Source organism: Methanolobus chelungpuianus, from assembly GCF_024500045.1.
GTDB classification, from domain to species: Archaea; Halobacteriota; Methanosarcinia; order Methanosarcinales; family Methanosarcinaceae; genus Methanolobus; species Methanolobus chelungpuianus.
In genome coordinates this window covers 57,672-115,342 of the sequence record NZ_JTEO01000005.1, presented here as the reverse complement: position 1 = coordinate 115,342, position 57,671 = coordinate 57,672, and the positions used below count along the sequence as shown (strand labels likewise).

Below are 57,671 nucleotides of genomic sequence, written 5' to 3'. Positions count from 1 at the left end.
TTGAAAAAGGTGAGATAGACATAGGGTACATCGGTCTTCCTCCTGCAATGATAGGGATTGACAGGGGACTGCAGGTCAGATGTATTGCAGGGGGCCATGCTGAAGGGACAGTGATGATCGCGGTTCCTGGATTCCTTACACTGGATGATTGCAGTAATGATATGAGACTTTTTCTTAAACAGTTCAGGGGCCTGACCATAGCCTGTCCGCCTGCAGGTTCCATCCATGACGTGATCATCAGGAACTGCCTTAGGGAATCAGGTTATGATAACAATATCGGGGTTCTCAACTATGAATGGGCCGATCTCATTCCCGAACTGATGGCAGATGGGGAAATAAAAGTCGCAGTCGGGACGCCCTCGCTCGCCGTAGTGTCGAGGAGATGCTGCAACGCTGAGATCGTGATCCCTCCCGAAAAACTGTGGCCTGGCAACCCCAGTTACGGGATAGTTGCAGGCTGCGACATGATAGAGAACTCTCACGATGTCCTTCTGAAATTCATATCATTGCACGAAGCTGCCTGCAGGTTCATCTGCGGGAACAAAGAAGAGGCATCACGGATAGTCTCAGAGACAGTCGGGGTCATTGATGTGGACTTTGTCAGAGAGATGTACGAAGTGTCACCAAAGTATTCTGCAGGCATACCCCAAGGTTATATAGCATCAACCATGCGATTCGTGCGTGCCCTGCATGAGTCCGGCTACATTTCAGGTGAGCTCCGTCAGGAGGATATCTTTGATCTTCGTTTTGTAAAGGAACTGCAGCTTTGAATCTGCACCAACCTTTTTGCTTTTGCTTTTAATTTTTATCTTTATCAAGTTCTAGAGTACTTACTCAGAAAAACATTTAAAAAGGGATGTCTAAAAAAGGAAAAGACCTGCCATTCCAAACTGAAGGCAGGGGATACACTTCCTCTGCACCGTCTGTTAAATGCAGAGTGTCAAATGCAAAGTACCCCCCATCCCGGCAGATTCAGATATCCTGGTGATCGGAACACAGGACCACGGACACACCTGATCTCGTGACGATCTTACACAGGTTCTCAATTGCGCTGGAGTATCGATCACTGTCAGCCGTTATTCCCTTGAAGAAGGTCTCAAGCAACAGTTCGTCATCCACATAGATGCAGTGCGTACCCTGCATGGAAAGCCTGTCATACCTGGCCTGCGCCTCTTCTTTCTTGTCTCCTGGATAGCGGATAACCTTCGCCTCTGCAGATCTGCACGCCTTGTCGGGAGATACCTGATTGTATTTTGAGATCATGCCGGCCGCAGCAGTCTGGTTGGTATGGGGATCGATCACGATGAATGAACCTGTGCTCCTGTTCTCCGAATAAACATCGGCAAATAGCGGGGTCTTTAGCTCAAGCTTAACCTTTCCGATCTCATTTAAGCTCAGGAACGCCGAGGGTTTCATACTGATATCTTCAGGATCGAACTCATGAAGTACTTCTGAGAAACTCCCTTTGACCATGTTTGTGGTATGCTTGATCAGATAATCTTTCCCGACCTCCATGGGAGAACCATCCATCCACACTATGTTTGCCTCCAGGCTGCCGGCAATTCCTGTAAGGTCATCGACCCTTGCGATCATATCTCCGCGGCTGATGTCAATATCGTCTTCAAGGCAAAGGGTCACTGCCATGGGAGCAAAGGCATAATCAAGGTCTCCATCGTAGGTGACTATCCTTGAAACCTGACTTGATCTTCCGGAAGGGAGAACTCTTACCTTATCACCTTTGTGGACCACGCCTGAAGCTATCGTGCCACAATAACCTCTGAAATCATCGCCTCCCCCCCAGTTAACATACTGGACCGGGAACCTGAGGTCAGCCAGGTTACGACCACCGGAGACACTTACATTCTCCAGGTAATCAAGTAACGTGGACCCTTTGTACCAAGGCATATTGTCGCTTCGCTCAGTGACGTTATCGCCTTTGAGGGCGCTTATGGGTATGTAGTAAATGGACTCTTCTGATAGCTTGTCAGCAAAGGAGTTGAATTCACTGACAATGTCCTCGAACACTTCTTCCGAATAGTCCACGAGGTCCATTTTATTGACTGCGACTACGAAGTTCCTGATACCAAGGAGGGATGAGATGAACGAATGCCTCTTTGTCTGTGTTACGACCCCGTTCCTGGCGTCAACAAGTATCAGGGCAAGAGATGCATTTGACGCACCTGTGGCCATGTTTCTCGTATACTGCTCATGCCCGGGAGTATCGGCGATAATGAATCGCCTTTTCGGGGTCGAGAAGAACCTGTATGCGACATCGATCGTGATTCCCTGCTCCCTTTCTGACTTGAGGCCATCGGTCACCAGGGAATAATCGATCTCCTGGTTACGATGGGTCTTCGAGAATGTCCTGATCGAACTCAGCTGGTCCTCAAATATTGATTTTGAATCATATAGTAATCTCCCGATGAGGGTTGACTTGCCGTCATCCACACTTCCTGCAGTGGCAAGCCTTAGCAGGTCAATATTCTCATTCTGCCTGATCAGAGAGCCAGATCCTTTCAAAAGTATCCCTCCTTCTTCTTCTGTTCCATGGAACTATCCTGGTCGTGGTCGATGACCCTTGTTATGCGCTCGGAATGGCGGGCAACCATCATCTCCTCAATGATCTTTGGCAGCGTGTCCGCCTCTGACCTTACCGCACCTGTACAGTAATGGCACCCCAGTGTCCTGAAGCGGCACATGGTCTCTTTGACTTCTTCCTTGTGCTCATCCGTATAAACAGGGATCAGCTGGTTATTCTTCTCGATAACCGGTCTATTCTTTGCAAAGTACAGAGGGACGATCTCAATATTCTCATGGTGAATGTATGTCCATATATCGAGTTCTGTCCAGTTCGAGAGCGGAAACACCCTGATGGACTCCCCGGGATCTATCCTTGAATTGAACAGGTTCCATAATTCGGGTTTCTGGTTCTTGGGATTCCACTGCCCATGCCTGTCACGGAATGAATAGATCCTTTCCTTTGCCCTTGATTTCTCTTCATCCCTGCGGGCGCCTCCGAATGCTGCATCATAACCGCCTTCCTTCAATGCATCAAGGAGCGCCTTTGTCTTAAGCTCGGCACAGCATTTGACCGTTCCCACTGAAAGAGGATTTATTCCTCTTTTGAGGGCTTCTTCATTCCTGTGAACCCTGAGTTCAAGATTGTGCTTTGCAGTATAATGATCCCTGAACTCGTACATTTCAGGGAACTTATATCCTGTGTCGATATGCAATAGCGGGAAAGGCACTTTTTTCGGGTAGAAAGCCTTGATCGCAAGATGGACCATCACCGATGAGTCCTTGCCTACAGAATACAGCATGACAGGATTTTCAAACTCTGCAGCTACTTCCCTGATAATGTTTATACTTTCAGCTTCAAGGGTTTTCAGATTTGAGAGCCTATAAGATTCTTCTGCAATGGTCATGTTCGCTATGTGATTAATTTCTTCTATGTTCAATGACATTCTCAATTGATCCTGTGATCTGTTTGTGATCTGTTATGCAAAAGCCCCTGACTGTCAGACAGGGGGCCTGATATTTCCGGAGTGCAGTCCGCATTCCTTTTTTGTGGATTCTTCCCACCACCAGCGCCCTTCACGCTCATGCTGCCCCGGCAGCACAGGCCTGGTACATGGTTCACAGCCGATGCTTACGTAGCCCTTTGCATGGAGTTCGTTGTAAGGCACCTCTTTATCCATGATATAGTCCCACACCTGCCCGGAGGTCCAGTTTGCCAGGGGATTGAACTTCACCAGTGTACCATTACCAAATACCGGATCCATTTCCATTACAGGAATTTCTGCCCGGGTATTGGGGCTCTGGTCCCTGCGCTGTCCTGTGATCCACGCATCCCTCGTACTGAGGGAGCGCCTGAGCGGATCGACTTTGCGCGCAGCGCAGCATTCATGATGCCCGTCCCTGTAGAATGAGAACATTCCCTTCCTGAGGACCAGTTCTTCTGTTTTTTCCCTGTCAGCAAAGAATACCTCGAGGGGGATATTGTAATGCTCCCGCACAACATCGAAGAACCTGTATGTCTCAGGATGCAGGCGCCCGGTATCTATTGAGAATACACTGATGTCTTCTCTGATCCTGGTAGCCATGTCAATAAGTACAACATCCTCTGCACCGCTGAACGCAATGGTTATGCCTGTGCCAAACCTGCCCAGGGCATACTCCAGGATCTCCTGCGGAGAGCTGTTCTTATATTCCTCGGCCAATGACCCTATTTCACTTTTCAATTGCGGATCCTGTACTGTCATATCCATCTCCCGATAGTCTGCTGTCCTGTTTAACCGGAGATTGCCTTATTCCAGCACAAAAGCCTTGAATTTCTCAAGGCCCACACGCCGGATTGTATCTCCGAAACGCTCCCCTGAAGTTGCTTCTTTTTTGAAGAACTCCAGCGATCTCTCTATTATCCTGAACAGGGTATTCTCATCCACAAGCTCAACAAGCCTGATACCAAGTCTTGGATTTCTGCCTACCTTGCCGCCAACGTAGACTGTGTATCCTTCCCTTGAACTGACCCATGCTTCCTTGGGGCATATCATCTGGCATTGGCCACAGAGGATGCACTTGTCCCTTTCATAATGCAGGGTCCCGTTCTCTACTTTGATCGCATCTGCGGGGCATGCCATCTGGCAGAGGCCACAATAGGAGCACTGCTCTTCTACCCACTCGGGCTCAAGCCCTCCCATTACACCGAGGTCGTTCTCCTGTGGTTTCATGCATGACGCAGGGCATCCCGTAACTGCGAATTTGAACTTGCTAGGAAGTTCCATGGCAAAGTAATTCTCATCGATCTTCTTTGCAATGTCCTGTGCATCGATTAGCCCCCGGGGACAGATCAGGTTTCCCTGACAGGCGACCACACCACGGACCCTGGGACCGCAGGTACCCTGACGGACACCTCCCTCCTCAAGCTCGTCAAGAAGGTCCTCCGCATCCTCGAGGGAAACGTATGAGACCTCAAGTCCCTGGCGTGAAGTTATGTGGACCTCACCCCTGCCATACTTTTCAGAGGCATCCGCAAGTGTCCTGAGCTGGTCAGCATTAAGCTGTCCCCCGACAACACGGAGCCTTATTGAAAAGAGGTCTTCCTTTTGTCTCTGGCGAAGAAAACCGCCCTGTTTGATCCTGTCGTAGCTAATCGTCTTTTCATCCATTTGTCATCTCTCCGGCATATGCAGATTGTGATATATAAATAAGTAAAAGGGCAAGATTTGCCGCTTTTTTTGCGGCAATTTTAGCCCCGTTCTTCACCACTATATAGAAGGCTACCTTTCATGTGCTTCGGTTCTTGAAAAAAAGACTTACAGGCGATAGAGAAGGAGTTACTTAAAATGATTATAGCACTGGCTGCGATCGCATCTGCGATCTTCATGGGGATCAACATCGGGGGGAATAATGCAGCAGCCTCCATGGGTGCAGCATACGGTGCCAGAGCCCGTACCAAAAAACAGGCAGTAATGCTCATAGCAGTGTTTTCACTGCTTGGTGCGGTGCTGAGCGGTGAAGAGGTTATCAAAACCCTGGGTGGAGGGCTTATTCCAGGCAGCATCATTACACTTACCGCAGCAACTATTACGGTAAGCGCAGCTGGTTTTTGTCTCTTGGTAGGGAACATGCTCAAGGTTCCCATATCATCAAGCCAGTCCATGGTTGGGGCAGTTGTTGGCATTGGCCTGTTCTACGGCCTGCTGGATACCCAGCTGCTCTTACAGATAGTAGGATGGTGGGCAGTTACGCCTGTGCTTGCATTCGTACTTGCCTATCTTTCCGGAAAATATCTCCATCCCGGAATTGCCTCCTGGCTGGAAGGACATAAATCCGAGTTACAGATAAAAGGTGTTATTGCGAAACTTCTTACCGTATCCGGTTGTTATGTCGCCTTTTCGGCAGGAGCCAATAATGCGGGTAATGCAGTTGGCCCCATTGTGGGCGCGGGTTTACTGGACTCTGCAACAGGAGCTGTCTTAGGAGGCCTGACTCTTGGTCTTGGAGCGCTGTTGATTGGTGGGAGGATACTTCAGACCGTAGGTACGGAGATAACTGAGCTCTGTATGGTCCGTGCTGTTTTCGTTGAGATCATTGCAGCAGTTATTGTGCACATCGCCTCCGTTGGAGGCATACCTGTGGCACTTGGCCAGATAGTGCCTGCAGCCATCATAGGGATCGGGTGTGCCAATGAAGGCTTTATGATGGTAAAGAGTAAGACCGTAAAGCGCATTGCGATCATGTGGGTCATATCGCCAATAGCGGCTGGCCTGATAGCTTATAGTGCTATCGGGCTTGTATACTGATCTGGGAAGTGAAGGGATAGAATAACAAAAGCAGGTTATTTTAAAAATAAATAGTAAAAGTACTTCTGCCATCAAGCTTTCTGAATACGGACCTTCCAGGTGCAATCCCCTTCTTTTTCTATCCCGAGGATATTATGACCTTCATTTTTTACGCTTCCGGGAACGCTTGACACCGCAGGAGCATAATCAAAAATAACCGTAAGGATGTCTCCTTTCTCCATTCCTTCCAGCTGCAGTTTTGTTTTCACGAAAGTAAAGGGGCAGACCTCTCCCCTGAGATCCAGTTCGTTCAATCCTTCTGTCACCTTTTCTGTCATATTTGCCTGCTCTCTTTTTTATCAAAACTCTTGCCGGAGTTCATAGAACATAAGGGAGGCAAAAAATACCAGCAGTTATTGCACTTCTCCCACACGGCAAGTCTTAAGCCAGAACCCGGAATCGAACCGGGATGGAATCGCTCTGCAGGCGATTGCGTAGCCTTTCCGCCATTCTGGCAGCATGGATATCACTGACTTCCCGGATAATCTAGTCCATGCTGCTACTTAAAAATGCTTTATGCGGCAAAAGTTGCCTCTGTACTTGGTGAGGCTGCATCGTTCAGGGTTCAGCTGACTTTTCTGCATTGATGAATGTTTCCCGGATACTCTTTGCGAGCTCATCATGGCTGGTATGGATCATCATTTTCTCCCACTTTCTTTGCAGCTCCACCAGATGATCGAAAGGATCGAAAGAGGGAACAGCTTCCTTAAAGGCAACATCCATGTTCTTCAAAGCCTCAATGCCGCCGGCAATATCCCCGTTGCGGCGGTATTCGCCGGAGAGGAGCATGCTGGCGTTCTTTATTCTCTCATCAAGGTCTTCTTTAAGGAAAGCACCGGGGTATTCTCCAAAATCCTCCGCAGACAGCCGCCTCATGCCCTGTACCTTCTTCTGATGCCTCAGCTTTTCCCTTTCAAAGACAAAGCGATATATGTCCTCCCTCAGGCGCATCCACTGAGGATGGCTTTTCGCAGGTGGCAGGTGCTTGATATGAAGCTCGTTGTCCAGGAAGAAGCTAAAGCCGAACATCATGGAGTTCATTATATAATCAATATCCTCCCCCCTCCTTACATAGGGATCGAAGGGTATCTTCATGAAAAGGTTCCTGTGTATCGTCATGTTCCCGCCGAACACGAAGGGTGTTTCCTTGATACGTGGCGGTGATGCGATAACGGCTTCAAAGGCCTTGTTCATCTGTATCTGCTTGCCCCAGTAGTATGCCCAGCCGTCTTGCGGGGCAGGCACATAGAAGTTGCCATCCGGCTGCAGGTAGTAGCCTGCCAGTCCGTATATCCTCTTGCCGTCGATCTCCTGGCCTATATGCTCCCTGACCTTTCCAATGAAATCAGGATCCTCGAAAACCTCATCGTCGTCAATGAGTACAGCTGCGTCTGACCCAAGCACGTGAGGTATGAAAAGGCACATGTTACGGATATTGGAGTAACCCCTAAGACTCAGTAGCTCTCTGCATGCCTTTTTTCCATCCATGTCGAGCAGGCCGTGAACACTTTTCAGGTGTGAGGGCCCAAACACCAGAATCTCCACTCCTGCAGCCGGTGTGTTCTCCTCGACTATCCTTTTTACGATATCCTCTACCTCATTCTCTATCTCCGGCGAGGTTGGCACTGCCAGTACCACCAGCCTGAAATCCTTATCCCTCAGTATCCCGATACTCCTGATCGCCCTGCCAAGCGTGCCTTCCTGATCTGTCGGGATGGGATGGTCATAGACAGCATCCCCTTCTTTCCAGCCTGTTACACTATCCCTGCCCCAGTAGCTGGGTATCATCATTGTAAGTTCCAAATAATCCACTCCCAGTAGAAACTATTAACCCTATTTTAGTGTCAATGGGAATTATGAAGTGAACAGTATTTATATTCTCGCAGCCGATGGATGTTCAATCCTTATCGACAAGTACAGCGTCAGTGATATTCACTTTTGCAGTGTACTCATCAAGCTCGATGACTTCCATCGCCCTGACCTCGATCCTTTTATTGTACATGGGTCCGTCCAGTACGAAACTCTCGAACTCGCCGCCTTCGCCTGCTACATTGAGACCAATCTTCTGGTTAAGTCTCACAAGCCGGTCCACGTCCCTTTCTTCTATCCTGCGCCCTACCCAACTTTTATCAAGGCCGTAGGCTGCAACACTGCTGAAAATAAAATCAAATCCAATTGACAGAAGCTGGCGCATCTCCTTTTCCTGGTCGATATGCCAGAGCGGTGAGAACACCTTGAGACCAAGCTCATCGCATACCTTCTCTATTCTTTCGCGTTGATAGTTGGAATAGAGGGCGCCTGTGACAATTCCTTCTATCCCGAACTCCTTTTTTGCCCGGAGGATGGCGTTCTTCATGTCCTCCAGTTCTGTCTCTTTTTCACCCCTGGTGGTTTCCTCTATCAGCGGAATTCCCATTGCCTCCGCCTGCAGGTTCGCCAGGCTGATGTTGGGTGTGTGGAACATGTAGGAGTCCGGGTTCTGGCTCTTGATAGTGATGAGGCATTCGATGGAGTAGTTCTGCTCCTGCATTATGTGCATTGCGTAATTACTGTCCTTGCCTGAGCTGAAAAGGACTCCCAGTTTGAGATTGTGCCGGTCATAGAACTGCTTCAGGTATTCGGTCTTCGTACCGGCTCCTGCTCTCTTTGCCAGCTTGCCGATAGCCTTGTCGAACCTGCTGCCGTACTGGGCGGCCTGTTTCTTACGCAGGGACAGTTCCTCAGGCAGGCCGAGGTCCATGGCTGTTTCACGCAATATCCATTTGTTAGTGTCTGCTCTCATTTTGTAGCCAGCAGGGATCTTAAGGCAATAGTCAACGAGGCGCTTGTCCAGGTAGGGCACACGCAGCTCGATATTATTGTTCATGGAGACCACATCGTCCCTGTAGGTGTTCCTCTCGTATATCTTCAGGATATCGGCATAGCAGTCCCTGTTTATTTCAGCGGAACGCTTGTGGCGGTCATAGCCTGCCAGCAGCTCATCGGCCCCGGAGCCTGAGAACATGACCCTTATACCGTCCTCCCTGGCAGCTACGCACGCAGCGTACATGGTCAGGGCTACTCCCACCTTTGGCACATTAGTATCTTCAACAAGCGGGACAACCTGCCGGAGGTACTCTTCCACTTCTTCCAGCCCGATCCTCTTTACTTTAAGATCAAGGCCAAGTTCCTGAGCCATCCTCTGTGCATATTCCACGTCAGGCGGAAGCTGGACTTCACTCAATCCGGCAGTGTAGCATGTGAAATCAATTCCTGGCTTCTTTCCAAGCGTCTTGCAGAGATAAGCTATCACAGTGGAGTCCAGTCCGCCTGAGAATAATATGCCGAACCTCTCATCCGGGAAGCGTACGGACACCGCATTCTCCAGAAGGCTCCGGAAGTCTACCTTGATATTCTCGACCGGCTGTGTGTGCTCCGGCTGGATGGAGAAAAAGCTCCTATTGAATGTAGTAACTGTATCGTTCTGCAGGTCGTAGCCGAAAATCTCCCGTGGGTTAAGCTCCTTGATGTCGGTGCGGCCTGTCGGCACAAGCGCCTTTTTCTCGGAGGCGAAGGCAAACCCTCCGGATGTGCTGTACCAGAGAGGCTTGATTCCGAGTATGTCCCTTGCGATGTAGATCCTGTCGCCCAGCCAGTAAGCAAAAGCATAGACCCCTGTCACTTCTGCAAGCAGCTCGTCCAGCATCCTGAGCACATCCGTTTCCGGGATATCGTGATCCACGGAGGGATCAGGGCTTCCTGTATCCCTGGCCCTCTCCAGCTCACGCCATTTAAGCTCTATCAGTTTTATGAGCATGTCTGCATCGTTCTCAGCTTCTATCCCGTACTTCTCCCCGAGTTCCTTCCAGTTGTACAGCTCGCAGTTGGCAACCAGCCTTCCTCTGTACGCTATAGGCTGGCGCACGAAGTTGACCATGGAATGGAGGCGGTGGCCAAGGACGTTCAGCTCGGAGCCTTGCTGAAATTTCAGGCTTTCCGTATCAGTGGCATGCTCCAGCCATCCGGCTCCACAGATACCGATACAGTCAAGTCCCCTGTTCCTCATGGTCTCCAGGGCTCTCAGAGCCAGCTCCAGAGAGTTCTCGATATTGAAAAAGCCTGTAATCCCGCACATTTTGATTTCTTCACTGGTATGGTTTTGGATGGCTATATATGGTATTAATCATAAAAGCTTTTCATAGTACATCCCGGAAAACATATCACAGGGCTATGAGTGGATCTGCGGGAAATGGGAAAACAGGACAGATATAAAGGACAGATATCAGGATGAGACAGCAGGGTGAGGGCAGGGGGCTGAGGGACCCCCATGGTAATCTTCACAGTTCGTGCTTACGGCTTGCAGTTCAGGGCGACCCTTTCCTCGGGTGTGAGGGATATATAGAATCTCAGGATATCATCCGGGTCCATGTCCGAGCCAAAATTGAAGCCACGCTTCTCCCCTGCCTTGAGGAACCTGTCTTCCTTTTCATGTTTCTTGTAAATGAGCCTGTTGACCTCATCATTACTTAATGTGGACATGTCAACTTTCTTGAGGAGACCTATTCTCAGGAAGTTGTTCTCCATGCGCTCGTAAAGGCTTTCCGTCTTTTCCTTCTTTTTGTCCGGTTCAAACAGGTAAAGATCTTTCCCGCTTGCATCTTTGCATGCAAGGGTGATCTTCTTCAGAACGAGTTTTCCATTCTCAGATACTATTATCTTGCGTTCGGTCTTCATTTATTATTGCCTCTGCCCGGATTTATGGTTATTCCGATACGACCCCAGAGATCAGGAAAGAACGGGTCCTGTTTCTGCAGTATAATTGCTGGTTTGACAATCAAGTATATAATTATATCTATGTTTTAATGTATAATCACCATCATTATGATGAGTTATAATTCTTAACCGGACCGGGTTTAGGCAGATTAATAAATACTAATACATAGAATAGAAAATCAAACATCAGGATGGAAGCACATGTTGGGAGCACTAAAGGATAATATAAGGAACTGGTTCCTGCCACTGGCAAGGAACATCCCTCTTTCACCAAACACCTTAACTCTTATAGGGTTGGCAGTCAGCGTAATTGCTGCGATTGAGTTTGCCAGGGGTTTTCTTATCCTTGGGGCTTTTACAATCCTTCTGAGTGGCATCTTTGATGTTTTCGATGGTGCGGTTGCCAGGGCTAATGGTTTGTGCACCGCGTTCGGGGCAGTTCTTGACTCCGTCTGTGACAGGTACGCTGACGCCCTTATATACGTAGGGATTATCTATGGCCTCATATCCGGCAGCATAGTTCAGGTGGACTTCCTTTCCATTCCCATGTGGCTGTGGACGGTAATTGCGATAATAGGCTCCTACCTGGTAAGTTACACACGTTCCAGGGCGGAGGCTGCCGGTGCAAGGGAGATGGATGTCGGGATAGCCGAGAGACCGGAGAGGCTGATAGTACTTGTCGCAGGTGCCCTAACAGGCATGCTTGGACTTGCCATTATTATTATAGTGGTACTTACCCACATCACTGTCATACAGCGTCTGTTGCATGCAAAGAGGGCACTTGCATAAGGCATAGGAACATGTTCCCGGGGCAAAGATTATAATATCAAGTGCTGTATTAAAGCCTCATATCCATATCATTCATATTCAAAAGAGAGCTGAGGATAGAAGATGCAGTATCAAGCTGAAGTAATAATCGAACTTAAGGCCGGTATGCTCGATCCGGAAGGCACGACCGTTAAAAGGGCGCTTGAGCACCTTGGTTATGAGACCGACAGTGTCAGGACCGCAAAGAAATTCACTATCGTCCTGCAGGCAGCAGATATACACAGCGCCAGGGAGAACGTGGAAGAGATGTGCGAGAAGCTGATAGCGAACCCGATCATCCATAATTATTCCATATCCCTGAGGGAAATAGAATGAGCATTGCCGTTGTCCAGTTTGGCGGAAGCAACTGTGACCTTGATATCCTGCACGTCCTGAAGGATGTTCTGGGTGCTGATGCCGAACTCGTCTGGTATAAGGAAGAGAACCTTGACCGCTTCGATGGTATAGTGATACCTGGCGGTTTCTCTTATGGTGACTATCTCCGGGCCGGCGCAATAGCTGCACGTACACCTATAATGAATTCCGTGAAGAAACAGGCTGATGCAGGTAAGCCTGTGATCGGTATCTGCAACGGCTTCCAGGTGCTTACCGAATCGGGCCTGCTCGAAGGTGCGCTGACCACCAACAACTATCCGAAGTTCAGGTGCGAACCCACATACCTGCGGGTCGAGACCACCGATACTCCCTTCACCTCCATGTTCAGGAAAGGAGATATCCTCAGCATCCCCATAGCCCACATGGAAGGCAACTACTATGCAGACGAGCCAACCCTCGCTTCACTGGAGAGGAACGGCCAGGTCGTCTTCAGGTATGTTGACAGGAATGGCAATGCCACCGATGAGGCAAACCCCAATGGTTCCAGAGAGAATATCGCAGGCATAGTCAGCAAAAGGAAGAATGTGCTTGGAATGATGCCGCACCCTGAGCGTGCATCCGAGGAAGTGCTGGGTTCATCCGACGGCTTAAAAGTGTTCAGGTCAATGCTGGAGTATATCTCCAGCCGTTGAACCATTCTTTTTTCAAGTTTTTTCCCAGTAGCAATACCACTCTCAGGTAATCCTGTACTCGTTCACTTTTTCATTCTCGGGTCTTTCGGGAAACTTATCAGCGGGAATTCACTGATTTTTAGTAACAATGTTTCCTAAAACTTTTATTTAACTTACATCCTTATTTCACTTGAGTGGTGGTATCATAGTCAAAATTAACTTTGTTGCTTTAATGATAATTGTATTGTTTCTATGCATAGGTGTCGTGAGTGCCTCTGAGATTGCTTCAGCTCCGGTAGCTTCCTTTGACTCGGATGTTGTAAGCGGAAAAGTTCCTCTTGAGGTCAGGTTTACAGATGATTCAAGCGGGGAGCCTGCATCATGGCTGTGGGACTTTGGTGATGGCAGTACATCCAACCTTCAGGATCCTGCACATACTTATACTGCAGCAGGCACTTATACTGTGAGTCTGACGGTCGGCAATGCGAACGGATCACATTCCCTTACAAGGACCGCTTATATCTCGGCAGATACACGCCCTGTAGTTGCAATAGACTATATCAGGCCGAACCCTGCGATAAGGGGTGAGATTGTTAGCTTAGTTGGCCTATATGTTTACAATCACACTGCTATCCCATCAAAGAAAGGCCATGAATGGTACTCCGATATAGATGGTTTACAATGCACAGGAAGGACCCTATATACCGGGGGCTTATCTGTAGGCAATCATAAGATGAGCTTCAGGGCCGTGGACAGTGAGGGCCAGTGGTCGGACAGGGTTTATGGCTATCTGGTCATTCTGGAGAATAGTCTTCCGATAGCTACTATTGATTCTATCACTCCGAATCATGCGAGAACTGGTCAGAACATCGTATTCAGCGGAACAGGTATCGATCCAGATGGAAAGAACGTTAGTTACCAGTGGTGGTCCAGCATTGATAACATGCTGAGCAACCAGTCAAGCTTTTCCAGATCTAACCTTTCCGTGGGAACCCACACTATAGAATTCAGAGTAAAGGACCATATGTCATGGTCTAAGGCAGTCGCGACTGTAGTAGTAGAAGGTAATACTGCATACATGAAAGTAAGTTCCGCAAAAGCCATAAGTGTCAACAAGCCGGTAAATATAAAAGTCGATATAAGCGGCATAGATTATGCATCATCCCGGTTTTCAGTAACCGATGGAACTGGTGCTGCAGTTTTCGAAAGGAACATCACTGATGATCTTGTCTCGGGAGTTTATGCGTTTGACTGGTATACGACAGACCAGGATGGAGAGCTCCTTCCAAGTGGAACATATAAGCTGAATCTGCTTACTAAGACTGTCTCCGGTGACTCGATATCTGAGGAAATAGGTGTGACCGTTGACAATACGGCCCCCTCCATTCTTATAAGCGATGTCTCAGGAATCTCAGGTAGTGAGAAGCTTGTGTATGCCAACTCCGGCCTGTTGGTGAAGGTCTCCGAATCCGGTACATCAGGGGATGTGGCAACTGTCAGCGTTGAACTGCTTTCCGGCTCCGGGATCGTGAAAACTGCCACTGCATACCTGGAAGATGGTTCGTGGCTTGCGGAATTCGATCTCTCAAAGGTTGCGGAAGGGAACTATACTCTCAGAGCAGTTGCAAAGGACACTGCAAAGAACAGCAATTCAATTGAATCAGACCATATTGTAAGTGTGGACCGCACGGCTCCAGTTATCTTTAGTTTCACGCCTGCCGACGGTCATGCTTTCGCAGAAGATACAGCATATGCGGATATCCGCTTCAACTACTCTGATGCGCGAACAGGCATTAACGGAAGCTCCATAGTTCTCATGTTTGACGGCGTGGATGTTACAGACAGTTCCAATGCAACTATAACAGATTCATACGCTTCGTACAATGCCACAGGACTTACCAAGGGTGTACATTCCGCTTCAGTGTATGTTGAGGACAATACAGGTAACCTGCAGATATTCACTACCAGGTTCTGGATCGGCCCGAAACCCGCCCAGGCTCCTACCTCCACCGGCAGAAGCAGTGGAAGCAGCGGTGGAGGCGGTGGTACCACCGGCGAGAAGTACGAGAACGTTGCGGTAAAGGAAGTGCAGGGTATCTTTGTCAATGCAGGTTCCCGTGTCAGTTACGAGTTCAGCAAGGATGGTAATGCAATTACATCCGTCCGGTTCGATGCTTTGAAGAATTCCGGGAAGGTACAGGCCATTGTTGAAACACTCAAAGGCAGGTCATCTTTTGCAAAGGCCGATGCACCGGGAAATGTCTACCAGCAAATGAACATCTGGGTTGGCAGTACCGGTTTTGTGAATCCGGAAAATGTTGAGAACCTTTTTATAGGATTCAAAGTGGAGAAGTCATGGCTCGAGGATAATGACGCTGATGCTGCTTCAGTGAAGCTCTACAGGTATGCTGACAGTTCGTGGAATGCGCTTTCTACGTCCTTTGCCGGAGAAGATGACACGTACATCTACTTTGAAAGCCGGACACCAGGCTTCTCACCGTTTGCAATAGTCTCTGAAAGCACATCCACAGAAGCAACTGATGCCTTACTGAGGTCCGCTGACGATGCAGGTACAGATGTTGTTACGGACGATGAGGCCGGGACTGGCTCGGCAGACACGGCCATCTCAGGCAGTATCCTGGTGCTGGCAGCCATCTGTGTAGTGATAGCAGTTGCATATGTACTTTACAGGAAACGGAGCTAAAGCTTCGTTACCTCATTTTTATCCGATCTGTGATCGGGATTGATTGTACAGCGCTGATACAGGCACGAAATATGTTTAAGTATAGTCATCCTATGATAAGTATAAAATGTCTTATACATTTGAGATCGCTATTGTCCTCACTTTGATCTTACTCAATGGCATATTTGCTATGTCCGAGTTTGCCCTTGTCTCGTCCAGGAAAGCCCGCCTGAAACAACTCGCCGAAGAAGGGAGTCCGGGAGCAGAAGCTGCATTGGCCCTCTCTAATGAATTAACACCGTTCCTTTCAACGATCCAGATAGGGATCACTCTGATAGGTATTCTTGCCGGTGCATATGGGGGAGCTACTATAGCACAAGGGCTTGCAGGTTACCTAAGCGAGTTCTCCGCCCTGGCTAGATATAGTGATGCACTCAGTATCGTAATCGTGGTAGTCACGATCACTTACCTGACCCTGGTAGTTGGCGAACTCGTCCCAAAAAGGGTCGCACTGAGCAAAGCTGAAACTATTGCCACTAAGGTCTCAAGACCTATGATGTTCCTCTCTTCCATAGCAAGGCCTTTCGTTGTCATTCTAAGTGTTTCGACCGAGGCCGTACTTCGATTACTGAGGATCCATCAGACCAGCGAGCCGCCGGTAACAGAGGAGGAGATCAAGTCCATGCTTGAGGAAGGGACAGAGGCCGGTGTGTTCGAGATGGCGGAACTGAGCATGATCGAAGGTGTTCTTGAGATAGGTGATCTTCGCGTAGAATCACTGATGACCCATCATACTGATATTATTGCTCTGGACCTGGACGACAGTATTGATGAGAATCTGCAGAAAATGGTCCGCAGTGGCAGGTCTTATTTCCCTGCATATTATAAGGATCTTGACAACATCGTCGGGATAGTGTCCGTAAAACAGGTCCTGGCAGAGATCGTGGAGTCCGGCACTTTCGATATAAGGGCGGATCTGGCAAAACCGCTCTTTGTACCTGAGGCTCTTCCTGTCCTGAAGCTCCTGGAGCTGTTCAAGGAGCTCGGGGTCCATATTGCTCTGGTCACTGGTGAATATGGAAGTGTTGAGGGGTTGATCACACTTCATGATATTCTTGAAGCTATAGTAGGTGATGTCCGATCCCTGGGCGAGCCTGCAGAAACGCCTGTGGTCCTTAGAGAGGACGGATCCTGGCTTATCGACGGGGACACGCCTCTCGAAAAGGTAAAGGATGTCCTGTCCGTAGACTCTTTTCCACAGGAGGAGCAGGAATACTATAGGACCATTGCAGGGTTCATAATATTCGTCTTACAACGCATACCGAAAACAGGAGACCATATAGAGTTCAAAGGAATGCGCTATGAGGTCGTAGATATGGATGGCAATAAAGTGGACAAGGTGCTGGTGATGAAAGTTCCACAATCCCCGTGAGCTTTTCAGGAGCGGGGGATGTCACTGTCATTTCTTTGATTGCCTTGTGGCCTGATCACATTCTCTGCAGTCTTCCAGGAATGCCTCACAATGTCAGGCAGCTCCCCATGCTCTTTGAACCAGCCCTGCAGGAACTGCTTGGTTTTGGGGTCCGAGGGATAGCCGCTCCCAAAGTCAATACCTATTTCTTTCCTGAGCTCCTCGATCAGGCTGTCCCTGCGTACCTTTGCAACAATGGAGGCTGCAGAAACGATCGGGTATATGGCATCAGCCTGGTGTTTTGATATAACGGACAGATGGCCCGCCTTTTCAGGATGTTTTTTCTCATACTCGATCAACAGCCTTTTACCGAACCTGTCAGCATTAACGTCGGCAGCATCCACATAGGCCTGGTCGGGATGCAGTTCCTCAAGGACCATGGAAAAGGCGCGTACCATAATCTCGTTCATGCTCATGACCTTGCGCAGCTCATCGATCTGCATTGGAGTTATCTCAAGAACAAATATCCTGTGGGCATATTTTTCGATCTGGAGGGCAAGCATCTCCCTTTTTTTAGGGGTCAGCTTTTTTGAGTCAGCCACGCCCAGGTTCCTCAGGGTGTTTATCCTTTCCTCCTCCACAAGCACTCCGCCAACACACATGGGACCTATAACAGGTCCCTTTCCAGCCTCATCTATTCCAGCGATCATCATTATACTCTATCCGTTCATCTGTCTGCAGCAATCTACATTAATTTGCCTGTCAGATGAAGAGAGTGAATACAACATACCCTATTATGATCATGATGGTCGAGTGCTTAAGGCCCGCCATGATGTTGCCTTCACCCATGGCTCCTGCCATCAGGCCGGAACTCAGTCCCTGGATGATAGCTGCATGCTTGAAGAGCTGTGTGTAAGCATCCAGGTCGAAGTTGCTGAGGAATCCGCTCTGTCCGCCCGATGCTGCCATTTGTTTCCCGGCTGCTGCCATTTCTGTCAGGAATGTTGTCGAAATGACATATATCACACCCACGAACACAAGGAAGGATATGTAGATAATGACTATGTAGATCATCATGCTCATGGTACGCTCCCTCCTCATCCCCTGTTCTGAGGCCGCATCCCTTGCAGCAACAATGAGCACTTCTCCCACATCGCCGCTTGACTCGTTCGCCTTGGTTATAAGGGACAGCGAGCGCGTGACGACCTGCGTCCTGAGCCTGTTGGCAAACCTTATAAGTGAGTCATTGACCTCGACACCCCATAGTACATCATGCCATATCTTCTTGACCTCACGGCTGAGAGCATCAGTTTCGGATCTGGCCATCAGTTTTATTGAATCCCTGAGTGTCATGCCTGTTTCGTTGGTACTTGCCAGTTTCTTCAGGAAATCCGGAAAATTACTCTCCATTTTCTTCTTCTTCATGTTCTTGATCTCAAAGAAGATCGAGAGGGGTATTATTACCAGCAGTATGGCAAATACAAGCTTGTCGTCGATGAAATCAACCAGCAGAGAAGGCGTTCTCAGGCTGTTGATATTCATCGTCAGAGGAATACCCACCAGAAGAAGCGCCAGCGGGACCGTGACCGCCAGTGTTGCAAGCGGGTTGCGGAACATCGGCTCAAGGGGTTTCTTTATGATCCTCTTAAGCGCAAGTGATTTCTTCGATTTTATGAACGATTCGAAATAGCTCCTTTCCCTGACCTTCTCCCCGGTCTCTCCTACAGGTTCTCCATTCTCATCGTACACCGGAAGCAGGTATGCCGGTACCTGGGGTATGCCATGGTCGAGCACCATACGCGTGTTGAGCAGTTTCGGCTCGCCCATCTCCGTAGGCGTGATGATGCTGATCATTATAACGAACATCAGGGAGCCCACTGGCAATACGGCATAGATGATCGCATATACCATTGTACTTGTCCCTGAGCCCATCACGGCCATCATGACTCCCATGATGATAATGAAGAGAGGGCCTGCGACAAAGGCCGTCACATATGATTCTGCAAGCAGGGCCAGGGTATCCAGGAATCCTTTCTGGTCCACTTCTGATTTTATAAGATACTGCTCTGACTTGTCACGGAAATAGTTGGGTATGTTGCCTCCACTGTCTATCACAGTAAGCAGGTTGTATATGAGATCCTGGAACCTCTCCGAAGGAGTTGTTTCCGAAGCGTTCGTAAGAGCTGTCCTCAGGTCGTGGCCGAAGTAATCCATATCCCTTACGATAGCATCTATCTCCTTGGATGCCTCTCCATAAGTGTCCTCGGATCTTGCAAGGGCTCTGAACACATCTATGATGTTCATGCCTCCCTTGCTCAGAGCATACATGAATGTCACTGCGTAAGGCAGTTGCATGTCTATCTTTGATTTGCGCTCTCCTGCCTGGAACCCGGGGTAGAGCATGAATATATTGTAGACCAGTCCTCCCAGGCCCACAATGAAAACGATAGTAATGAAAAAAGCTATGAATATCTCCTTGTAGGAAAGGAGGAAAGCCACACTTGGACTGAAAGTAAGGTTTGTGAGCTGGTCCGGAAGGCCGACCAGCTCGATTATAATATAGGTGAGCAAAAGTCCCAGGAAAGCCCCGAATATCCCTGCAAGTATGGAGTAGAATATGGCATTCGAGATGTACATCTCGTGGGAAACGGGTATGCGTGCCTGGTTAAGCTGCTTTTGCAGGTTCACGTAATTCTGCTTCCGGGCTTTGATCTGTGTCCCGAGCAGAACAAAAGGTACTTTCTTAAGAACCTTCAAATAGACCTCAGCCCTCTGTATATGGGGCGCAAGGTCCATTTTGTTCTTTCTTTTCTTAGCTTTTGCAGCTTTTGCTTTTTTATCCTCGTCTGCAGGAACTCCAGCTGCGCTCTCAACAGGTTCCTGCTCAGTTTCATCCATCTGCAGCATGGCGGTTTCAGGGTTAGTCTCTTTTTCAGTCAATCTTTCACCCCTGACTAGGTAATCTGAAGTTTCTGCAGGACTCTTTCAGGCCTTGACTGGTAAGCATTGATGATACCTGATATCTCATTAAAGTCATTGATATTGTTATTGACCATGTACTCCAGTATCTTCTGGCGATAATAGAGTTCCTCTTCGACCTTGGCCTGTCCCCAGCCGCGGCGCATCTTGATATCAAAGAGTGCCTTTGACTCACCGGTCCTGATAAAGACATCGTTCTCGGAATCCCATACAAATATATCATTTGTTCTGATGTTCCTTGTATTGGGGTCTATATCGATGATCTCAACAAGCTTGATGTTCCTTCTCACACGTTTTCCCTTGGTGTATGTCTGGGACTGGATGCTCATGATATCCAGCGCCTGGATCATTGACCTTGGCACGCTGATGGGCGGGTTTTCCAGTCTGTGGATGGCAGAAGCAACAGAGTCTGCGTGCATTGTGGAAAAGGTGGTGTGTCCTGTGGACATTGCCTGGAAAAGTGTCAGTGCTTCCTTGCCTCTTACCTCACCCACAAGCAGGTATTCAGGGCGTTGACGCAGTGCTGCCTTGAGCAGGTCATACATATCCACGGCTCCTCTCTCGTCAGCAGTGAACGAATCCCTGGTCATGCTGGGTATCCAGTTGGGGTGAGGCAGTTTAAGTTCCCTTGTATCTTCAAGGGTGATGACCTTCGCTTTCTCAGGGATGAAAAGAGAGACCGCGTTAAGTGATGAAGTCTTACCTGAAGCAGTGCCTCCTGCATAGATAAGGCTCTTATTGTTCTCAATGCAGAGCCACAGGTAAGCCATGGCCTCGGCGGAGAAGGTCCCCCACTTAATAAGGTCCACAGGTGTGATCGGGGTCTCGCTGAACTTACGAATAGTGAAAGTACTTCCGTGTGCAGTGACACATGTTCCCAGTGTCATCTGTATCCTTGACCCGTCGGGCATGGTGGCATCAACGATGGGCTCGGCCACGGATATGTGCTTGCCGCTCCTCTGTGCCATCTGGATAATGAAAGAGTTGAGCTCGTCCTCGTGGTATACTATGTTGGTCGGGATGTTCTGGTATTTCCGGTGGTAAAGGAATATCGGGACATCGTGGCCATTACCGGAAACGTCCTCGATGGAGGTGTCGCACATGAGTGCATCGATCTTACCGAAACGGATGAAGTCCCTTTTGATATAGTAGGATATCTTGGCAAGCATCGGGGATGTGATCTCAAGGGTGTAGTCCTGTATGATGGACCAGATCTTGGTGTCCAGGACAGCTTCCTTGTCACATGCATCCTCGTCGATATCTTCCACCAGAAGCACGTCTCGCAGCCTGTCCCTTATCTCTTCCAGGAACACTTTCTCAAAATCAGTTAATTCCGGTTCCACCACATAGTAAAGGTGATGATTTATCTCTTCGTTATAGAGAATGACTATGAAAGTGTAAGGTTCGTTGACCCAGTAGCGTTCTATTTCCTCGTACCCTTCGACTTCCCTGAACTCAGAAATGGGACCGTGCAGCTGGGGGTCATAGGGCTCGATCTCGACCTCTATCTTTTTGAAGAGGCTCTTGATCTTAGCGACGAATCCTAGTTTTTCTTCCTCTATAGTTTCCTCTGCTATCTTCTCTATTGCCGCTTCGGCATCTGCAGGAACCTTTTCCTCTTCCAGGGGCACAAGCTTCTCTTCCCTGGCTTTCTCCTCGAGTATGCTCTTGACCTTGAATTGAGCCTCGTCATCCTTCTCGGGAGGGGCATCTTCCTTTATTTTTTTCTCAGGGAAACTTCTTTTTGCCGGACCGAACCCTGCTGATCTGGGCAAGAGGATATTGAGCTCTTCACTTTCAGGCGCAAGCTCCTTTTTCTTTGCCTCGTTGCTTTTCCCTGAACCGGGAGCAAGAATTCCTGTGTCATCAGGTGTCTTACCGGCTTCTGACGAGGATGATCCTTTCAGTATAAGAGAATTGAATTCTTCCTCAAGTTTCTGCTCAGACTTTTTGATCTGTGCCAGCTTTTCCAGAAGATTTGAAGCATCCAGGGAGTCTTCACTCTCTTCATTTTCCTGTTTTTCAGTGTCGTCTACCGGCAAGTCTATGGTTTCTTCAGATGCTAATGAAGTATCGTCAGATACTGTATCGTTTACCGCTTCATTTTCAGCCTTGGCTTTTTCAAGCTCTGTTTTTTGCAGGGTTTCATTTTGAGCATCAGCCATGAGTGTCACCTGATAAAATGATATGAATTACGCATGTTAGATATATTATACTTTTATTATAATTACAATAGTTATTAAAGGTATTGTATCCTTGAATACCTTCAACGGTGCAATAATAAACTTACAGCTGGGCGGAAGGCTCCTGTCTCACTGTCTTCTGATATAGGCATGTACATGCTTAAAATCCAAATGGACATAAAAAGTTACTATTGCAGGACAGTCGGCTGTCTTTTTATTGAATGATGTACAAAACAATTTTATATACTGGACTTTATGTACATGGATGTTCTGCCGTCCATTCGTAGCTGCATTCCCGACTGAAATAAAAAGCATTGTTCCCTTAAATCAAAAACATTAAATCTAAAGGTTGATATGTTCAGGTAGAATAGTGACACGGGACAGAGAGGATATCCTGCATGCCAATAATAACCCTACCATATAATGATCTTGAAGAGCTTACAGGGACTGACAGGGACACGATAATCAAGCGTGTGCCCATGATCGGTGCTGATATAGAGCGCATTGAAGAGGAGTCCATCGATATTGAGTTCTTCCCTGACCGCCCTGATCTCTATAGTGTAGAGGGCGTAGCACATGCCATGCGAGGCTTCCTTGACATTGAGCCCGGCCTGCGTGATTATGAGGTCAGGCCCTATCAGGTGGAGATAAGCATGGATGCCCGGATAGAGGATATACGCCCCGTCTTTGCCTGCGCTGTTGTAAGGGGCCTCAGTTTCACTTCCACCTCCATCAAATCCCTGATGGACCTGCAGGAAGCCCTTCACTGGGGTCTTGGCCGTGACAGGAAAAAGGTGTCCATCGGTGTGCACGATCTCTCAAAGGTAAAGGCTCCCTTCAGATACATTGCCGCAGACCCTGAATTCAGGTTCGTACCCCTGGACTTTACAGAACCCATGTCCATGAGGGAAATACTCGGGAAACATCCAAAGGGTGTGCGTTTTGCAGGCATACTGGATGGCCTTGACAGGTACCCGCTCATACTGGATGCCAACAACAATGTCCTTTCATTCCCGCCGATAATCAACGGTACTCTGACCATGGTCAACGAGAACACCACTGACCTGCTGATCGATGTCACAGGCCTGAGCTCAGAAGTCTATACGGCCCTCAACATAGTGGCAGCAGCGCTTGCAGAACGTGGCGGCCAGCTTGAGTATGTGAAGGTGGTCAAGGCTGACGGCACCGAACACATACCTCTTGATCTTTCCCCTCGCGTAAAGATCCTGAGGAAGGAAGAAGTGGATGCTCTCGTGGGTCTTGATCTTCCGGTAAGTGAGATCATGAGGCAGCTCAACAGAATGGGATTCGGTGCACAGGAATTACACGAGGGTGTTATCGAAGTGATGATACCTGCATACCGCGCGGATATCCTTGACAATTCAGATATAATTGAAGATATTGCCGTGGGGTACGGTTTCAATAATATCCCCGCGATATTCCCGATGAATGCCACAGTGGGCAAGTCTCATCCCGTATCTGAGATCAGCTCATCTGTCAGGGAGATCATGATAGGTCTTGGCTATTCCCAGGTGATGCCCTTCACCCTGACCAGCGAGAAGATCAACTTTGACTGGATGTGTCGTGAAAGAACCGATGATGTCACATGCGTGCTGCATCCCATAAGCGAGGACCAGACCATGGTCAGGACAACGATACTGCCTAACCTGATGGAGATACTCTCCATGAACCAGCACAGGGAGTTACCCCAGAAGATATTCGAGGTGGGCGATGTCGTTATCAATAACAAGAACGGCCTACACCTTGCTGCAGTATCCATCCACTCACAGGCCAATTTCACCGAGATAAGGGAGATAGTGGACGCTTTCATGCGCGAGCGTGTCACCGGCTATGAGGTTGCGGAATCAGATGACCCTGCATTCATGGAAGGCAGGAGGGCAGACATCCTTGTGAACGGCAGGAAGGTCGGCGTCATGGGAGAACTTTATCCGCAGGTCATAGTTAACTTCGGCCTGGGCCAGCCTGTAGTGGGATTTGAGATCGATCTGAACGAAGAGTGATCATCCTTCCAGAAGCATACGGAATATAAAAAAGCGGGCCCGCCGCGATTCGAACACGGGTCAATGGGTGTCTTCGTGGCAAACAAAGCCTCGTCGAAGCCCATTAGGATATCCTGGCTACCCTACGAGCCCACAGGGAAGTACTGATTGATACCTACTGTATTAAAGGTTTCTATCAACACTGTTCTATTAAAGCAGTCCTGTCAGGATCCTTGCTGCCATGATCAACAGCAGGACTCCTAATATCTTTCTAAGGGTATCTGCCTTGACCCTGCTATACATAAGTCTTGAGCCTACCTGTGCCCCAAGGAAAGATGCCACTATTATGTAGAGCACCAGTGTTATGTCAGGCTCCCATGTCCATACATGTGCCAGAAAAGCAGACAGGGATGCAAAGACCACAACGAATCCGGAGGTTGCAGCGGCGCATTTGATACCGTATCCCATGATAATGAGCATAGGGACCACGAAAGAGCCACCGCCCACACCCAGGAGACCGGAGAGAATGCCTATGATAAGCCCTCCGCCTGTTACCAGAAACTTTTTCTTTTTCCCTGAGATCTCTTTACCCTTATAGTATTTCTCAAAACGGGCAAAAAGCATCTCTGCTCCGATAAAGATCATCTGGATACTGAAAAGGAAGAGCAGCACATCCACCGGAGTAAGTCTTGCAAGATATCCTCCTATCTGTGTGCCTATGGCAGCGAACAGTATCAGGGGCACTGCCGCCTGCAGATCCACCATTTTCTTCCGCAGATAGAGTGTGGCTGCAGAGCCTGAAGTCACAATGTTGAGCAGCAGGGCTGTGGTGATCGCATTAAGCAGCTCCATGCCTGTCCCGTAGAAGAAAGGCACGTAAAATATAGCTCCTCCTATCCCGAGCATGGAGAACAGGACTGATGTGATAAACACCGTGATAATAAGGAATATGTTCTCCATCAGTAGGCTCCTTTTTGCAATGATGACTTTTTAGTCTGTCCGCTTATCACTTCACGTACTTGTATTTAAAGAGGCTGATAGCCTGTTTTGTACCAATCACTGCAATGATATCATCTTTTAATATGACAGTTGACGGGAGTATATCTGTGATAATATTACCCTGCCTCTCAATCCCTATAAGTGTGCATCCAAAACGCTCTCTCAATCCGATCTCTGCCACGGGCCTATCAACGATGTCATGCTCGCTGCCGATAGTGTGCTTTTCGATCTCAATGCCTTCATAAAGCATGATATCCTCATCTATTTTCCGGCAGGACATCTCGATGCAGCGTGAGGTCATTCTTGCAAGCATCTGTCCTGCCACAATGGAAAGGGCAGCTACATAGTCAGCTCCGGCCTTATAGATCTTGTCAATGGATTTGTATGAGTTTGCACGCGCAAGGATGGTCGATTCGGGGTTAAGTCCCCTTGCAATGAGCGTTGCAAATATCACGTCCGTGTCGTTATTCAAAGCGATGATGACGGTTGAGGCAGTTTCAATGCCTGCTTTTTTAAGTGCGTCCTCGTCCGTGGCGTTGCCAACAAGATGCTCATAATCAGCATCTTCAAAAGCCCAGGGATCAGAATCGATGACAATGAACTCCAGGCCTGAATATTTCAGCGTCTGGGCGGCATGCTTCCCTACATCTCCGCATCCGAGTACTATTATGTGCCCATCTTCTGCTTTCATAAGGATCATCTGGTCTGCTGCGTAAGTTTCCTGAGCTCGGAAAGTTGTTTAGGGGTGCCTGTGGCCAGGAGTACGGAACTTTCTCTGATAACGTCTCCCGGCTCCACATCAAAGGAAAGTGCTCCGCTTTTCCACACCCCTACCACGTTGGAGCCTGTCTTCTCACGGATAGCTGCTTCTTTGATGGTCTTGCCGTTAAGAGGGCTTTTGGGATAGACGGGAAATTCTGCAATAGCAATTCCCTCTAAGAATTCCGTAGCGCCCGTAAGTCTTCTTAGGAAAGGATCTGCGGCTTTTCTTGCAATGAACCTTCCAAACAGCTCCTTTGGGGATATCACACTCGTTGCACCTGCATATTTCATGTATTTCTTATTCGCTTTGTCCTCGGCTATGGCAATGATCTTGATGTCGCTCATACTGCGAACCGTCAGTATGATATTTGCATTGACCTCATCGGAACGGTTGACCAGCACAAAGCTGGCTTTTTCAATATGCACGTTCCTGAATGTCGTCTCATCGGAAAGATTCCCTTGGACAACATTGATGTTGCGTTTGAGAAGATCTTTCACCTTTTCTTCCTCTTCCTCTATGAGTACATAGGGAACATTGTTCTCGCTCAGTTCCTCCAGGAGCGTCTCGACCAGATTATTGTATCCGCAGATGATTATGTGCTCTGAGAGCTTCCTGGGGCTTTTGACCGGCATACTGGGACGTATGTTCCTTTCCAGCAAAGGTGACAGAAGAAGATTGAAAAGAAGTCCGAAAACAACAGGGATGCCTGAGAGCTGCACCAGTATGGAAAAGAACTTTCCTGCGGCTGATGTAAATACAATGTCTCCGTATCCCACTGTTGTGATAGTGGCCATAACCCAGTATGTGCCATCCACGAAGTTCGCATGGTCATACTGCTGTTCATATTCCATGATGTTGATGAAGATCAACAGATAGACCAGGACAACAAAAAATGTAAGTAAAAAGGACCTCAGGATCGTTCTGTACCACAATCTTCTTTGCATGATATCGGTCCTTTGAACTTAGTGATTTTTCTTCAGACACTTACTGCATGATTTATTTCCATTCTTCAGAACCCGTGCACCATGTACGGTCCGAATATCATCAGAAGGAAGGACATCAGTATCAGCAGTGCGAATGTAGCCGTTATGGCAGCTGACAGGCGCTCGGCCTTTGTCTCGTTGTCCGTGATGCGGGAGATGGCTGCGTGCAGGTAGTCCCTGAACACGTGGCCCCCGTCAAGCGGAACCGCAGGCAGGCAGTTGAACAGTCCCACATAGAAGTTGAGCCATCCAATCCAGAGCAGTGCATTTGCTATCCAGAACAGACCTATGCCAAGAGGCTCGGCCCAGCCTACGGGCTCATAGAATTGGGCCAGGGTACCACTGAACCCCGGGAATCCCTCGCCTGCAAATCCTATTATCGGAAGACCCAGAAGGATGATCCATCCTGCTGCACCTGTAAGCATACCCGGTATGTCCCTGAGGAGATCGAGGTACTCACGTGCAGGGAACTCGCCTACTGAGAAGCCAAGAGGTGTTTTCACATACCCGTCGCCCCCGGTGTAGACTCCGAGGAAACCCTTTGAAACGCCCTGGTCGGGGTGAGCTGCCAGCTGTATTGTCACTTCTCCTGGAGTCTCAGGGATATCGTCATCAGTGTAAATGGCAGTCTCTATCAAGATTGTCTGGCCTGAAACGGTCGTATCCATGAATGCCATGAAGTCTGAAACGGTCCGTATCTCCTGCCCATCCATGCTGCGGATGTACATGCCCTCTTCAAGTCCTGCTGCCTGTGCAGGTGATCCGTCGATAACACCCTGTATCTGTACACCTCTTGTTTCAGGCTCGATGTCCATGACCTCAGCTGCATATATAGACACAACCCTGTCTGTCGCGGCATGGACTTGTACTGTGGAGCCTGTTTCAACAGAGTCCAGGTAAAGAAGGACTTCATTAACGTTGCTTACACTGGTCCCATCCAGCTGTGTGATGACCATTCCCGGACGCAGTCCTGCAGCGTAGGCAGATGAGCCCTCATCCACGTCAACTATCATCGCGTTTCCGAGAGGTGAGACTGCGCCCAGCACAGGGCCAAAGAGCAATGAGAAGGCAATGAGGGTCACAACGAAGTTAGCCATAACGCCGGCTGCAAGTATGCGGGCCCTCTGGGTGCGGGTTGCCATTTTATCAGGAGCGGCTCTCTTTTTAACAGGCTCTTCATCATCGTATATCCTTATCCCCAGCCTGCGGTCGCCGTAAGGGTCCGGCCTGTCATCTTCGTCATCGTCCTCTCTACCGAAAAGTTCCTTATCATCAGGCTCGGCAAAGCCCCCTATGGGTACGAGCGCGAGCAGGATACCCATGGACTTTACACGGATGTTCTCAACCCTGCAAAGTATTGCATGTGAGAACTCATGGACCACGAGTGTCACTATGAGTGCAATTATCCCCCAGGTGAGCGGTATGAACTCATTGACACCCGGTATGAGGAATATGTTCCTTGCCTCGTTGAATTTGCCCGGCTCTGCGATGCTGTTGGTGCCTATGGAGCTCAGCAGTGCAATGTCGGAGAGTATGACAATAAGGAACATTGCTATCATGCCGATGAACATAAGTCTGATACCTATGTCCGCATAGATCCTCCAGGCTCTCTTAGGTGTGGCAAGCTTGTCAAGGAGGCCAAGGCCTCTTGTCGTCCTGATCATCAGGACGGGCCCGTATGTGCTTATGTTGTACTTTTCCAGTATCCCTCGCCTTTTGAGGGTGATGACAAATAGCCAGTACAGCAAAAAGACTGTAAGTGCGATAGTAGTGTTCAAAAAAACTCTCCGTTGAGGTTTTGATTATAGTTTATATATTAACGTCAGTAGTTTCTTGATCATAAGTCGGTGCTTCAATATTGGAATTTTCCACTGGCCCCTTTTCAAAGGTGAGGTAACATAAGGGCATATGTATATATAGATGTACCTGCCAGTTACTTCATCCTGATTTACAGATACTTTTGTGGAAATGCTTAGATATACTTATATATAACTATTTTTAAATATGAAGCAATCCATGTTTGTTACGCGCCATGGTTCTGTGATCACAACCCTGAGCAAAGTTGTGTTTCCATCTATGACGGATGGCTAGCTTCACCTGCACACATACTTAAGTTCCATAAAAGCATAAGTATAAAAACAAGGAAAGAAATATAGCAATCACAGAATTATGAAACGTTGATAAACGTTGATGAATGGTTTGAGCAATAAGCTAGTAATAGCAAAAATCGCATACTATACCGAGATGTAACATATCCGTGAGGGGATGAATGTGCAGTCGATAGTCCAGGAAGCATTAAAACACACCGAAAAGGAAAAAGAGTACCGCCAGACGATCGCAGTAGATGATCAGTTCGACATGTTCGGACAGCCGAGGATCCTTATCGTAGGTTGCGGCGGTGCAGGTAACAATACGATCAACAGGCTCTATAACATCGGGATCGAAGGTGCCGAGACAATAGCCATTAACACTGACAAGCAGCACCTTGATATCATCCGTGCGGACAAGAAGATCCTCGTGGGCAAGACACTGACCCGCGGTCTTGGTGCAGGTGGTTATCCCGAAGTAGGTGCCAAGGCAGCAGAACTTGCGCGCGGTACGCTTGAAGAGGTCTTCAAGAACGCCGATCTCGTTTTCATCACAGCAGGTATGGGAGGCGGAACCGGTACGGGTGTTGCTCCTGTAGTAGCTGATATTGCCAAGGAGCAGGGAGCTATTGTTGTAGGTATGGTCTCCAGTCCGTTCAGGGTTGAGAGGGCAAGGGCAGTCAAGGCAGAGGAAGGCCTTGAGGAATTCCGCCGTGCAGCAGACACAGTTATAGTCCTCGATAACAACAGGCTCCTGGAATATGTACCGAACCTGCCGATTGACCAGGCTTTCTCCGTCATGGACCAGCTCATCTCCGAAACCGTGAAGGGTATAACCGAGACAATCACCAAGCCATCACTCATCAACCTTGACTATGCTGATATCAGGGCTATCATGAGCTGTGGCGGCGTTGCCGTCATGCTCGTGGGCGAGAGCAAGAACCAGGACAAGAGCGACGATGTCGTGCGCGCTGCACTGAACCACCCGCTCCTTGACGTGGACTACAGGGGAGCAACAGGCAGCCTTGTACACATAACCGGCGGCCCGGACCTCAGCCTCAAGGAAGCCGAGGAGATCGCTGCATCACTTACCTATGAACTGTCACCCAGTGCTAACGTCATCTGGGGAGCACGCATAAGCAACGAGTACGAAGGCAAGGTGCGTGTCATGGCAATCATGACAGGCGTCCAGTCTGCACAGGTCCTTGGTCCGCAGTACGAAACAAGGGCAGCCAGCATAACAGCTGAGCCTCCGAGGGCATACAGGCAGGCAACACATGCAGCAACCCCGATCAACAAGTCCAGGCGTACCGTCGTGGAGCCAATGAGCTCCAAGAACGCAGGCGGATCAATTATCGATATTATCCACTGAACCGGATCGATAGTAATTGCAGCCGTGCCATAGTGGCCCGGCCATGCAACTTTTTTAAAAAGGATATTCTTATCAGGTAGCATTACCATTTTGGACCATGAAGATACTGGTTGCCACGGGTCATCTGGCGGAGATGGCTGTAAGGAAGTCGGCGGGTGACAATGCTGATGTCATTGTTGCTGATACGAAGATAGCGGCTTTTATCACTCCTGGTAAGCTGCTGGCTGCCATTGAAAAAAATGTTTCCCGCTTTGATTATGATATTATCTTCCTGCCCGGACTGGTATCCGGGGATTTCTCAAAAGCTGAGGCCCGGCTTGGATGCAGCATCCGCCTTGGTCCCAAGCATGCTTATGACCTGTCCTATGTGCTTCCCTTTGCCGGAAGCATAGAATTCTCAAAGCAGGTTCCTGCGTGCGAACTGCTTGTTGACCTAAGGCGGGAGATGGCAATAGGGAAGGCCAGGGAGCTTGAGGAAGTTGCAGTACCAGCGATGATGCTGGGAAGCCTCAAACTGGGCGGTAACAGCCGGATGAAGGTCATGGCGGAAGTGGTCAATGCCACCGGAATGGAGAATGATGCTCTTGTCAGGAAGATAAGCTCTTTTGTGGCAAAAGGTGCCGATATAATTGACCTTGGCGCTTCACTGCATGCGACACCTGACGACGTAGAGCGTGCCATCGGGATTGCCCGGTCTGTGACCCGGCTGCCTGTCAGCATAGATACCCTCGACACGGAGCTTCTTATGCGGGCCCTGGAAACAGGCGTGGATATGGTACTCAGCCTGGACAGCAGTAATATCGCCGTTCTTGGTCCGTATATTGCAGCTTCAGGTGTGCCGGCAGTGGTCATCCCGGACCCTGATGAAGGCCTTGAGAGTCTTCGGAGGAACATCGCTGCAGCCAGGCAGGCAGGCATCAAGAGAATAATAGCTGATCCGGTGCTTGATCCAATAGGACACGGCATCGTTGATTCTTTAGTAAGGTACAAGGAGTTCCATTGCCTTTACCCGGATGTCCCTGTGTTCTTCGGGGTAGGGAATGTCACGGAACTCCTGGACGCAGATTCCGCAGGTGCCAATGCTACCCTTTGCGGTATCGGAACTGATGTGGGTGCCAGCATACTCTTCACGCCTGAGTACAGCAACAAGGCCCAGGGTTCTATAATAGAGCTCAGCAGGGCATCCCTTATGATGCTGCTGGCGCATGAAAGGGACAGCTCCCCCAAGGATCTTGGCATAGACCTGATGGGGATAAAGGAAAAAAGAAGACGCATTGACGCTGTCCTGCCTGAGGACTTCACAGAGGCCCGATCAGGCAGGATGTGGAAGCTTGACCCGGCTGGCAGCGTAAGGATAGGCATAATCCCTGATGAGAATGGCAATGGGGGGCTCATCCTTGCAGAGCATGACACTATGTCGGTGGTCGGGAAGACCGCTGCTGCTGTGATGGACACGCTTATCGACAGGGGTCTTATCTCAAGGCTAGAACATGCCGGATATCTTGGCAGGGAGCTTAAAAAAGCCGAGATAGCTCTTAAATTCAACAGGAGCTATTCACAGGACGATGATTTTTAGGTGGTCGTATGAAACTGGAAAAACAGGATATGGATAAGGTAGTTGTGATCGTTGCTTCAAGATATTTCTCCCAGCAGGGATGGAAATGGGTTGACATCAGAGGTGACACTACTGTTATTTCGAAAGCCCGTGATGAACTCAAGGAACAGTATGACAAGTATCCTTACATGAGTCGCGACTGGTACGTGAACAATTCCGCAACCAAGCATATCCATATGTGTGAGAAGTGGGACGAACTGGAAGAGCTCATGGGATTCCTGCGTGATTTCGGGCGGTATTTTGATTTCCTTGTAAACAATGGCAAAAAGTCATTCTGTATCGCAAACGCAGACGGCATCCTCTCTCCAGAGGAAAAGAATGCAGTGGCTGCTGCAAGGAAACTGAGGTACAATGTCTTCGTGTTCAGGGTCGATGTACCTGATAGCATAGAATTCGAACTAACGCAAATAGGCGGCGGAATTTAAAGCCCGGTAACCAATCGATAAGTTCATATCGAAGGTGGCGTAATTCAGCCTACCTTTAAATATAATATATCTCTATTATAGCCGGTAATTGTTTAATAATTATGCAACAAGCCATCCAGCAGTGGTTTGTTGCCCCGGTTAACACTTATACATAAAGAGTGAACAGATTTACAATTCGCAACAGAAGTATATTGAGAGGAGTTATAATATGGAATCTTTAATTTATCTTGCCCCTCTTGCTGGTCTGATCAGTTTGTTATTTGCTGGGATCTTTGCGCGCAGTATCCTTAAAGAGGATGCCGGCAACCAAAGGATGCAGGAAATAGCAGGCGCCATCCAGGAGGGTGCGATGGCATACTTGAACCGTCAGTACAAGACCATAGCCGTAGTGGCCGTGATACTTGCAGCACTTATCTTCTTCCTGCTCGAGGACGGAACTAAGATCGCTGTCGGTTTCCTTGCAGGTGCAATAAGCTCTGCACTGGCCGGATACATTGGTATGAACGTTTCTGTCAGGGCTAATGTCAGGACATCACAGGCTGCATCCAAAGGCCTGCAGAAGGCCATGTCCGTTGCATTCCGCGGCGGAGCGGTCACAGGTCTTGCAGTGGTGGGTCTTGCCTTGCTGGGTACCAGCAGCTTCTACATCCTTTACGGTGATGTGGACCTTGTGATTGGTTTTGGTTTCGGTGCAAGTCTTATCAGTCTCTTTGCCAGGGTTGGCGGAGGTATATTCACAAAGGCGGCAGATGTCGGTGCAGACCTTGTCGGTAAGATCGAGGCCGGTATCCCCGAGGATGACCCCCGTAACGCAGCCGTGATTGCCGACAACGTCGGTGACAACGTCGGTGACTGCGCAGGCATGGGTGCCGACCTCTTCGAAACATATGTGGTCACAGTACTTGCTTCAATGCTCCTTGGTTCGATCATCATATCCTCGTATCCCAACGCGGTCCTCTATCCGCTCATACTCGGTGCGGTTGCAATCTTTGCTTCCATCATATCCGTGTTCTTCGTAAAAGTTGGAAGCAGTGGTAACATCATGAATGCGCTGTACAAGGGTGTCGCAGGCTCTGCGGTACTCTCACTGATCGCATTCTACTTTGTTACAACATCCCTCATGGGTGACATGAAGTTCTACTATGCAGCCCTCGTAGGCATTGCCATAATGGTACTGATGGTGGTATTCACAGAGTACTACACCTCCAAATCATTCCGCCCTGTCAAGCTTATCTCAAAGGCTTCCGAGACCGGTGCGGGAACCAACGTCATCTCCGGTCTTGCAATGGGCTTTGAGAGCACAGCACTCCCGGTAGTAGCAATTGTGATCGGTATCCTTGCATCCTTCTTCGTTGTAGGGGGAGCTACAGACCCCGCAGTCGGTCTATACGGTATCGCAATAGCAGCAGCAGCAATGCTCTCCACCACCGGTATAATCGTTGCCCTTGACTCCTATGGACCTATCACTGACAACGCAGGCGGAATCGCGGAAATGGCAGGTATGCCATCCAATGTACGCAAGGTCACAGACTCCCTGGACGCTGTGGGGAACACCACCAAAGCCGTCACAAAAGGATATGCCATTGGTTCTGCAGCACTCGGTGCACTGGCACTGTTCGCAGATTACAGGCACAAGGTAGATTTAAGCGGCGTGGATCTTAGTCTTGACCAGCCGGTAGTCCTTGTGGGACTGTTCATAGGCGGACTGCTTCCTTTCGTATTCACCGCCGTCACAATGCAGGCAGTGGGTAAGGCAGCCTTCGGTATCGTCAATGAGGTGCGCCGCCAGTTCAGGGAGATCCCGGGCATCATGGAAGGCACTGCAAAGCCGGAATACGGCAAGTGTGTAGATATCGTGACCGCAGCCGCGATCCGTGAGATGGCAGTCCCCGGTATCCTGGCTATCTTCGTACCGCTCATAGTAGGACTTGTGCTTGGTCCTGCAGCACTCGGTGGCCTCCTTATCGGTATCATCGTATGCGGTCTTCTGCTTGCCCTTACAATGGACAACGGAGGAGGAGCATGGGACAATGCCAAGAAGCTCATCGAGGATGGCATGTACGGTGGCAAAGGCTCCAATGCTCACAAGGCAGCAGTTGTCGGTGACACCGTAGGCGACCCATTCAAGGACACATCAGGACCCGCTCTTAACGCCCTTATCAAGGTAGTTAACATGGTCGCTATCCTGTTCTCCGCACTCTTTATCGGAGCAGGCATTTTCTAAGACAGCAATGTTTCCGGCATAACAGCCGGAATCAATTTCTCTATTTTTGTTCTTCCGGGTGTGTAAAGGTCTGATGTTGAGCCCAGTTGCTTAACGACAGCTAGCCCTATTGTTCATTCTCACATCCCTCATCAGGTTCTCTCAAAAACATCTTCTTTTGGGGAGGGAAAACAATTATCAGGTCAATACCTGGTTCCGGGAAAGGATTTTTAATCCCCCTAATACAAGAAATTAGCATTATCCTGTGATAATACGATACAAAGGGAAGGTGGACTGCTGCCTGAAATGAAGTAAGTATAATTACTGGCCAACAATGAAAAGGATTTGCGCGGGTTAGGGAGTGGGGGTTTAATGTATTTGGGGAGTGGGGTTTAGTGTATGAAAAAAGCACCCGCGCACAAACCTAAATGTTATCATTCTATTTAGGCTTTACCATCATCTATATCCGGGCAGACAAATAGCCCGATGATTATATATAAATGGGTTGATAGTTTTAGGCCTGATCTGTTTTTCTTGGAAAGGAAGGCTACATATATAAATATCTATCTCCTATTGACTATAATTTCGGAGAGAAGCTATGAAAGAGGATATTACCACTATCGTGCACAAAGGTTTTAGCACATGGAAGCGAAACCTTGCAATCTGCGTACCCTTCATTCTGGAGATCCTGTCAACGGTTTTTCTGGTACTTGTGTCCCTCGTGCTGTTTGCAGCATTTTTCATCCTCCCGGCAGCTACGGCCGGCAGCCTAGATCCGGAACAGTTGACCCCGGATGAGTTCATGGCTATAACTGGATCCCTGCTTACCGGCAGTTTCTGGTCCCTCCTGGCATTCGGGATTGTCTTCGTACTGATTTACATCCTGATACAGTCCTTCTTCCTGGCAGGAGCCATCGGTATGTCAAAAGAGGCTTCCGAGAGGGGTGACACCAGTATAAGGGACATGTCTGAATATGGCATGAAGAACCTGGTGAACATGTTCTTCACACGCATCCTGGTGTTACTGATCTCGCTTGCAGGGATAATATTCCTGATCCCCGGGATCCTCTCGGTCGGAGACCTTGGAGTCCTGATCGACAATCCACAACAGGCCATTGCAGGCACTTTCATGCTGTTCTTCGGGCTTATATTCTGGCTCTTCTATCTTCTGGTAGTGAGCATTGCTCTTATATTTGTCCAGTATGCACTTGTACTGGATGGCCTTGATCCGATAAGCGCAATTGAAAAAGGTGTGTCCGTATTCCTGTCCAACAAATCCAGCACCATGGGATTGTGGCTTTTCCTGATGGCTATTGCAGTAATGTCAGGGCTTATAGGGGAGCTCGCAGGTTATGTGGAAGCACTTTCGCAGATATGGTCATTGACGGATTTCATGCTGACGTTGCTGGTGATACAGCCGCTCACGATCATATGGTGGACCCGCCTGTACCTTAACCGGAGCGGCAGGAAACTCTATTCCCTTGAGGACTATATCCTCAATCAGTGATCGCGTCCCAGCAGCTTGCAGGCCTGGCATATATCCTCGGTGCAGGCCTGTCCGCATATGCGGCAGTTCGAGAGTCCCTCCTGCGGGAGTTCCCTTCCCAGGATGCCTGATATCTTATCAAACCCACTCACAAGTGCATATTTTGTTCCGGGATGGTTCACTTCAAGGTCATTAAGCAGGACCCTGATCTCCCCTCTCATGGCTTCGTGCGCATAGGGGCATCCCCCAAAACCGAGGGGCAGGTCGTGCAGGTAAGCATACAGGGCAACTTCTTTTTCCGGGATCTGGCGCAATGGTTTCATGCGCAGTACCAGCCCTTCCAGCTCCTTGGGAGGGGCCAGCCTTACCATTCTTGAAACATCGCCCTTGAGGTGGTTCAGGAGGATGGTCTGTGCCTCATCGTCAAGATTGTGGCCTATAGCAAGCCTTGTTGCCCCGATCTCAAGTGCCGTCTTGTTGAGCAGGGATTTCCTGAGGACGCCGCAGTAGCTGCATGCTCCTTTCTCCCTTTTCTGTGGTGCTATCAGGTCCATGGTGGTCCCGTACTCTTCCATGAAGGAGCGTACAATGAGTTCAATACCCAGCTGTGATGTCAGTTCCCGTGCGGATTCGATTGTGTTGGGGCGGTAACCTTCGATCCCCTCATCTATGCAGATACCGATCAGACGGATATCCGGCCGTCCGCCGAATATCTTGTGCAGTATGTAGAGCGTTGTACTGCTGTCCTTGCCACCGCTCAGTCCTACAGCGATGGTTTCGTTCCGTTTTATACTGTAATGCTTCCTGATGGTCAGCTTTATCTTGCGCTCTACATCTTCGATAAAATGTTTCCTGCACAGGTGCATACCGGAATACTTCTGAAAGATGATAGCATCCTTGCTGCATTTATCGCATTTGAGTATCGTGGGTTCCATCAGCCTTGCAACGGAATGCTAGTATAAATATTTGTTCACTTCTGCGGAACAAAATCAAAAAAATTAAATAGCTCCGCAATATTCTCATCCCGGAAGTGAAGGCTAAGGAGAAAACGACAAAATGCTTGGAGATGTATCGCTTGCTCTGTTCATACTATCTGTCGTCGCCGGTTATCTCCTGGGGGTCATATCAGGTCTGATCCCGGGCATCCATACCAACAACTTTGCCCTGATACTGCTCGCAATGTCACCCATGCTATCGGACAGCGGAGTGCCGGTGTTCTATGTTGCTGTAATTATCCTGTCAAATTCCCTCTCGCACACCTTCCACGACATTATACCTGCAATCTTCCTTGGGGCCCCGAACGATGATACTGCTCTGGCAGTCCTGCCGGGGCACACTCTGCTGCTGGAGGGCTTGGGTGCCGAGGCTGTCCGCCTTTCAGCCCTTGGCAGCGCAGGCTCCGTTGCCCTTGCTCTTTTTCTAGCCTTTCCCTTGTCCCTGTTCTTCGTAGCAGCATACCCGCTGATACAGGCTTATCTTGCGTGGATACTCATTCTTGTTGTCCTGGTCATGATAATGACCGAGAGAGGCGAGTTCGTCAGGGGCCAGGGCTCGCTCTCTCACTGGAAGGGCAGGTTCTTTGCATTACTCGTTTTCATAATGAGCGGGCTGCTCGGGGTCTTCGCTTTCAGGACGGAGTATCTCATGAGGCCGGTTATTTCCTTCGGTGAGCCATCCATACTGCTTCCGTTGCTAAGCGGCCTCTTCGGCTCGTCGCAGCTTATCATCAGCCTGATGTCGGACCCCATGATCCCGGTGCAGCTGCGCTCCAGGCTCGAGCTGGAAAGGCAGCGTATCCTCAGGGGTATCCTTGTGGGAGGTGTCTCAGGTTCGCTGGTCGCATGGCTGCCAGGTGTATCCTCCTCCATCGCCACTGTGTTCGCGCGCCTCTTTATCAGACAGGATTTCTCAAAGGAAGAGAACGGATATGCACACTACTCCGATGAAGACATGCTCAGCTCGGCCAAAGAGTTCATTGTATCAGTTTCCGGTGTGAATACCTGTAATGCTATATTCGGCCTCGTAGCCCTTGCAGTTATCGGTAAAACAAGGAACGGTGCCATGGTGGTGATCAACGACCTGCTTGATGGCGTGGGCCTGGACCCATCAGCCATCGTATTATTCCTGTGCGCCATCGCCCTGACCGCGATAATGTCCTATTTCTCCACCATCTATCTGGGCGACAGGGTTCACGTGTGGCTTCTGTCTATAGATTATCCCGTGCTCTGTTATTCTGTCATATCAGTGCTTGCTTTACTTGTATTGCTCTTCACAGGAACGTTCGGACTGGTGATCTTTATCGTTTCCACCTCTCTAGGGATGCTTGCTCCGTTTTTAAAAGTACGTAAAAGTCATGCCATGGGGGTGATATTGCTGCCGGTGATAATTTACTTCATGTGAGCAGTAGACCACAACCTAAAAAAAGTGATCAAATATCGGTAATTTGTGTGGAATTCTCCAGGTAGTGGTCAAACAGATCTTTTCCCCACCTAAGCGCATCTTCCGTACTGCACAGCATGTATTTAGTATCGATATCCCCATTATTTTTCAGTGGGTTTATGACAATATGGTAATCATCAAACGTAAAGAACAGGAAATTCATCTTTTGGTGGTAAACATATAGGTTAAAGTAGCCGCTTTTGATAACTGATCTGAAATAGGGGTGATCTGTTCTGATTTTATCTAACAGATCCTCAGAGATGATATAATCAATTGTGATTTTATTATCTATCATCTCAGTGAACCTTGACTGGTAATCAGGGTAAAAGATATTACCAACAGAATGGACATGCTCTGTTGTTTTATCCTTATGATAGGTCTTGTGCAGGGAATACAATTCTGTAAGGTGAGGATTTATGATCGCACAATGCCTTAACTCTTTAATCCTTTTCAGCAGGCCAGGCGGGATAAAATCAAAGTCATGAGTTCCCCAGTAGTCAATGTCAATATCAAGGACTTCCAGAGTACCTACTAGCGGAGCCATTTCATCTGCTATCAATTTGCCAATCGTTGTCAGCTCGTAAGTATCCCTGTCATGGGAAACAAGGTAATGGTCTTCCAGTACTCTTATCTGCGGAAGCAGTGCCTGTCTGGTCGTATTAAGAGAGCCGAGAAGTGTTTCCATCTCCCTTGCTTCATCCTGCAGAAGCAGGAGAACCCCTTTTCGTTTCTCTGACATGAACACAACATCAAGTAATGACTTTTTCATTCGCGCCACATCCCATGATTATGATTTCATCTGCTCCCACTCAAACATATCAACTATACATCTATTGCTATTTATATCGATTTAAATAAAAATGCATGTAATTATACAAACATCAGAGCAATCATGAATAAACCATGCCAGTATCCAGATCAGTATAACATCCCTAAATTCCCGAACCTGAACATTAACAAGGGAAAGCATGGCTGCTTCATCATTCTTCTTTACGTGATATAAAGCACTCTTTTCTTCAAGCAATAAAGTGTTAACTCTCTTATGGGCCGGGATGAAATTTCAATATCATTAAAATAATGCCTGTCAGCAAATTACATAGTCGTTCGTGAGATTAAGAACAGGTTAGGTTATATAAATAAAGCACCTATCAGGCAGTGCGAGTATGGGTCACTCGCAAGCCTAAGAAGAAATATTGGGGAATATTTCGGATTCGTAAGGAAAGAGGCGCCTTAAAGCGTGGTGGTTTCCAGGCGCCTCATACTACCTTCCTCGTCTTAGGGCAAGAAGTGTCCTTATCCTATAAAAGTGGTTCCCATTAATGATTCGTATGTCCTGAAGAGGGTAATTGCACTGGAGGAGATGAGAGTTTTTGTCTCGATGTCTCCTGTAAGTATCTCAAAAGGTTTCAAAGGTCCCTTTTCTGTTCTTTCTTCCCGGGATCACCAGGTCTCTATGCAGGCATTTGTTTATGTCGTCTCCCCAAAAGTCTCTATCATACTCAGCATGCTTTCCTTGATATCCCTCACAGCATCAACCCATTTGCCGCCTACGTCAATGGGTGCAAGGCCCATCAGATCGGCCTGTGCAAGCTCCGGGTCATATGGTATCTCTCCCAGGACGGGAATGCCAAGTTTCTCAAGATGCGGCCTGATATTGGCTGCATTGCCCTTATTGATCACAGCTGCAAGGTGTTTTATTTCTATGCCCTCGGACAGCTCCTTGATCCTCTGGGCCGTCTCAATGGACCTCATGCCGGGCTCCACCACCACTATCATCAGGTCTATGCCGCGGGTGGTGCCCCTGCCAAGATGCTCGATGCCTGCCTCCATGTCAAGGATAACCGCGCTCGTTTCCTTCAGGGTCACATGGCGCAGGAAGGCGCGCAGGAACGCAGAAGCAGGGCACATGCATCCACTGCCTCCCCTTTCAATGGTTCCCATCACCAGCATTTTCACGTTATCCGGTCCCACAACGCCGAACATGTCCACAATGTCGTCCACCTTCGGGTTGAACTTGAACATGCCACCTTTCTCGCCAGCCCTTTCCTCAATGAGTTCCTGGTAATCGGTCAGGGGCTTGGGAGGATTCTTCACGCCGACGGCAGATGCAAGATTCATATCTGCATCCGCATCAATAGCAAGCACATCATATCCGTCCCTTGCAAGCATTCTTGCCAGGGTCCCGGAAAGTGTCGTCTTCCCGACACCGCCCTTTCCTGTAACTGCGATCTTTACCATATTCTTCAACTCGGGACTTATCAGAATTATATTTTCCGGTTTGTGGAAGTTGCCTTTACCTTTTACTCCCTGGCCTCAGCGCTTTTCTGCCTCTCCGCACCGGAGGGAAAACAAAGTGAAATGCATATCCCATTAATGTTTGCAGCAATCGCGTCTGCATCCATCATTATCTTTTCCGTGGACAGTCTCAAAGGAGGATCCCCTGCAGTAGCGAACCTGTTCTGGTTGTATGCTATATTCGCTCTGTTACCGGGAGTGCCTTCAATCATTCTTGCCATCCAGTATAACCCTAAGCGAGATATCACGTTCTTGGAAAGCGACATAAAAAAGATTCAAGGTGCAGACCGGACAGCACCTGTGGTTTCTGTGATTGTTTGTTAATCTATTGGATCGTACTGATGAGCTTAAGCATCTCCTGAAGTTCCCTTTCCCCGTCTATGGTATAGAGCGTTCCGTTCACAGGTCCGAGGCTCACGGACATGCTTCCGTTCGGAACAATGCCTGTAATGATAGTGCTGGATTCCTCACTCTCGTATGCTGTGATAATTGCGATCACCCCGAGGCTCTCATTTCCTGAGCCTCTGTTTCCCTCATATGTATAGACCGGGACTGTAAGGCCATTCTTCAAGGTGATTTGCCTCGTGCCGCTTGACCTGAGACCATCGATATTGTTTTCAGAGCTCATTTCCTTCGATTTGCTTTCCAGTATCCTGTTCATCATATCACCTGGCAGCCTTACTCCAGCCGGAAGAGTGATACGATTGACCTGGACCTCAGAGGTGATATATGGTGCTTCGAAGCTGTCAGGCAGCCTGTACTGGTCCCTGAATTCCTGCACCTGGCTCTCAATATCCTTCTCGAGCCTGTCGTTGCGATATTTAACAATAGTGCTATTGAAGCTGACACTGGTCGAAGTGGTTATCTTTTGCTCGATCGTTCTCTGCTCGACAGTTCCAACCTGCGACCATCCGTAACTGTCCAGAGCATTCTTGTCCGCAAATGCAGCAGGTGCCGCAGGAGTGTCAATACAGCCTGATGTGGATGAGAAGGTCAAAAGCAGAAAGACTGTGAGGGTATACAGGATATGGTTCTTTTTCAAGATATCACCGTGTTTCATTCGGATTATCTGGCCAGGTAAGATTTAACATTTTATAATATTTAAAATTATATATTCGATAGTCGGTTTATTAAAACATTATTGTGTAGCCTTCTTTTTTTAGTTATAAAAATCAGACACTTTATATCCGTCTTGATTATATTGATTAGTATGAAAGCGGCAACGATAAGGTTCAGGAAGATACAAAGGGTCATGTGGTATGTACTCCTGCTGAACCTTGTTGTTGCTGTCGCCAAGATCATCTATGGTATGTATACCAACGTGCTCAGCATGCAGTCTGATGGGTATCATTCTCTTTTTGATGGAGTATCCAACGTCATAGGGCTTATTGGTATCCAGATCGCCTCAAAACCTCCAGATGCAGACCACCCCTACGGGCACAGGAAGTTCGAGACCCTGGCTGCCATTTTCATCGCTTTCATACTGGGGGTGGTTGCATTTGAGATAGTCCGCTCTGCAATAGAAAGATTCGGGAACGGGACCAGTCCCGAGGTCACAACGTTCAGCTTCATTATAATGCTGGGCACCATGGGAGTGAACTATGCGGTCACCACCTATGAGAGGAGAAAAGGGAAAGAGCTGCAGAGCGAAGTGCTGCTGGCCGACTCGGCTCATACGAAAAGTGATATCTATGTGTCGGTTTCTGTGATTCTGGGACTGGCAGCCATACACGCAGGTTATCCCATAGTCGATCCTATAATCTCCATACTGGTGGCAATTGTGATCCTGCATGCGGGAGTTGAGATAATATTCAGCAGTGCCTCGATACTCTGTGATCGCTATTCCATCGATCCCGCCCGGCTAATGGATGTGGTATGCGGGGTGGAAGGTGTGCGGGGATGCCACAATATCCGCACGCGTGGTCCTCAGGGCAGTGTGTACGTGGATATGCACATAGAAGTTGATCCCGAGATGCCCACTTATAAATCCCACACAATTGCCCATATTGTCCAGTACCGTATCAAGGAAAACTTCGACGGCATTCAGGAAGTGCTTGTGCACATCGAACCTGCAGAGAACAGTCAAAATTATAAATAGCATCAGGGCTACTATACCAATATGCCAGGAAACATCTTTGGTCACTCTTTCAGGATTACCACCTGGGGTGAATCGCATGGAAAAGCAGTGGGTGTGGTTATAGACGGAGTGCCCGCCGGACTTGAGCTTTCAGATACGGACATACAGAAGGAACTGGACCGCAGGCGCCCTGGCCAGAGCGAGGTCTCGACCCCCCGTTCGGAATCCGATACCGTGGAGATCCTTTCCGGCGTGTTCGAGGGAATGACCACGGGCTGCCCCATATCCATGCTGGTATGGAACAGGAATGCCAATCCGGGCGCTTATGATTATCTCAGGGACATTCCCCGCCCCGGACATGCGGATCTCTTCTACCAGAAGAAATACGGTATCAGGGATCACAGGGGCGGTGGCAGGTCATCCGGCAGGGAGACCATCGGCAGGGTGGCAGCCGGGGCGGTTGCCAAAAAACTCCTGTCCCATTACGGTATCGAGGTCTTTGCCCACGTCACCGAGCTTGGCGGTGTGAAGGCCGGAAATGTCACATTCACCGATATCCGCGAGAATGTTGAAAAGAATCCTGTCCGGTGTGCAGACCTCCAGGCTGCCGAAAGGATGCTTGAGCAGGTGAGGCGTGCACGTGGTGAGGGCGACAGTATAGGCGGCATCGTGGAGATCATTGCAACAGGAGTGCCCGCAGGGATCGGAGAGCCGGTCTTTGGCAAGCTTGACGCTGATATCGCAGCAGCGCTCATGAGCATAGGTGCCGTCAAAGGTGTTGAGATCGGCGCAGGCTTTGAATGCGCCCGCATGAAAGGCAGCCAGATGAACGATGCTTTTGTTATGGAGGACGGGCATCCTGTTCCGGAGACCAATAATGCAGGTGGGATCATAGGTGGACTTTCAACAGGCTTGCCCCTGATATGCCGCATTGCCGTAAAACCGACACCTTCCATATCAAAGGTTCAGAGAAGCGTCAGCCTGGCCGGGATGAGGGAAACAGACATCGAGGTACGCGGGCGGCATGACCCGACGATTCCGCCCAGGATGGTGCCGGTGGCCGAGTCGATGGTGGCTCTGGTGCTGGCGGACCAGATGATCAGGGGCGGGAGGATAAACCCGGAATCGTTTTTAAAGTAGATATTTTCTTATGAGGAAAAACGGCCGGAACAGGCAGATAAGCGGAAAAAGATAATAGAAAAAAGCATGATAAGGAGCCAGGTGCTGAGATCACAGTTTCAGCTTTGACATCCTTTCAACTGCCTCGTTCATCCTTGGCACTGTCTTGGTAAGCGCAAAGCGTATATACCCTTCTCCATATTGGCCGAAGCCTACTCCGGGAGTTGCTACGATGCCTGCATTCTCGAGCAGGAGTTTTGAGAATCCCATGGAGTCATATCCTTCAGGCACACGGGCCCATACGTAGAAAGTTGCCTTGGGTGGCTTCACATCAAGACCCAGCTCCCTGAGTCCCTTGAGCAGCACATTCCTTCTCTCGGTGTAGATGTTGTTCATATCAGCAACGCACTGCTGGGAGCTTGTAAGGGCTGTGATGCCTGCCCTCTGGATGGCATCGAAGGCTCCGGAGTCGATATTGGACTTGACCTTGCCGAAGCCTGCTATGAGATCCCTGTTACCCACTGCAAAGCCAAGGCGCCATCCGGTCATGTTGTAGGTCTTGGACATGGAGTAGAGCTCGATGCCTATGTCCATTGCACCGTCCACGCTGAGGAAGCTCGGGGACTGGTAACCGTCATAGACCATTTCAGAGTATGCGTTGTCATGGACAACAACGATATTGTGCTCACGGGCAAACTGCACTACCTCCTCGAAGAACTTCAGGTCTGCTGTTGCGGATGTAGGATTGTTGGGATAATTGATGAACATCAGCTTTGCCTTGGCGAGGGTGTCTTTTGGTATAGCCTCAAGGTCAGGCAGGAAGTCGTTCTCTTCCAGGAGAGGCATGATGTGTTCCTTTCCGCCGGCGAACTGTGTGCCTATCTTATATACGGGATATCCGGGGTCCGGACAGAGTACCACATCTCCGGGATTGATAAATGCGAGAGGAACGTGTGCAACTCCTTCCTTTGAGCCGATGAGTGTCAGTGTCTCAGACACAGGGTCGATATCAAGTCCCCTTGTCTGCCTGCACCATTGTGCTGCTGCTTTCCTGAACTCGAGCAGTCCTGTGTATGAGGGATACTGGTGTGTGGAAGGGTCGCGGACAGCCTGGCACATTGACTCTACGATGTGTGCAGGGGTCGGCTGGTCAGGGTCACCCACTCCGAGGTCGATCACATCCACGCCTTTTGCTATGATCTTTGCTTTTGCTTCATCGATGGCTGCAAACAAGTAGGGGGGCAGTCTGTTGATCCTGTCAGAATACATTTATTCACCTGGTTTTGTCCCTTTTCAGGGCTGTCATAAACAAACATCTTTCCTATTGCTGACCACATATTTAAAAACATGCTTCTGCCGTGAAGGCCTGACCAGAACTGCATTCTCAACGAAATCTATTAATAAATATAATATAAATATAATCTATATAAAATTGGTCCGGGTGTATTTCATATATTCTGATGAACTGGCTTTACTCAAAAAAAGAGAAAAAGAACTGGAGTGCCTCTACAGCATTTCATCTCTCTTTGATCTCCACATACCCTTGCCTTCCCTGCTTAAAGGCATTGTGAATCGTGCGTCCTCAGCCTGCCAGTTCTCTGAGATCGCTGCATCGCGTCTTACCCTGGATGGAAACAGCTACCAGACAGATAATTTTACGGAAACCCCCTGGAAGATGTCAGTGGATATAATTGTCCATGGAATGATAAAAGGGAGCCTGCTTGTTGTCTACCTTGAAGAGCGACCTGTCCTTGATACGGGCCCTTTCACCTCAGAAGAGAAAAGGCTGATGGATGCTATCGTGTCCCGTCTTGGGAAGGTTATAGAGAGGAAGGTCCTGGAAGAAGCACTGCTTGAATCCGAGAAGAGGCACAGGGTGATATTCGAGTCCTCTCCCCTTGGAATGTTCATTGACCATAAGGGGATCATCACACACTGCAACCGGAGCGCATTAAAGATATTCGGGGTTCCGCGGGAAAAGCTTATCGGATCTCCCATCACGAACTTTGTCAGCGATGAAAGGCTTGAGAAGATGCTCCTCGGGGCTGCCAGGGATGTACTGCCCTATTATGAGAATGAGTACCCTGCCAGGGTGGCACACAGACAGGTCCATCTCAGGTCCTACTATGTGCCCCACAGGCTTATGGATGATACAATTGACAGCGGCGTCTGCCTAGTTGCCGACGTGACCAAGAATAAACAGTCAGAAGATGCACTGTACCAGCAGAAAGAACTGCTGACCAGCACTTTCAATGCTCTCCAGGACCTGATAGTGGTAGTCGACCGTGACCTTCGGGTGGTCACGAGCAACTGGAAGAGCGAAAACGTGGCCTGCACGCAGGATAAGAACGGGCACCCGCATTGCTACGATTGTTTCATGAAGAGGGACACCCCATGTGATCCCTGTTACGTGAAGGAGGTTTTTTCATCGGGAAGTGTCACTGAGGTCGAACAGACGGATGAGGCCGCCGGTAAGATCCTGGAATACCGTGCTTTCCCTGTGTTCGATAAGGATAACAATGTCATCATGGCCGTTGAACATGTCCGTGACATCACCGAGCGCAAGAGAACGGAACAAGCCTTACAGATGTCCACTGAAGAGCTTGCAAAGGCCTATGAGGAACTCAAGTCCCTTGACAGGCTAAAGGACGAGTTCCTTTCCAACCTGAGACACGAGCTCAATACGCCCCTTACCACTATCAGGGGTTTCAGTGAGCTGCTCCAGGAAGGCACCTTTGGTCCCCTGAACCCGGAACAGTTACGTGCTGTAGAAAAGGTCGTGAACAAATCAAAGCGCCTCCACAACCTCATCGATTCCCTTCTGTTTGCCAGTACCTCGCAGGGAGGCAGGGTACGCTATAATTTCGAGAAGATCCTTCTGTCCGACTCCCTGCTGTCTGCAATAGGTGAATTGTCAGAGCAGGCGAAAGAGAAGGGCATCACCGTAAACAGTGATATCTCTCCGGGCAAAATGTTCACTTATGCCGATGCCGATTATCTTCCAAGGGCTTTTGTCAATCTTATGGATAATGCCATAAAGTTCACCCCAAGAAAGGGAATGATAAATCTTTCAGCCCACCGCGAGAACAGCGATATTCACGTGGTGCTGGAGGATAACGGTATAGGGATATCCAGAGAAGACTTGCCGAAACTGTTCAGGAAATTCCACCAGATCGACAGCTCATCCACAAGGAACTACGGGGGCAATGGCCTTGGACTATATGTCACCAAAGTGATCGTTGAAGACCATGGGGGGAGAATATGGCTCGAAAGTGAAGAGGGAGCCGGGACAAAAGTGCATGTTATTCTCCCGGCTGTTGATTGACCATTCCTGATAGCTTTACTTCTTACTTCTCTACCATTTCAAGCTCCGAGCTGTTGTCTTTTTCCAGATCAGCGTCCATAAAACTTTCATCCCGGGGGAGGCTCAGGTAGAAGTCATACGTCCTGTCAATTTCCACGGTCCCCTCACTAATATCGTATTCAAGGATATGACCTCCTGCATCCATGCCGTCTGTTATGAAATGCAGGTGATATTCAGGCACATTCACTCCGTTCATGTAGGCAGGCAGCCAGAAACCGACAATTGTTCCCTGCACACTGGTGAACTCAAAGGTCGGCTGGTTCTTTGTGACCTCCACCAGCTTAGGATAGGGCTGTTCCTGCCTGGGAACACTCCTAGTCTTCATGTGATCGAATGTCCCTGTGATCTTCACAGCGTACATGATGTTCCTGTTGGGCATCATATTTTCAAGATGCTCCTCCAGCTCTTCCTTGCTCATGGTCTCGTTGATGAGGAGAGTCTCATCACCCTCGAAAAAGGTGACGGCAGCAAAAGGGGTTGTCATGGAGTCATTGCTCAGGTATGCTATCCCGTCATCTTTCACCTGGTAGATTTCCCCGTCCAGCATTATCATCTCGCCATCCAGTGCATTAAAGGTTCCTATGCCGAAATCCCCGTGACCTTTAAGCGTTCTCAGGCTGGTATCGCCGTCGTAGACCCCTTCAAGAAGGGCGTTGATCGTGGAGACCTGGTAGAGGGTATCGCTATTGTAGGCAAGAGTTGTCCCTGTATCCCCGGAACCCTTATCAAAATCAGCAGTAGAAAAGCTATCATCAGTATCGTCGGTGTTCAGGCAGCCTGACAGCAGAATACCTGACATCAGTAAGAGTGCAATAGTTATCAGTTTGGATTGTCCCATGGTATCATTTCCTGTGATATCGCTCTTATAGGAGGATATACAGCAAAGGCTATAAAACGTACTCGGAATGCAGAAAAAAGTTGATCTTGCTGCAGGAACTGTTTCAGCCTGCAGTTTCATTGATAATGTTTTCCAGGTTCAGTAATATCAGGAGCCTGTCATCGATCTTGCCCACGCCTCTGAGGTATGAGGCATTGATACTGTGGGTGATTATCTCGGGGGTGGGGTCGACGCTGGACGCCATAAGCCGGATGACCTCACTTACGGAATCCACAACCATTCCGACAATACTGCCGTCAACATCCGCAACTATGATCCTTGATTCTTCCGTGATTTCTTTTGAGGGAAGCCCGAAGCGTTTGTCAAGGTCCATTACAACGATTATCTTACCACGCAGGTTGATGACACCTTTTATATAATCCGGGGACTTGGGAATGCGCGTGATATCTGGCAAGCGGATGATCTCCTGCACTTTCATGATATCTATACCGAACTCCTCTGTTCCCAGATTGAAGATGACAAGCTGAAGCAGGTCATTTGGGGTCTTTTCCTGGTATTGCTGCATATGGTTAGCCATTCTACCCTCGTCTAGTGTGAGATTCTCATTTAATATTTATAGGTTTATACTTATCATAAATATATAATATTATCCTATATATAAGTCGGAACTTTATATGCTGGATGGGCCTGCACTTCACGAAGGTTCCTTCCTGCTAAAACCGATTCTTATTTAAGTGTTAATGCCGTAAGCAGCCTACATAATCATTCGTTTCTTACGTAACTATATTCCATACAACAGATCAAGATCACTGAGGATTCACATGAGCAATATTTTACGCAGGGGGCGTCTGTCCTCCAGTCCCGATGAAGATATACTGAACTTCACTTCTTCCATGTCTGCGGACAAATGGATCTTTGAGGCGGACATACTTGTCGACCTGGCTCATACGCTCATGCTGAAAGAGCAGGGCATAATAAGACATGATGACTGCAGTAAGATCCTCTGCGGCCTCATGCATGTGAAGGAGGGCGGGATCGAACTGCTCGATCATTCCTATGAGGATATCCACATTTCCCTCGAGTCCCGGCTCATTGACATTGTAGGCGAAGAGACCGGAGGCAGGATGCATTCTGGACGCTCCCGCAACGATGAGGTTGCAACATGTATCCGCATAAGGCTTAGGGATGAGCTGCTCTCCCTGATGGAGGAGCTTGTGGGGCTTCGCCTTGCTCTTCTCAACAGGGCCTCGGTGCATACAGAGACCCTTATGCCCGGTTTTACTCACCTGCAGCATGCACAGCCGACGACCTTTGCCCATCACCTGCTTGCACATTCCGGCGCCGTGGCAAGGGATACCGAGCGAGTGACGGATGCATTCTCAAGGGTGAACAGGAGCCCCCTGGGGGCGGCTGCCTTTGCTTCCACGGGTTTTGACCTGGACCGCCAGCGAACAGCTTCACTTCTGGGTTTTAGCGGCCTGCTGGAAAACTCCATGGATGCCGTGAGCAGCCGTGATTTCCTTATAGAAACGGCATCCGTACTTGCGAACGTGATGGTCAACCTCAGCAGGATGGCTGAGGAGCTTGTGCTTTGGTCAACTCCTGAGTTCGGATTTATCGAACTGCACGACAGTTACTCATCCACGTCCTCCATTATGCCGCAGAAGAAGAACCCGGACACTGCCGAGCTCATCCGCGGGAAGGCTGGTACTGTCATGGGCTCCCTGATGGCGCTGCTTACTATCTGCAAGGCTCTTCCCTTAAGCTATAACCGCGACCTGCAGGAGGCTACGCCCAATATGTGGCGCTCGGTGGAGGCCACAAGGAGCGCCGTGAGGATAATGACCGGCATAATCGGTTCAATGAAGGTCAATACAGATGCCATGGCTGACAAGGCAACGGCAGGTTTCACTACGGCCACGGAGCTTGCGGACACAATGGTAAGGGCAACGGGCATTCCTTTCAGGACAGCCCACCAGATAGTGGGAGTACTTGCACGCAGCAGCAGAGTTCCCACATTGAAGGATGTCGACGATGTCTCAGGCAGGATACTGGGTGCGGGATTAAGCGGACGCGGCCTCACAGAGGAGATGATAATGGAAGCACTGGACCCTGTATCCAATATAAGGAGGCGTAAGATAATAGGAGGTCCTTCCCCGGATGAGACTTCAAGGGCTATAAGCAGCAGCCTTGAGGAACTTGGGAAGGTACGTTCCGGGATAAGGGAACTGAATGCCAGCATCGAAAACTCCCTCAAGTGTCTGTTCGATGCGGCAGAATCATGTATGTAAAATGGGAAACAATATTCGTGTATAGTTAGCAGCAGGGGATATCATGGAATTCGAAGAAGGCGACAGGATCCGGATAGAGAAGGACGGTGTGGAGTACGAAGGCACGGTCATGCCAAGCACCACCAGGCATATAGTCCTTAAAATGAAGAGCGGTTACAATGCAGGAATAGACCCTGAGAATGCCGTTATTACCCTGCTGGAGAGGAAAGTGCCCAAAGAGCCGGCTCCTGTCCAGGCTGCCGGGAAAACCCCCTGTGCAGTTCCCGCACTGCCAAAGGTCTCCATCCTGTCCACAGGCGGGACCATTGCAAGCAAGATCGACTACAGGACCGGTGCTGTGACTGCGCGCTTCTCCGCCAATGATATCCTGCGGTCGATGCCGGAGCTGACGAAAATAGCAAATTTCAGTGGCAAGGCCATATACAATATCCTGTCCGAGAATATGAAGGCAGAGTACTGGCAGGCCCTGGCACGGGAGATCGCCTCTGAGATAGAGGCGGGCGCCGACGGTATCATCGTGGCCCATGGCACTGACACAATGATGTATACGGCCGCAGCCATATCCTTTATGATCGAAACTCCTGTACCGATAGTCTTTGTAGGCTCCCAGCGCAGTGCTGACAGGCCAAGCAGCGACAATGCCATGAACGCGATATGTGCAGCACTGGTCGCAGTGAGCGATATTGCCGAGGTCACTGTTGTCATGCACGCTGATGAATCGGACAGCAGGTGCGCCATCCACCGGGGTACGAAGGTGCGGAAGATGCATACCTCCAGAAGGGACGCCTTCCAGTCCATCAATGCAGAACCTCTCGGCTATGTTGACTACAGGACCATGCAGGTGGAAAGTTCGGGCAACTATACCGGGAGAGGAGAAAAATCACTGCAGCTGAAGGACAATATTGATCCCAGGTGTGCGCTTGTGAAATTCACTCCCGGTGCAAGTCCGGATATTCTGGGCTACTACCTTGATGCAGGCTATCACGGCCTGGTGGTCGAGGGCACAGGCCTTGGCCACGTTTCCACTGACTGGATACCTCAGATCGAGAGAGCTGTCAGTTCGGGTGTTCCTGTGGTGATCACTTCCCAGTGTCTCCACGGCAGGGTATGCGACAGGGTCTACGATACCGGCAGGGATATGCTCAGGGCCGGTGCCATTGAAGGTGAGGATATGCTTGCGGAAGTTGCGCTTGTCAAGCTCATGTGGGCCCGGGGCCAGTCTGACGATCCCACTGTGATTGCATCAATAATGAAAGAGAGCATCGCAGGTGAGATATCCGACAGGAGCATCGTGGAGGCCTGTGTGGCCGATCTTGGTAAGCCCGGCCCGGGGGAGCAATCCAGGACCGCTGAGAAGACCTGTTGAATATACCGATGAAAATTCCCGGTGATGATCAGGTCCATAGCAAAGTAATAAGTATTGGTGTCGAGTATTTGGTGCAATTATATAGGCTTAATCTAAACTGTTAAATTAATATTTCAGATAAGGTGAAGTTATGTTATTAAAAGATCTCAGGACGCATTATACATCTAAGATCGACCCGGCTGAGATGGCTGACAAGAAAGTCTCCGTTGCAGGCTGGGTGCATGAGGTCCGCGACCTCGGAGGCATTTGTTTTGTTGTGGTCAGGGACCGTGAAGGACGCGGCCAGGTGACACTTGTCAAGAAGAAAACCGACCCTGAGCTGCTGGAGAAGGCCAGGGGGCTTGTACGCGAGTCCATCGTTTCCGTAACAGGGGTCGTCAAACCGGAAGCAAAGGCGCCGAACGGCTACGAGATAATACCCGAGCAGATAACCCTGCTTAACGAAGCGGAGTCTCCGCTTCCCATGGATACCACCGGCAAGGTGGATGCCGACCTGGATACCCGCCTTGACTCAAGGTTCATGGACCTGAGAAGGGAAAGGACCACAGCAGTGTTCACTATCAGGCATGAGGTTCTGAAGGCTGTCAGGGGCTTTTTGTCATCCAGCGGTTTTGTCGAAACCTCTACTCCTAAAGTAGTTGCAACCGCAACGGAAGGCGGTACATCACTTTTCCCGATAACCTATTTTGACAGGGAGGCATTCCTTAACCAGAGCCCGCAGCTTTTCAAGCAGATGCTGATGAGCGGCGGACTTGACAGGGTGTTCGAGATCGGTCCCATCTTCAGGGCAGAGGAGCACGACACCCGCAGGCACCTCAACGAGGCAACGTCCATCGATATTGAGGCCAGCTTCTGCGATCACTTCGATGTGATGGAGATCCTGGAGAACATGGTGGCTTACGTTTATGATCAGGTCATTGCCAACTGTTCAAGGCAGCTTGAGGTCCTGGGTGTCGAGCTGGCCGTCCCTCAGACGCCTTTTATGAAGATAAGCTATGACGAGGCTATCACCATAGTCAACTCCTACGGCGAGGAAAGCCTGAAATGGGGTGACGACCTGAGCACGCTCTCGGAGCACACCATAGGCAACCATGTGTTCAATGAGACCGGCCAGTCACACTATTTCATCATAGACTGGCCTACCGAGGTAAAGCCCTTCTATGCAAAACCCTACGAGGACAAGCCCGAGCTTTCCAAATCTTTCGACATGATGCACAGGACAATGGAACTGTCCTCGGGTGCACAGCGTATCCATGACCCGGAGCAGCTCAAGAGCCGCATAGAATCCCAGGGATTGAATCCCGAGGGCTTCGAGTTCTACCTCAGGGCTTTCAGGTACGGCATGCCACCACACGGCGGATGGGGTATCGGATGCGACAGGCTGGTCATGACCATGCTGGGTGTCGAGAACATCCGTGATGTAGTGCTCTTCCCGAGGGACAGGCGAAGACTTTCCCCGTAAGCCGGGCTGGTATCCATGAAGGAAAGGAACACAGGCGGGGAAAACCCCGGAAAGAAGGCAGCAGGCATTGCAGCTGCAGACCTTGTAAAGGACGGGATGGTCGTGGGCCTGGGTACAGGCTCCACTACTGCCTACACAATAGCGGAACTTGGAAGGCGGGTGCGCGAGGGCCTGGACATCATTGCAGTGGTCACATCCTACCAGTCCGAGATGCTGGCAATAGAGGCGGGTATCACTCTTACCACACTCGCAGAGCACCCGGAACTTGACATTGCCATCGACGGAGCCGACCAGGTGGACTCTTCCCTCTCTACAATAAAAGGGGGCGGGGCAGCCCATACCCGCGAAAAGGTAGTTTCAAGGTCAGCCAAACGCTTTGTGATCGTTGCGGACGAGTCAAAGGTAAGCGAGAAGCTGGAGCATTACGTACCCATTGAAGTTCTACCCTATGCAAGAGAACTTGTGGCAAAGCAGGTAAAGGAACTTGGAGGCAAGCCCGAGCTGCGCATGGCTGCAAGGAAGGACGGTCCGGTGATAACGGATAACGGGAATTTTGTGATCGATGCAAGTTTTGGCATTATCGATGATCCGAAGGAGATGTCAGCCAAGCTCTCCCAGCTTACAGGTATTGTGGAGCATGGCATATTCACCAATGTGGATGAGGTCTATATCGGTAAGAAAGACGGCAGTGTGGAGATCAGAAAACTTTAAGGGTCAACCAAATTAGGATTCTGATCTAGAACTGCGTTAATTTATCAAAACCTATATTTTTTGAACTATCATTAGACACGGATGAACACGGATTTCGGGAATATTGGATTTAGAAACCCCTGCCGCGTAAAATCCGTGCAAATATGTGATAATCCGTGTCCTTATATATCTGTAAATAAATGCGGATTTTCAAATAGTTGAGAAAAGCCGTCAAGTCAGGATCAGGGTTTCAGGAGCTAATATGATAGCTTCTGTAAGGGACTGCATGCTTTGGAGCAGTAGGTCCTGATCTTTTCGATCAGGACATCTTCTCATTTTCAAAGGGACAGGCGCACATCTCAAAGAGTGCATCCTCTCCTGTACGTGAGCCTCTTGTAATGAGGAGGTCGCCGGACTGGATCACTGTTCTCTTATTGGGGCGGTAGACCCATTTGTCCCCTCTCTTGATCGCCATCACATACATGCCTGTCTCGGTCTCGACCTTGAGCTGGCCGAAGGTCTTCCCGACAATGGGAGAGCAGCTCTGTACGACAAGCTTTGTAATGACCTCATCGGACTGCCTTATGGCAAGGGTCACGACCGGGTGCAGTTCAATGCCCCTGAGGACCGTGTCCGCGATGGTGTATGCGGCATCCGAGATAGATTCCGTTGCATGGGCCAGATGAAGGAGTCCCCTCAGCTGATTGACGTCCGGGACATGCTTTGCGGTTTCGAGAACCCAGTGCTGGAGATCGTTCTTCATGGCATCGAGCTCTCCCTCAAGAGCCTTGACCTCAAGCGCGATGTCCTTGTTATCGAACAGGAGTGCTGAGTAGGCAAGGCCCACTGAGAGCTCGCTCATGTTCTTCATCTCAACAATGATGTCCACTGCCCTTTCCAGGTCGATGAGGAACCTCTCATGCTGCACTTCCCTTGGCAGGTACTTGCGGTTTGTCGCAAGTTCCATGAAAATAGGCACGCCTTCATCATGGCCGCGTGCAAAGAGCACGTCGTCCTCACGCACCCTGGTAGCGTGGTTGGGATCGTATATCCACTCATCCTGGCGGCGGATAGCGATAAGCCACATGCCTGTCTCCGTGTCGAGCTCTATGTCCTCAAGGGTCCTGCCTGCAAGGGGAGAATCCTCGCTGATCGTCGCTCTTGCAATGGTCTCCTCGGCTTCTCTGAGGGCCAGTTTCAGCTCCATGGGAATACCCATTTCCAGCAGGACGATCTTTGCAATATCGCCTGCAGCACTGGAAATATTTCCGGATGCACGTGCAACCTGAAGCACACCGGACATCTCCTCTGCCTCCTCCACACGCCTTGCGCTGAGCATTGCAGCAATCTTCATATGGTAGTCGAGTGTGTCCATTTTCTCTTCAAGGTTCAGCACCTCTTCGGCGATGTCCTCATCGTCGTACACCATTGCAGAATAAGCAAGATCAACCATCAGTTCCGATGTGTTCTTCATCTCTATAAGGAGATCCTTGAGATTGCGTGGTATATACTTAATTACCTTAGGGCTCATAATTTTTCTACCGGTTCAATTATTCCTATTTTCTCATGGGTTTTTAATTCTTTGCTAGATTATGCCTAACAGATGTATTGTAATGAATATGCCTGTGACGCCGATCAGGTCACCGAGCGTGGCTATGAGCGGGATGACTGTATCGTCGGGATCAGCTCCGAAGCGATGTGACACGAAAGCTATGGTGAGGGTGGACGTATAGACCATGATGAGCTCGAAGGTGCCGGCGATAAGGCAGAGTTTCATCAGGGTTGCAAGTCCCATCCCAATACCAAGTATCGAGCCGGTCATCCACACGATCACCGCCAGAAAGGCAAAAGCGCACTCTCCGATTATGAAGGCTGCAAGTACACTGTTGCGTACCACCGGGTTATGGCGCAGATTGCCCCCAAGACCCATATGCAGTGCCGATGAAAGACGGGCGCCCAGCATGCTGCCGGTATCCCCCCCTATCTTTATGAGTGCAGGGATCAGCAGCAGTATTATCGGCATTGCCACAAGGTTCTCAAGACGCAGGTTGAGTATCTGTCCTGTGAATATGCCTATGATGGAAGTAAAGAAGATAACAGGGAAACCTCTCCCGACTATTCCCCTGACCGTGTAATAGCTCATAGGGAAAGCACCATCCTAGCAGCTAAGAATATCATCATCATGGAAACGATGTCTCCGATAGTGGCAATGGCGGGCGTGACCACATTGTCAGGGTCGAACCCGAATCTGAACATGCCCAGAGCAAGCAGGACAGCCACGAACGAGAGTATGATACCTGATGAAACGCCTGCGAGAACAGCGATAAGTGTCAGTGCGAGCACCCCGGCGCTCTCCAGTCCGAATGCGATGGTGATGTAATGCCCCATAACCCCGAGCAGGAAGGACATCAGGGCGCTGAGAAGCAGAGAGCCTGAGACACTGTTGATCAGCTCGGGATTCCTCTCTATCTTCGTGATAAGACCCATGTGGATCGCACTGCCAAGCCTGGAGCCCAGGGTAGAGGAAATGTTTCCTCTCATTCCCAGCACGGCCGGGGATATTACGATAAGCCCGGGTATAAGTTGCAGTTCATCTGTCATGCCCGAGAGGATGATCCCGGAAGCGACGCCTCCGAAGGTCGCAAGCAACTGGAAAGGCAGAGCTTCGCGTACAATTGATCTGACACTTGCAAAGTCGCCAAGATACTCATCCACAAATTCATCTTCATCATTTTCCTCATGACCTGCATGGGAAGGCATAGGTGTTTAATACGCTGCGCTCTTATATATAGATACGTCGATTAATATTTTCAGTACTTTATAGACCAATGTCCTCGTTTTCCGGAGAAAGTACATATTTTATTAAGAATGACGCATTTAGGCTCAGGGATAATTTAAGAGATGCGGAGAGTCTGATGCAATGTTGAAGCACATCGTTATGTGGAAACTGAAAGAAACTGCAGAAGGAACGAATAAGCTCGAGAATGCACTTGTGATGAAGGAAATGCTTGAGTCCCTGCCTGGAAGGATACCTGAGATAGTGTCCCTTGAGGTAGGCATCAATATCAACCCGACAGATGCGGCCTACGATGTGGTGCTATACTCTGAGTTCAGGGACGAAGCTGCACTGTACGCTTACCAGGAGCACCCCGAGCATGTGAAGGTTGCAGACTTCGTGGCAAAAGTCCGGGAAGAGCGGGCGGTTGTGGACTATCTTGCCTGAGGCTTTTTTCTGGAATCCCGCCAGTGTCCAGGATGTGTATATATGAGGCGCAGTGACAAAGAGATCCATGATGCAGGCCTGCTCCAATCTATACTGGAAGCGCCGGTCTGTCGGCTTGGCTTGTGCAGTGATAACATTCCCTATGTAGTGCCGATGAATTTCGCATACAGGGATAAGGTGATCTATCTGCATGCAGCTACTGAAGGGAAGAAGCTGGATATCATCAGGACAAACCCGCTGGTGTGCTTTGAGATGGAGCACAGGACAGAGCTTGTATCCTCGGAGACAGCATGTAACTGGGGCATGAAATATTACAGCATTATTGGCTGGGGCAACGCAAGCCTCATTGAAGACCCTGCAGGAAAAGCCGAAGCGTTGAACATTATCATGGAAAAGTATGCAGGGCAG

48 protein-coding genes, 1 tRNA gene and 1 pseudogene (2 of these 50 cut by a window edge) are annotated in these 57,671 nt (G+C 49.3%); 23 read left to right on the top strand and 27 right to left on the bottom strand.

The annotated features are described in order from the left end of the window. Positions 1-770: the 3' portion of an ABC transporter substrate-binding protein gene (locus PV02_RS09570; RefSeq protein ID WP_256623184.1), read on the top strand. 139 nt of this gene lie to the left of the window's left edge; the window shows 770 of its 909 coding nt (coding positions 140-909); the start codon falls outside the window, past its left edge; the stop codon is at positions 768-770. A gap of 202 nt (positions 771-972) precedes the next feature. On the opposite strand, the gene cysN is transcribed toward PV02_RS09570, so the two are convergent. Genes cysN through PV02_RS09550 form a run of 4 tightly spaced genes read right to left on the bottom strand, consistent with a single transcriptional unit; the run spans position 973 to position 5,168 of the window. Next, the gene (gene cysN / locus PV02_RS09565; protein WP_256623183.1) at positions 973-2,520 is read right to left on the bottom strand and encodes a sulfate adenylyltransferase subunit CysN; all 1,548 of its coding nucleotides are present in this window, start codon (positions 2,518-2,520) and stop codon (positions 973-975) included. Further along, positions 2,517-3,464, bottom strand: coding sequence for a sulfate adenylyltransferase subunit CysD (cysD, locus tag PV02_RS09560; RefSeq protein ID WP_256623182.1), 948 nt, complete (start codon positions 3,462-3,464; stop codon positions 2,517-2,519). The genes cysN and cysD overlap by 4 nt, the downstream gene beginning before the upstream one ends. A gap of 54 nt (positions 3,465-3,518) precedes the next feature. Then, entirely contained in the window at positions 3,519-4,262 is a 744-nt protein-coding gene (locus PV02_RS09555; RefSeq protein ID WP_256623181.1) for a phosphoadenylyl-sulfate reductase, read from the bottom strand. 45 nt (positions 4,263-4,307) lie between these two features. Continuing rightward, complete coding sequence (locus PV02_RS09550) at positions 4,308-5,168, bottom strand: 4Fe-4S binding protein (protein WP_256623180.1); 861 nt, start codon at positions 5,166-5,168, stop codon at positions 4,308-4,310. Positions 5,169-5,345: 177 nt separating this feature from the next. On the opposite strand from PV02_RS09550, the gene PV02_RS09545 reads away from it, so the two are divergent. Then, positions 5,346-6,305 carry an inorganic phosphate transporter gene (locus tag PV02_RS09545; RefSeq protein ID WP_256623179.1) on the top strand — a complete coding sequence of 320 codons (960 nt, stop codon included), beginning with the start codon at positions 5,346-5,348 and terminating at the stop codon, positions 6,303-6,305. A gap of 71 nt (positions 6,306-6,376) precedes the next feature. Here PV02_RS09545 and PV02_RS09540 read toward each other — a convergent pair whose 3' ends face one another. From PV02_RS09540 to PV02_RS09525, 4 genes are all read right to left on the bottom strand, one after another. Then, on the bottom strand, positions 6,377-6,622 hold the full coding sequence (locus PV02_RS09540) for a sulfurtransferase TusA family protein (RefSeq protein WP_256623178.1): 246 nt from the start codon (positions 6,620-6,622) through the stop codon (positions 6,377-6,379). Positions 6,623-6,902: 280 nt separating this feature from the next. Further along, positions 6,903-8,147, bottom strand: coding sequence for a hypothetical protein (locus PV02_RS09535; RefSeq protein ID WP_256623177.1), 1,245 nt, complete (start codon positions 8,145-8,147; stop codon positions 6,903-6,905). A gap of 94 nt (positions 8,148-8,241) precedes the next feature. Continuing rightward, the gene (locus PV02_RS09530; RefSeq protein WP_256623176.1) at positions 8,242-10,458 is read right to left on the bottom strand and encodes a diphthine--ammonia ligase; all 2,217 of its coding nucleotides are present in this window, start codon (positions 10,456-10,458) and stop codon (positions 8,242-8,244) included. Between the two features lie 215 nt (positions 10,459-10,673). Continuing rightward, positions 10,674-11,057, bottom strand: a complete 384-nt coding sequence (locus PV02_RS09525; protein ID WP_256623175.1) for a hypothetical protein — start codon at positions 11,055-11,057, stop codon at positions 10,674-10,676. Between the two features lie 240 nt (positions 11,058-11,297). Between PV02_RS09525 and PV02_RS09520 the strand changes: the two genes are divergently transcribed. From PV02_RS09520 to PV02_RS09500, 5 genes are all read left to right on the top strand, one after another. After that, the gene (locus PV02_RS09520; RefSeq protein WP_256623174.1) at positions 11,298-11,885 is read left to right on the top strand and encodes a CDP-alcohol phosphatidyltransferase family protein; all 588 of its coding nucleotides are present in this window, start codon (positions 11,298-11,300) and stop codon (positions 11,883-11,885) included. 102 nt (positions 11,886-11,987) lie between these two features. Beyond that, positions 11,988-12,239, top strand: coding sequence for a phosphoribosylformylglycinamidine synthase subunit PurS (purS, locus tag PV02_RS09515; protein ID WP_256623173.1), 252 nt, complete (start codon positions 11,988-11,990; stop codon positions 12,237-12,239). Further along, complete coding sequence (purQ, locus tag PV02_RS09510; RefSeq protein WP_256623172.1) at positions 12,236-12,931, top strand: phosphoribosylformylglycinamidine synthase subunit PurQ; 696 nt, start codon at positions 12,236-12,238, stop codon at positions 12,929-12,931. The genes purS and purQ overlap by 4 nt, the downstream gene beginning before the upstream one ends. 211 nt (positions 12,932-13,142) lie before the next feature. Beyond that, positions 13,143-15,614, top strand: a complete 2,472-nt coding sequence (locus tag PV02_RS09505; RefSeq protein ID WP_256623171.1) for a PGF-pre-PGF domain-containing protein — start codon at positions 13,143-13,145, stop codon at positions 15,612-15,614. 106 nt (positions 15,615-15,720) lie between these two features. Then, positions 15,721-17,025, top strand: a complete 1,305-nt coding sequence (locus PV02_RS09500) for a hemolysin family protein (protein ID WP_256623170.1) — start codon at positions 15,721-15,723, stop codon at positions 17,023-17,025. 5 nt (positions 17,026-17,030) lie between these two features. Here PV02_RS09500 and rnhB read toward each other — a convergent pair whose 3' ends face one another. Genes rnhB through PV02_RS09485 form a run of 3 tightly spaced genes read right to left on the bottom strand, consistent with a single transcriptional unit; the run spans position 17,031 to position 22,148 of the window. Continuing rightward, positions 17,031-17,717, bottom strand: a complete 687-nt coding sequence (gene rnhB / locus PV02_RS09495) for a ribonuclease HII (RefSeq protein WP_256623169.1) — start codon at positions 17,715-17,717, stop codon at positions 17,031-17,033. Between the two features lie 49 nt (positions 17,718-17,766). Next, positions 17,767-19,944, bottom strand: coding sequence for a type II secretion system F family protein (locus tag PV02_RS09490; RefSeq protein ID WP_256623168.1), 2,178 nt, complete (start codon positions 19,942-19,944; stop codon positions 17,767-17,769). 14 nt (positions 19,945-19,958) lie between these two features. Beyond that, positions 19,959-22,148, bottom strand: a complete 2,190-nt coding sequence (locus PV02_RS09485) for a type II/IV secretion system ATPase subunit (protein WP_256623167.1) — start codon at positions 22,146-22,148, stop codon at positions 19,959-19,961. A 416-nt stretch (positions 22,149-22,564) separates the two neighbouring features. On the opposite strand from PV02_RS09485, the gene pheT reads away from it, so the two are divergent. Further along, complete coding sequence (gene pheT, locus PV02_RS09480; RefSeq protein ID WP_256623166.1) at positions 22,565-24,187, top strand: phenylalanine--tRNA ligase subunit beta; 1,623 nt, start codon at positions 22,565-22,567, stop codon at positions 24,185-24,187. Positions 24,188-24,221: 34 nt separating this feature from the next. Here the strand turns inward: pheT and PV02_RS09475 are convergent. From PV02_RS09475 to PV02_RS09455, 5 genes are all read right to left on the bottom strand, one after another. Beyond that, positions 24,222-24,319, bottom strand: a tRNA-Arg gene (locus tag PV02_RS09475). A 57-nt stretch (positions 24,320-24,376) separates the two neighbouring features. Further along, on the bottom strand, positions 24,377-25,126 hold the full coding sequence (locus PV02_RS09470; RefSeq protein ID WP_256623164.1) for a sulfite exporter TauE/SafE family protein: 750 nt from the start codon (positions 25,124-25,126) through the stop codon (positions 24,377-24,379). 46 nt (positions 25,127-25,172) lie between these two features. Continuing rightward, positions 25,173-25,856 (bottom strand): potassium channel family protein, encoded by a 684-nt coding sequence (locus PV02_RS09465; RefSeq protein ID WP_256623163.1) that lies wholly within the window; start codon positions 25,854-25,856, stop codon positions 25,173-25,175. 5 nt (positions 25,857-25,861) lie between these two features. Then, on the bottom strand, positions 25,862-26,872 hold the full coding sequence (locus tag PV02_RS09460) for a potassium channel family protein (RefSeq protein WP_256623162.1): 1,011 nt from the start codon (positions 26,870-26,872) through the stop codon (positions 25,862-25,864). Positions 26,873-26,937: 65 nt separating this feature from the next. Next, a complete protein-coding gene (locus tag PV02_RS09455; protein WP_256623161.1) occupies positions 26,938-28,689 on the bottom strand; it encodes a site-2 protease family protein in 1,752 nt (583 codons plus the stop codon). Positions 28,690-29,182: 493 nt separating this feature from the next. Between PV02_RS09455 and ftsZ the strand changes: the two genes are divergently transcribed. From ftsZ to PV02_RS09430, 5 genes are all read left to right on the top strand, one after another. After that, entirely contained in the window at positions 29,183-30,370 is a 1,188-nt protein-coding gene (ftsZ, locus tag PV02_RS09450) for a cell division protein FtsZ (protein WP_256623160.1), read from the top strand. 97 nt (positions 30,371-30,467) lie between these two features. Beyond that, the gene (locus tag PV02_RS09445) at positions 30,468-31,946 is read left to right on the top strand and encodes a dihydropteroate synthase-like protein (protein ID WP_256623159.1); all 1,479 of its coding nucleotides are present in this window, start codon (positions 30,468-30,470) and stop codon (positions 31,944-31,946) included. 8 nt (positions 31,947-31,954) lie between these two features. Beyond that, positions 31,955-32,410 carry a hypothetical protein gene (locus PV02_RS09440; RefSeq protein ID WP_256623158.1) on the top strand — a complete coding sequence of 152 codons (456 nt, stop codon included), beginning with the start codon at positions 31,955-31,957 and terminating at the stop codon, positions 32,408-32,410. A 208-nt stretch (positions 32,411-32,618) separates the two neighbouring features. After that, positions 32,619-34,634, top strand: coding sequence for a sodium-translocating pyrophosphatase (locus PV02_RS09435; protein ID WP_256623157.1), 2,016 nt, complete (start codon positions 32,619-32,621; stop codon positions 34,632-34,634). A 577-nt stretch (positions 34,635-35,211) separates the two neighbouring features. Further along, a complete protein-coding gene (locus PV02_RS09430) occupies positions 35,212-36,120 on the top strand; it encodes a DUF7847 domain-containing protein (RefSeq protein ID WP_256623156.1) in 909 nt (302 codons plus the stop codon). Here the strand turns inward: PV02_RS09430 and PV02_RS09425 are convergent. After that, positions 36,114-37,034: a TIGR00269 family protein gene (locus tag PV02_RS09425; protein WP_256623155.1), complete on the bottom strand. Its 921-nt coding sequence runs from the start codon at positions 37,032-37,034 to the stop codon at positions 36,114-36,116. The genes PV02_RS09430 and PV02_RS09425 overlap by 7 nt on opposite strands. 121 nt (positions 37,035-37,155) lie before the next feature. Between PV02_RS09425 and PV02_RS09420 the strand changes: the two genes are divergently transcribed. Next, positions 37,156-38,499, top strand: a complete 1,344-nt coding sequence (locus tag PV02_RS09420) for a tripartite tricarboxylate transporter permease (protein WP_256623154.1) — start codon at positions 37,156-37,158, stop codon at positions 38,497-38,499. A gap of 28 nt (positions 38,500-38,527) precedes the next feature. Here PV02_RS09420 and PV02_RS09415 read toward each other — a convergent pair whose 3' ends face one another. The 4 genes from PV02_RS09415 to PV02_RS09400 form a co-directional block, all read right to left on the bottom strand. Next, positions 38,528-39,307, bottom strand: a complete 780-nt coding sequence (locus PV02_RS09415; protein WP_256623153.1) for a helix-turn-helix transcriptional regulator — start codon at positions 39,305-39,307, stop codon at positions 38,528-38,530. 698 nt (positions 39,308-40,005) lie between these two features. Continuing rightward, a complete protein-coding gene (locus PV02_RS09410; protein ID WP_256623152.1) occupies positions 40,006-40,776 on the bottom strand; it encodes an ATP-binding protein in 771 nt (256 codons plus the stop codon). 62 nt (positions 40,777-40,838) lie between these two features. Continuing rightward, the gene (locus PV02_RS09405) at positions 40,839-41,054 is read right to left on the bottom strand and encodes a hypothetical protein (RefSeq protein WP_256623151.1); all 216 of its coding nucleotides are present in this window, start codon (positions 41,052-41,054) and stop codon (positions 40,839-40,841) included. Positions 41,055-41,158: 104 nt separating this feature from the next. Further along, positions 41,159-41,875, bottom strand: a complete 717-nt coding sequence (locus PV02_RS09400; RefSeq protein ID WP_256623150.1) for a DUF6517 family protein — start codon at positions 41,873-41,875, stop codon at positions 41,159-41,161. 168 nt (positions 41,876-42,043) lie between these two features. On the opposite strand from PV02_RS09400, the gene PV02_RS09395 reads away from it, so the two are divergent. After that, a complete protein-coding gene (locus PV02_RS09395; RefSeq protein WP_256623149.1) occupies positions 42,044-42,931 on the top strand; it encodes a cation diffusion facilitator family transporter in 888 nt (295 codons plus the stop codon). Between the two features lie 21 nt (positions 42,932-42,952). Then, on the top strand, positions 42,953-44,050 hold the full coding sequence (gene aroC / locus PV02_RS09390) for a chorismate synthase (protein ID WP_256623148.1): 1,098 nt from the start codon (positions 42,953-42,955) through the stop codon (positions 44,048-44,050). 90 nt (positions 44,051-44,140) lie between these two features. Here the strand turns inward: aroC and PV02_RS09385 are convergent, their stop codons facing one another. Beyond that, the gene (locus tag PV02_RS09385) at positions 44,141-45,298 is read right to left on the bottom strand and encodes an LL-diaminopimelate aminotransferase (RefSeq protein ID WP_256623147.1); all 1,158 of its coding nucleotides are present in this window, start codon (positions 45,296-45,298) and stop codon (positions 44,141-44,143) included. Positions 45,299-45,470: 172 nt separating this feature from the next. Here PV02_RS09385 and PV02_RS09380 point away from each other — a divergent pair, with 172 nt between their 5' ends. Continuing rightward, the gene (locus PV02_RS09380; RefSeq protein ID WP_256623146.1) at positions 45,471-47,354 is read left to right on the top strand and encodes a sensor histidine kinase; all 1,884 of its coding nucleotides are present in this window, start codon (positions 45,471-45,473) and stop codon (positions 47,352-47,354) included. Between the two features lie 22 nt (positions 47,355-47,376). Here PV02_RS09380 and budA read toward each other — a convergent pair whose 3' ends face one another. Then, positions 47,377-48,231, bottom strand: a complete 855-nt coding sequence (budA, locus tag PV02_RS09375; protein WP_256623145.1) for an acetolactate decarboxylase — start codon at positions 48,229-48,231, stop codon at positions 47,377-47,379. Between the two features lie 103 nt (positions 48,232-48,334). Beyond that, entirely contained in the window at positions 48,335-48,808 is a 474-nt protein-coding gene (locus PV02_RS09370; RefSeq protein ID WP_256623144.1) for a chemotaxis protein CheW, read from the bottom strand. A gap of 244 nt (positions 48,809-49,052) precedes the next feature. Between PV02_RS09370 and argH the strand changes: the two genes are divergently transcribed. From argH to rpiA, 4 genes and pseudogenes are all read left to right on the top strand, one after another. Then, a complete protein-coding gene (gene argH / locus PV02_RS09365; RefSeq protein ID WP_256623143.1) occupies positions 49,053-50,522 on the top strand; it encodes an argininosuccinate lyase in 1,470 nt (489 codons plus the stop codon). A gap of 43 nt (positions 50,523-50,565) precedes the next feature. Further along, positions 50,566-51,816, top strand: a pseudogene (gene gatD, locus PV02_RS09360) (Glu-tRNA(Gln) amidotransferase subunit GatD); the annotation flags it as partial. Between the two features lie 202 nt (positions 51,817-52,018). After that, on the top strand, positions 52,019-53,350 hold the full coding sequence (gene aspS, locus PV02_RS09355) for an aspartate--tRNA(Asn) ligase (RefSeq protein ID WP_256623142.1): 1,332 nt from the start codon (positions 52,019-52,021) through the stop codon (positions 53,348-53,350). A 15-nt stretch (positions 53,351-53,365) separates the two neighbouring features. Continuing rightward, positions 53,366-54,061 (top strand): ribose-5-phosphate isomerase RpiA, encoded by a 696-nt coding sequence (gene rpiA / locus PV02_RS09350; protein ID WP_256623141.1) that lies wholly within the window; start codon positions 53,366-53,368, stop codon positions 54,059-54,061. 298 nt (positions 54,062-54,359) lie between these two features. Here the strand turns inward: rpiA and PV02_RS09345 are convergent, their stop codons facing one another. The 3 genes from PV02_RS09345 to PV02_RS09335 are packed head-to-tail and all read right to left on the bottom strand — an operon-like array spanning position 54,360 to position 56,800. Beyond that, positions 54,360-55,571, bottom strand: a complete 1,212-nt coding sequence (locus PV02_RS09345) for a potassium channel family protein (RefSeq protein ID WP_256623140.1) — start codon at positions 55,569-55,571, stop codon at positions 54,360-54,362. A gap of 54 nt (positions 55,572-55,625) precedes the next feature. Continuing rightward, the gene (locus tag PV02_RS09340) at positions 55,626-56,183 is read right to left on the bottom strand and encodes a magnesium transporter (protein WP_256623139.1); all 558 of its coding nucleotides are present in this window, start codon (positions 56,181-56,183) and stop codon (positions 55,626-55,628) included. Further along, complete coding sequence (locus PV02_RS09335; RefSeq protein WP_256623138.1) at positions 56,180-56,800, bottom strand: magnesium transporter; 621 nt, start codon at positions 56,798-56,800, stop codon at positions 56,180-56,182. The genes PV02_RS09340 and PV02_RS09335 overlap by 4 nt, the downstream gene beginning before the upstream one ends. Before the next feature lie 160 nt (positions 56,801-56,960). Between PV02_RS09335 and PV02_RS09330 the strand changes: the two genes are divergently transcribed. Together PV02_RS09330 and PV02_RS09325 are read left to right on the top strand one after the other, a co-directional pair. Then, complete coding sequence (locus tag PV02_RS09330; protein ID WP_256623137.1) at positions 56,961-57,263, top strand: Dabb family protein; 303 nt, start codon at positions 56,961-56,963, stop codon at positions 57,261-57,263. 42 nt (positions 57,264-57,305) lie between these two features. After that, positions 57,306-57,671: the 5' portion of a pyridoxamine 5'-phosphate oxidase family protein gene (locus PV02_RS09325; protein ID WP_256623136.1), read on the top strand. It continues 93 nt past the right edge of the window; the window shows 366 of its 459 coding nt (coding positions 1-366); its start codon is at positions 57,306-57,308; the stop codon falls past the right edge of the window.

Coding starts and splice junctions, on each gene's coding strand:
- cysD (WP_256623182.1), bottom strand. CDS start 3,464: ATGTCATTGAACATAGAAGAAATTAATCACATAGCGAACATGACCATT.
- PV02_RS09555 (WP_256623181.1), bottom strand. CDS start 4,262: ATGACAGTACAGGATCCGCAATTGAAAAGTGAAATAGGGTCATTGGCC.
- PV02_RS09550 (WP_256623180.1), bottom strand. CDS start 5,168: ATGGATGAAAAGACGATTAGCTACGACAGGATCAAACAGGGCGGTTTT.
- PV02_RS09545 (WP_256623179.1), top strand. CDS start 5,346: ATGATTATAGCACTGGCTGCGATCGCATCTGCGATCTTCATGGGGATC.
- PV02_RS09540 (WP_256623178.1), bottom strand. CDS start 6,622: ATGACAGAAAAGGTGACAGAAGGATTGAACGAACTGGATCTCAGGGGA.
- PV02_RS09530 (WP_256623176.1), bottom strand. CDS start 10,458: ATGTGCGGGATTACAGGCTTTTTCAATATCGAGAACTCTCTGGAGCTG.
- PV02_RS09525 (WP_256623175.1), bottom strand. CDS start 11,057: ATGAAGACCGAACGCAAGATAATAGTATCTGAGAATGGAAAACTCGTT.
- PV02_RS09520 (WP_256623174.1), top strand. CDS start 11,298: ATGTTGGGAGCACTAAAGGATAATATAAGGAACTGGTTCCTGCCACTG.
- purS (WP_256623173.1), top strand. CDS start 11,988: ATGCAGTATCAAGCTGAAGTAATAATCGAACTTAAGGCCGGTATGCTC.
- purQ (WP_256623172.1), top strand. CDS start 12,236: ATGAGCATTGCCGTTGTCCAGTTTGGCGGAAGCAACTGTGACCTTGAT.
- PV02_RS09505 (WP_256623171.1), top strand. CDS start 13,143: ATGATAATTGTATTGTTTCTATGCATAGGTGTCGTGAGTGCCTCTGAG.
- PV02_RS09500 (WP_256623170.1), top strand. CDS start 15,721: ATGTCTTATACATTTGAGATCGCTATTGTCCTCACTTTGATCTTACTC.
- rnhB (WP_256623169.1), bottom strand. CDS start 17,717: ATGATGATCGCTGGAATAGATGAGGCTGGAAAGGGACCTGTTATAGGT.
- PV02_RS09485 (WP_256623167.1), bottom strand. CDS start 22,148: ATGGCTGATGCTCAAAATGAAACCCTGCAAAAAACAGAGCTTGAAAAA.
- pheT (WP_256623166.1), top strand. CDS start 22,565: ATGCCAATAATAACCCTACCATATAATGATCTTGAAGAGCTTACAGGG.
- PV02_RS09470 (WP_256623164.1), bottom strand. CDS start 25,126: ATGGAGAACATATTCCTTATTATCACGGTGTTTATCACATCAGTCCTG.
- PV02_RS09465 (WP_256623163.1), bottom strand. CDS start 25,856: ATGAAAGCAGAAGATGGGCACATAATAGTACTCGGATGCGGAGATGTA.
- PV02_RS09460 (WP_256623162.1), bottom strand. CDS start 26,872: ATGCAAAGAAGATTGTGGTACAGAACGATCCTGAGGTCCTTTTTACTT.
- PV02_RS09445 (WP_256623159.1), top strand. CDS start 30,468: ATGAAGATACTGGTTGCCACGGGTCATCTGGCGGAGATGGCTGTAAGG.
- PV02_RS09440 (WP_256623158.1), top strand. CDS start 31,955: ATGAAACTGGAAAAACAGGATATGGATAAGGTAGTTGTGATCGTTGCT.
- PV02_RS09435 (WP_256623157.1), top strand. CDS start 32,619: ATGGAATCTTTAATTTATCTTGCCCCTCTTGCTGGTCTGATCAGTTTG.
- PV02_RS09430 (WP_256623156.1), top strand. CDS start 35,212: ATGAAAGAGGATATTACCACTATCGTGCACAAAGGTTTTAGCACATGG.
- PV02_RS09425 (WP_256623155.1), bottom strand. CDS start 37,034: ATGGAACCCACGATACTCAAATGCGATAAATGCAGCAAGGATGCTATC.
- PV02_RS09420 (WP_256623154.1), top strand. CDS start 37,156: ATGCTTGGAGATGTATCGCTTGCTCTGTTCATACTATCTGTCGTCGCC.
- PV02_RS09415 (WP_256623153.1), bottom strand. CDS start 39,307: ATGAAAAAGTCATTACTTGATGTTGTGTTCATGTCAGAGAAACGAAAA.
- PV02_RS09410 (WP_256623152.1), bottom strand. CDS start 40,776: ATGGTAAAGATCGCAGTTACAGGAAAGGGCGGTGTCGGGAAGACGACA.
- PV02_RS09405 (WP_256623151.1), bottom strand. CDS start 41,054: ATGGCAAGAATGATTGAAGGCACTCCCGGTAACAGAGCGAATATAGCA.
- PV02_RS09395 (WP_256623149.1), top strand. CDS start 42,044: ATGAAAGCGGCAACGATAAGGTTCAGGAAGATACAAAGGGTCATGTGG.
- aroC (WP_256623148.1), top strand. CDS start 42,953: ATGCCAGGAAACATCTTTGGTCACTCTTTCAGGATTACCACCTGGGGT.
- PV02_RS09385 (WP_256623147.1), bottom strand. CDS start 45,298: ATGTATTCTGACAGGATCAACAGACTGCCCCCCTACTTGTTTGCAGCC.
- budA (WP_256623145.1), bottom strand. CDS start 48,231: ATGGGACAATCCAAACTGATAACTATTGCACTCTTACTGATGTCAGGT.
- PV02_RS09370 (WP_256623144.1), bottom strand. CDS start 48,808: ATGGCTAACCATATGCAGCAATACCAGGAAAAGACCCCAAATGACCTG.
- argH (WP_256623143.1), top strand. CDS start 49,053: ATGAGCAATATTTTACGCAGGGGGCGTCTGTCCTCCAGTCCCGATGAA.
- aspS (WP_256623142.1), top strand. CDS start 52,019: ATGTTATTAAAAGATCTCAGGACGCATTATACATCTAAGATCGACCCG.
- rpiA (WP_256623141.1), top strand. CDS start 53,366: ATGAAGGAAAGGAACACAGGCGGGGAAAACCCCGGAAAGAAGGCAGCA.
- PV02_RS09345 (WP_256623140.1), bottom strand. CDS start 55,571: ATGAGCCCTAAGGTAATTAAGTATATACCACGCAATCTCAAGGATCTC.
- PV02_RS09340 (WP_256623139.1), bottom strand. CDS start 56,183: ATGAGCTATTACACGGTCAGGGGAATAGTCGGGAGAGGTTTCCCTGTT.
- PV02_RS09335 (WP_256623138.1), bottom strand. CDS start 56,800: ATGCCTTCCCATGCAGGTCATGAGGAAAATGATGAAGATGAATTTGTG.
- PV02_RS09330 (WP_256623137.1), top strand. CDS start 56,961: ATGTTGAAGCACATCGTTATGTGGAAACTGAAAGAAACTGCAGAAGGA.